The 57,671-nt window shown below is 34.8% G+C and carries 47 protein-coding genes and 1 pseudogene (1 of these 48 running past the window's edge); 19 read left to right on the plus strand and 29 right to left on the minus strand.

Translation table 11 applies throughout. The features are described from left to right. Window positions 1-312: 312 nt before the first annotated feature. The 5 genes and pseudogenes from AC6QZF_RS05455 to AC6QZF_RS05475 all read left to right on the plus strand — a co-directional run bounded on the left by AC6QZF_RS05455 (window position 313) and on the right by AC6QZF_RS05475 (window position 3,712). Window positions 313-717, plus strand: coding sequence for a hypothetical protein (locus AC6QZF_RS05455; RefSeq protein WP_499798866.1), 405 nt, complete (start codon window positions 313-315; stop codon window positions 715-717). Window positions 718-906: 189 nt separating this feature from the next. After that, complete coding sequence (locus AC6QZF_RS05460) at window positions 907-1,806, plus strand: alpha/beta hydrolase family protein (RefSeq protein ID WP_499798867.1); 900 nt, start codon at window positions 907-909, stop codon at window positions 1,804-1,806. An 80-nt stretch (window positions 1,807-1,886) separates the two neighbouring features. Continuing rightward, a pseudogene (locus AC6QZF_RS05465) lies at window positions 1,887-2,141 on the plus strand (ribonuclease Y); the annotation flags it as partial. Between the two features lie 149 nt (window positions 2,142-2,290). After that, window positions 2,291-3,392, plus strand: a protein-coding gene (gene prfB / locus AC6QZF_RS05470) for a peptide chain release factor 2 (protein WP_499798868.1) whose coding sequence is annotated in 2 segments (ribosomal slippage) — window positions 2,291-2,359 and window positions 2,361-3,392 — 1,101 coding nt in all. Because the reading frame shifts where the segments join, the coding sequence is not laid out codon by codon here. Window positions 3,393-3,394: 2 nt separating this feature from the next. Further along, window positions 3,395-3,712, plus strand: a complete 318-nt coding sequence (locus tag AC6QZF_RS05475; protein WP_499798869.1) for a DMT family transporter — start codon at window positions 3,395-3,397, stop codon at window positions 3,710-3,712. On the opposite strand, the gene AC6QZF_RS05480 is transcribed toward AC6QZF_RS05475, so the two are convergent. After that, window positions 3,709-4,182, minus strand: a complete 474-nt coding sequence (locus tag AC6QZF_RS05480) for a hypothetical protein (protein WP_499798870.1) — start codon at window positions 4,180-4,182, stop codon at window positions 3,709-3,711. The two genes, AC6QZF_RS05475 and AC6QZF_RS05480, sit on opposite strands and share 4 nt — an antisense overlap. Window positions 4,183-4,272: 90 nt before the next feature. Here AC6QZF_RS05480 and AC6QZF_RS05485 point away from each other — a divergent pair, with 90 nt between their 5' ends. Beyond that, the gene (locus AC6QZF_RS05485; protein WP_499798871.1) at window positions 4,273-7,017 is read left to right on the plus strand and encodes an alpha/beta hydrolase family protein; all 2,745 of its coding nucleotides are present in this window, start codon (window positions 4,273-4,275) and stop codon (window positions 7,015-7,017) included. Between the two features lie 114 nt (window positions 7,018-7,131). On the opposite strand, the gene AC6QZF_RS05490 is transcribed toward AC6QZF_RS05485, so the two are convergent. From AC6QZF_RS05490 to AC6QZF_RS05540, 11 genes are all read right to left on the minus strand, one after another. Further along, window positions 7,132-8,358, minus strand: coding sequence for a DUF2130 domain-containing protein (locus AC6QZF_RS05490; protein WP_499798872.1), 1,227 nt, complete (start codon window positions 8,356-8,358; stop codon window positions 7,132-7,134). 11 nt (window positions 8,359-8,369) lie between these two features. Beyond that, window positions 8,370-8,771, minus strand: coding sequence for a DUF302 domain-containing protein (locus AC6QZF_RS05495; protein ID WP_499798873.1), 402 nt, complete (start codon window positions 8,769-8,771; stop codon window positions 8,370-8,372). 7 nt (window positions 8,772-8,778) lie between these two features. Beyond that, a complete protein-coding gene (locus tag AC6QZF_RS05500) occupies window positions 8,779-9,918 on the minus strand; it encodes an MFS transporter (protein ID WP_499798874.1) in 1,140 nt (379 codons plus the stop codon). Between the two features lies 1 nt (window position 9,919). Continuing rightward, window positions 9,920-13,708, minus strand: coding sequence for a glycosyltransferase (locus AC6QZF_RS05505; protein ID WP_499798875.1), 3,789 nt, complete (start codon window positions 13,706-13,708; stop codon window positions 9,920-9,922). Further along, the gene (locus AC6QZF_RS05510; RefSeq protein ID WP_499798876.1) at window positions 13,708-14,364 is read right to left on the minus strand and encodes an LbetaH domain-containing protein; all 657 of its coding nucleotides are present in this window, start codon (window positions 14,362-14,364) and stop codon (window positions 13,708-13,710) included. Before AC6QZF_RS05510 ends, AC6QZF_RS05505 begins: the two co-directional genes overlap by 1 nt. 1 nt (window position 14,365) lies before the next feature. Further along, window positions 14,366-15,064 carry a WbqC family protein gene (locus AC6QZF_RS05515; protein WP_499798877.1) on the minus strand — a complete coding sequence of 233 codons (699 nt, stop codon included), beginning with the start codon at window positions 15,062-15,064 and terminating at the stop codon, window positions 14,366-14,368. After that, window positions 15,061-15,960 (minus strand): HpcH/HpaI aldolase/citrate lyase family protein, encoded by a 900-nt coding sequence (locus tag AC6QZF_RS05520; RefSeq protein WP_499798878.1) that lies wholly within the window; start codon window positions 15,958-15,960, stop codon window positions 15,061-15,063. Before AC6QZF_RS05520 ends, AC6QZF_RS05515 begins: the two co-directional genes overlap by 4 nt. After that, entirely contained in the window at window positions 15,953-16,414 is a 462-nt protein-coding gene (locus AC6QZF_RS05525; RefSeq protein WP_499798879.1) for a MaoC family dehydratase, read from the minus strand. Before AC6QZF_RS05525 ends, AC6QZF_RS05520 begins: the two co-directional genes overlap by 8 nt. A 30-nt stretch (window positions 16,415-16,444) precedes the next feature. Beyond that, the gene (locus tag AC6QZF_RS05530; protein WP_499798880.1) at window positions 16,445-17,194 is read right to left on the minus strand and encodes a class I SAM-dependent methyltransferase; all 750 of its coding nucleotides are present in this window, start codon (window positions 17,192-17,194) and stop codon (window positions 16,445-16,447) included. Window positions 17,195-17,326: 132 nt separating this feature from the next. Next, on the minus strand, window positions 17,327-17,797 hold the full coding sequence (gene smpB, locus AC6QZF_RS05535; protein WP_499798881.1) for an SsrA-binding protein SmpB: 471 nt from the start codon (window positions 17,795-17,797) through the stop codon (window positions 17,327-17,329). 65 nt (window positions 17,798-17,862) lie between these two features. Beyond that, a complete protein-coding gene (locus AC6QZF_RS05540) occupies window positions 17,863-18,147 on the minus strand; it encodes an ATP-dependent Clp protease adaptor ClpS (protein ID WP_499798882.1) in 285 nt (94 codons plus the stop codon). Window positions 18,148-18,308: 161 nt separating this feature from the next. Here AC6QZF_RS05540 and AC6QZF_RS05545 point away from each other — a divergent pair, with 161 nt between their 5' ends. From AC6QZF_RS05545 to AC6QZF_RS05570, 6 genes are read left to right on the plus strand one after another with little or no spacing between them, the layout of a single operon-like run. Further along, complete coding sequence (locus tag AC6QZF_RS05545) at window positions 18,309-19,904, plus strand: Rne/Rng family ribonuclease (RefSeq protein WP_499798883.1); 1,596 nt, start codon at window positions 18,309-18,311, stop codon at window positions 19,902-19,904. A 2-nt stretch (window positions 19,905-19,906) separates the two neighbouring features. Then, window positions 19,907-21,070 carry a 1-deoxy-D-xylulose-5-phosphate reductoisomerase gene (locus AC6QZF_RS05550; protein ID WP_499798884.1) on the plus strand — a complete coding sequence of 388 codons (1,164 nt, stop codon included), beginning with the start codon at window positions 19,907-19,909 and terminating at the stop codon, window positions 21,068-21,070. A 7-nt stretch (window positions 21,071-21,077) separates the two neighbouring features. Then, window positions 21,078-22,445 (plus strand): RIP metalloprotease RseP, encoded by a 1,368-nt coding sequence (gene rseP / locus AC6QZF_RS05555; RefSeq protein ID WP_499798885.1) that lies wholly within the window; start codon window positions 21,078-21,080, stop codon window positions 22,443-22,445. A 20-nt stretch (window positions 22,446-22,465) separates the two neighbouring features. Continuing rightward, window positions 22,466-23,512, plus strand: coding sequence for an ATP-grasp domain-containing protein (locus AC6QZF_RS05560; RefSeq protein ID WP_499798886.1), 1,047 nt, complete (start codon window positions 22,466-22,468; stop codon window positions 23,510-23,512). Window positions 23,513-23,524: 12 nt separating this feature from the next. Beyond that, window positions 23,525-24,574, plus strand: a complete 1,050-nt coding sequence (locus AC6QZF_RS05565; protein ID WP_499798887.1) for a CDP-glycerol glycerophosphotransferase family protein — start codon at window positions 23,525-23,527, stop codon at window positions 24,572-24,574. After that, a complete protein-coding gene (locus AC6QZF_RS05570; RefSeq protein WP_499798888.1) occupies window positions 24,571-25,548 on the plus strand; it encodes a GDP-mannose 4,6-dehydratase in 978 nt (325 codons plus the stop codon). Before AC6QZF_RS05565 ends, AC6QZF_RS05570 begins: the two co-directional genes overlap by 4 nt. A gap of 27 nt (window positions 25,549-25,575) precedes the next feature. On the opposite strand, the gene AC6QZF_RS05575 is transcribed toward AC6QZF_RS05570, so the two are convergent. After that, the gene (locus tag AC6QZF_RS05575) at window positions 25,576-27,408 is read right to left on the minus strand and encodes an alpha-amylase family protein (protein ID WP_499798889.1); all 1,833 of its coding nucleotides are present in this window, start codon (window positions 27,406-27,408) and stop codon (window positions 25,576-25,578) included. Between the two features lie 73 nt (window positions 27,409-27,481). On the opposite strand from AC6QZF_RS05575, the gene AC6QZF_RS05580 reads away from it, so the two are divergent. Continuing rightward, on the plus strand, window positions 27,482-28,012 hold the full coding sequence (locus tag AC6QZF_RS05580) for an SRPBCC family protein (RefSeq protein WP_499798890.1): 531 nt from the start codon (window positions 27,482-27,484) through the stop codon (window positions 28,010-28,012). 39 nt (window positions 28,013-28,051) lie between these two features. On the opposite strand, the gene trxB is transcribed toward AC6QZF_RS05580, so the two are convergent. Continuing rightward, complete coding sequence (trxB, locus tag AC6QZF_RS05585) at window positions 28,052-28,999, minus strand: thioredoxin-disulfide reductase (protein ID WP_499798891.1); 948 nt, start codon at window positions 28,997-28,999, stop codon at window positions 28,052-28,054. A 137-nt stretch (window positions 29,000-29,136) separates the two neighbouring features. On the opposite strand from trxB, the gene AC6QZF_RS05590 reads away from it, so the two are divergent. Next, on the plus strand, window positions 29,137-31,311 hold the full coding sequence (locus AC6QZF_RS05590; RefSeq protein ID WP_499798892.1) for an OmpA family protein: 2,175 nt from the start codon (window positions 29,137-29,139) through the stop codon (window positions 31,309-31,311). Window positions 31,312-31,410: 99 nt separating this feature from the next. Here the strand turns inward: AC6QZF_RS05590 and buk are convergent, their stop codons facing one another. Together buk and AC6QZF_RS05600 are read right to left on the minus strand one after the other, a co-directional pair. After that, on the minus strand, window positions 31,411-32,484 hold the full coding sequence (gene buk, locus AC6QZF_RS05595; RefSeq protein WP_499798893.1) for a butyrate kinase: 1,074 nt from the start codon (window positions 32,482-32,484) through the stop codon (window positions 31,411-31,413). Between the two features lie 10 nt (window positions 32,485-32,494). Then, window positions 32,495-33,397, minus strand: coding sequence for a bifunctional enoyl-CoA hydratase/phosphate acetyltransferase (locus AC6QZF_RS05600; protein WP_499798894.1), 903 nt, complete (start codon window positions 33,395-33,397; stop codon window positions 32,495-32,497). Window positions 33,398-33,661: 264 nt separating this feature from the next. On the opposite strand from AC6QZF_RS05600, the gene AC6QZF_RS05605 reads away from it, so the two are divergent. After that, window positions 33,662-34,183, plus strand: coding sequence for a nuclear transport factor 2 family protein (locus tag AC6QZF_RS05605; RefSeq protein ID WP_499798895.1), 522 nt, complete (start codon window positions 33,662-33,664; stop codon window positions 34,181-34,183). An 82-nt stretch (window positions 34,184-34,265) separates the two neighbouring features. Here AC6QZF_RS05605 and hcp read toward each other — a convergent pair whose 3' ends face one another. From hcp to AC6QZF_RS05655, 10 genes are all read right to left on the minus strand, one after another. Beyond that, window positions 34,266-35,894, minus strand: a complete 1,629-nt coding sequence (gene hcp / locus AC6QZF_RS05610; RefSeq protein ID WP_499798896.1) for a hydroxylamine reductase — start codon at window positions 35,892-35,894, stop codon at window positions 34,266-34,268. 11 nt (window positions 35,895-35,905) lie between these two features. Continuing rightward, a complete protein-coding gene (locus AC6QZF_RS05615; protein WP_499798897.1) occupies window positions 35,906-36,754 on the minus strand; it encodes an ATP-binding protein in 849 nt (282 codons plus the stop codon). A gap of 144 nt (window positions 36,755-36,898) precedes the next feature. Further along, complete coding sequence (gene sov / locus AC6QZF_RS05620; protein WP_499798898.1) at window positions 36,899-43,738, minus strand: T9SS outer membrane translocon Sov/SprA; 6,840 nt, start codon at window positions 43,736-43,738, stop codon at window positions 36,899-36,901. Window positions 43,739-43,916: 178 nt separating this feature from the next. Further along, window positions 43,917-44,849, minus strand: coding sequence for a PorV/PorQ family protein (locus AC6QZF_RS05625; RefSeq protein WP_499798899.1), 933 nt, complete (start codon window positions 44,847-44,849; stop codon window positions 43,917-43,919). Between the two features lie 24 nt (window positions 44,850-44,873). After that, on the minus strand, window positions 44,874-45,296 hold the full coding sequence (locus tag AC6QZF_RS05630) for an acyl-CoA thioesterase (RefSeq protein ID WP_499798900.1): 423 nt from the start codon (window positions 45,294-45,296) through the stop codon (window positions 44,874-44,876). Beyond that, window positions 45,289-46,284, minus strand: a complete 996-nt coding sequence (locus AC6QZF_RS05635; protein WP_499798901.1) for a ParB/RepB/Spo0J family partition protein — start codon at window positions 46,282-46,284, stop codon at window positions 45,289-45,291. Before AC6QZF_RS05635 ends, AC6QZF_RS05630 begins: the two co-directional genes overlap by 8 nt. Window positions 46,285-46,294: 10 nt before the next feature. Continuing rightward, window positions 46,295-47,068, minus strand: coding sequence for a ParA family protein (locus AC6QZF_RS05640; RefSeq protein ID WP_499798902.1), 774 nt, complete (start codon window positions 47,066-47,068; stop codon window positions 46,295-46,297). A 2-nt stretch (window positions 47,069-47,070) separates the two neighbouring features. Beyond that, window positions 47,071-47,631 (minus strand): NUDIX hydrolase, encoded by a 561-nt coding sequence (locus AC6QZF_RS05645; RefSeq protein WP_499798903.1) that lies wholly within the window; start codon window positions 47,629-47,631, stop codon window positions 47,071-47,073. Between the two features lie 114 nt (window positions 47,632-47,745). Then, window positions 47,746-48,978, minus strand: a complete 1,233-nt coding sequence (gene hisS / locus AC6QZF_RS05650) for a histidine--tRNA ligase (RefSeq protein ID WP_499798904.1) — start codon at window positions 48,976-48,978, stop codon at window positions 47,746-47,748. Window positions 48,979-48,987: 9 nt separating this feature from the next. Then, window positions 48,988-49,752 carry a TrmH family RNA methyltransferase gene (locus AC6QZF_RS05655; RefSeq protein WP_499798905.1) on the minus strand — a complete coding sequence of 255 codons (765 nt, stop codon included), beginning with the start codon at window positions 49,750-49,752 and terminating at the stop codon, window positions 48,988-48,990. Between the two features lie 83 nt (window positions 49,753-49,835). On the opposite strand from AC6QZF_RS05655, the gene AC6QZF_RS05660 reads away from it, so the two are divergent. The 4 genes from AC6QZF_RS05660 (at window position 49,836) to AC6QZF_RS05675 (ending at window position 54,532) form a co-directional block, all read left to right on the plus strand. Next, window positions 49,836-51,095 carry a thymidine phosphorylase gene (locus AC6QZF_RS05660; protein ID WP_499798906.1) on the plus strand — a complete coding sequence of 420 codons (1,260 nt, stop codon included), beginning with the start codon at window positions 49,836-49,838 and terminating at the stop codon, window positions 51,093-51,095. 54 nt (window positions 51,096-51,149) lie between these two features. Beyond that, window positions 51,150-52,478, plus strand: coding sequence for a UDP-N-acetylmuramoyl-L-alanine--D-glutamate ligase (gene murD / locus AC6QZF_RS05665; RefSeq protein WP_499798907.1), 1,329 nt, complete (start codon window positions 51,150-51,152; stop codon window positions 52,476-52,478). A gap of 229 nt (window positions 52,479-52,707) precedes the next feature. Then, entirely contained in the window at window positions 52,708-53,325 is a 618-nt protein-coding gene (locus AC6QZF_RS05670; RefSeq protein WP_499798908.1) for a DedA family protein, read from the plus strand. Then, window positions 53,312-54,532, plus strand: coding sequence for an S-adenosylmethionine:tRNA ribosyltransferase-isomerase (locus tag AC6QZF_RS05675; RefSeq protein ID WP_499798909.1), 1,221 nt, complete (start codon window positions 53,312-53,314; stop codon window positions 54,530-54,532). Before AC6QZF_RS05670 ends, AC6QZF_RS05675 begins: the two co-directional genes overlap by 14 nt. Window positions 54,533-54,729: 197 nt before the next feature. On the opposite strand, the gene AC6QZF_RS05680 is transcribed toward AC6QZF_RS05675, so the two are convergent. The 3 genes in view from AC6QZF_RS05680 to AC6QZF_RS05690 are tightly spaced (at most 25 nt apart) and all read right to left on the minus strand, a layout consistent with a single transcriptional unit that may run on beyond the window. Next, a complete protein-coding gene (locus tag AC6QZF_RS05680; RefSeq protein ID WP_499798910.1) occupies window positions 54,730-56,043 on the minus strand; it encodes an adenosylhomocysteinase in 1,314 nt (437 codons plus the stop codon). Window positions 56,044-56,058: 15 nt separating this feature from the next. Then, a complete protein-coding gene (gene metK / locus AC6QZF_RS05685; RefSeq protein ID WP_499798911.1) occupies window positions 56,059-57,207 on the minus strand; it encodes a methionine adenosyltransferase in 1,149 nt (382 codons plus the stop codon). A 25-nt stretch (window positions 57,208-57,232) separates the two neighbouring features. After that, window positions 57,233-57,671, minus strand: partial view of a sugar phosphate nucleotidyltransferase gene (locus tag AC6QZF_RS05690; protein ID WP_499798912.1) — the final stretch only. Its footprint extends 542 nt past the window's final position; the window shows 439 of its 981 coding nt (coding positions 543-981); the start codon falls outside the window, past its right edge — the gene reads right to left on this strand; the stop codon is at window positions 57,233-57,235.

Below are 57,671 nucleotides of genomic sequence, written 5' to 3' on the forward strand. Positions count from 1 at the left end.
TATCTTTCTATCTTTCTATCAAAATTCTAATTATTATTCTATTTTTAATGAGTATGTTACTATTTTTTATGTTTTTTATACGCTATTCTCAATTTCAAATAATATATACATCAAGACAGTAAATAGGTTATCTGGAAAAAGTAATTGTATAAAAAATATAGAGGAAATACTAGCTGGCATTGCGAATTTCAGTGCTGGAATTAACACACAATTTCAGGGTAATTCCAAGCACTGTAATTACTTATCCAACAAGGACATAGATAAAAACTCGAATAATTTAATTTAGTAATTATCAATAAAGGAGGAAATGCTATGTCGATAAACACGCTTCCAAAGCTTAATGATGCAAATGCGAATGAATATTTCAAAACTATCGAATCAGATGCCATAGCATATGAAAATTTAAGTAGCGATATGATCAATAATTTTTTAGGAGCTATCGAAAGCAGATTTGTGATTACTAATTCTCAAAGAATTTACATAGAATCTTTTACTAGTCAACAAAAAGAGGCAATAGTATGTTCAGTTAAAACTATGGCTGATTATCTTAGAGAAGATCATTACGAAGGTAAAAAAGTCGTTCCAATGATTCAAGGTTTATCTGAACAACCACCACAACCAGTTAATAATATAAGCGTTAAAGCTGGAGCAAAAGTTGAAAAGGATTTTCAAACAGGTGCCACTAAAGGCCCTTTATTTATTGAAATAAGTTGTTAGATAAGAAGGTAGCTGTCTCAAAAGGGCTTGAATTCCTGACTTTGATAATTATTCAAGCAGGAAAAACATCATCTCAATTGCAAAAACTCAACCAGAGGCTTTTATAGATGTTGGCAGAAAAATAGATTTTGTACGATTTTACTTTTGAGACAGCCTTTTATAAAATACAATTAAAAAAAGGACAGAATTGTGCAAAAAACATTATTCATTTTGTTGATATTACTTTTATATTCTTGTTCATCAGGCAGTAAGATAACTATTTACGAACAAAGACAACTAATTAATGATGAATTTATTTCTTTAGGTTTAATTATAAATTCTAAAGATACGCTTCTCAAGTATTCTTGTAATATTGTCCCCTATAATATTGATATTCCAGACAATAAAGGTAATGTTGTAAGATATGTTCTATGGACACCTCCTTTTAATTTTGATAGATCAAAATTAGTTGTTATGATTCCTGGGATTAATTTGAGAAATCAATTATTATATCCAATCGCATTTGAATTAATAAAAACAGGGCTTTCTGTATGTTTTATTAATCTTAGAGAAAGTGAAAATAGTCTAAATTCCAAACTAATTAGAGATACAACTAATCATGAAATTAATGACTTAATAAAATTTATAGACTTTTATAAAGAAGAATATACAGTCGACACTTTGAAACTTGCGCTCTATGGCATTTCTTTGGGTGGTGTAATATGTTTAAACTATACAAATATTTCAAATGAAGATGTTAGGTTATTAATTACTGAAGGCTTACCATATAATTTAGAAGCCTCGAAAAAACGTTTAAAAATGAATAATAGATCAGATAGTGAAAACACACTAATTAATTTTTCGGCTGATAGACTTAAATTAAAAAATAACAAATCTACATTCGTTTTTTCGATTTGGGGAAAGGACGACCCAATAGTATCTTATGACGAAATACAAGCAACAATTTCTAAGCTAAAAGAACATTTTTCATTATTTAATTATAAAATCATTGACTCTCAACTACATACATTTAGGACAGCAATTAATGAAAATATGTATTATGAAATAAACAAACAAATAATTCAACACATTTTGTCACAAATACAGTAACAGAAATTATTTTATTAGCGTCGGTAATCATAATAAAATTATTACAACATCATTATTAATCTAATCAATATTGATGCTAATCGGTTGAAAATTATGTGAAGCGTTTGCAAAAGCTTGAATCAATTGCGGAGAGTTTCGAAGGTGTTGGTAAAACTTTTGCTATTCAGGCGGGGCGTGAAGTACGCGTAATTGTAGAACCAGAAAAGGTAGATGACAACACTGCTGATATTTTAGCTATTGAAATTGCGAAATGAATTGAAAACGAAATGGAATACCCTGGTCAAATCAAAGTTACTGTTATCAGAGAAAAAAGAAGCGTTAGCATTGCTAAATAAATTAGTTTTAATATTACCAAGAAGCAGCCTACAATTTTGTAAGGCTGCTTTTTTGTAATGATTTTGAGATGATGAATAATTTTTATCTTAAAGTTAATATTCGTAATTTTGTGGTCTTTAATTTTTTTAATTTTTATTAAAACAAAGATATGTTTGAGCCACAAAAAGAAAAATTAGATGAGTTAAAACCGAGGTTAGAGAACCTACGGAGGTTTCTTTGACATTGACGTTAAAAAAGAAAAAATTGCAATACTAAAAGAAGAAACGCATAGAAATGATTTCTGGGATGACCCCAATGCAGCAAAAAAAACGATGCTAGAAATTTCTGACTTATCGGAATGGATGGATGAATATGAAAAAGCGGAGCAATTATTCCAAAATGCTGCTGCTTTTTTAGAATTGGCAGTTGAGGCAGAAGATGCGTCTCTGGAAAATGAACTGAATGCTGAAATTTCTCAATTTGAGAAATTCATAGAGGAACTTGAAATAAAAAATATGCTTTCTGGTGCTGATGACACAAAATCAGCAATACTTACAATTCATTCGGGAGCAGGTGGCACAGAAGCCCAGGACTGGGCAGAAATGTTAATGCGTATGTACACTCGCTGGGCTGAACGCCACAATTACAAAGTGTATTTGCTCGATGAACTCGAAGGTGATGGAGCTGGAATTAAGTCTGCAACTTTAGAGATTAACGGCAAGTATGCGTACGGATATTTGAAGGCTGAAAATGGAGTACATCGATTAGTTCGAATATCACCTTTCGACTCAAATGCACGAAGGCATACATCATTTGCCTCTGTATTTGTATATCCAGAAATTGATGATGATGTGGAAATAGAGATAAATCCCGCCGATATTGAGATGGAAACATTTCGTTCTGGCGGCAAAGGTGGACAAAATGTAAACAAAGTCGAAACAGCTGTTCGTTTACGGCATATTCCAACAGGAATTGTTGTTGCTTGCCAACAGGAACGTTCGCAATTCCAAAATCGCGAGCGAGCAATGAAAATGCTAAAATCAAGACTTTACCAAAAGAAAAGAGAAGAAGAAGAAGCTGCTCGCGCTGCTATTGAAGGAACTAAAAAGAAAATCGAATGGGGCAGCCAAATTCGCTCTTATGTTTTCCAACCGTATACAATGGTTAATGATCATAGAACTGAGCTCAAACGAACAGATATTCAAGCAGTGATGGATGGAGACCTTGATGATTTTATCAAAGCGTATTTATTAAGTGATGTGAATCAATAGTGATGCACTGGTTTTATTTGCTATTGGCTGGAATTTTTGAAATTGGGTGGCCTGTTGGTTTTAAACTATCGCAAGTAACCTCTTTCAGATATTTGTGGATAGTATTCAGCGTTGTTAGTATGGGATTGAGTGGATACTTTCTCTGGCTTGCTCAAAGGCAAATACCAATCGGAACTGCTTATGCAATCTGGACAGGGATAGGTGCTATTGGAACTTTTACAATAGGAGTAGTATTTTTTAAAGATACAGCAAGTTTGCTGAAAGTCATTTCGATTTTTCTAATTATTGCAGGTATTGTTGGCTTAAAGGTTGCAAATTAAAAAATCATAGACTTCATTTTGACAAAACTGAGTTGGCTTGGATAGGTCTGAGCAATTTTATATACACCGTTCTCTATCGCAACATCAATGGTGAATTTTCTACTGATTTTTTTGCATTCATAATTAATGGTTCCGCGATAAATCCATTTATTTTCTTTATCAATCATTTTAATAAAAATACCTGATGTAAGCGACATTTTGCACAGCTCACCAAAATAATTTTTATTATTTATTTGTGCAGTTTTGTACTCATCGAAACTGTGCTTTGATTTGTAGCTAACTGTGGTGTAAAGTTTATATGCTTTTTCATAATCGCTATTAGCAATCAATTCAGAATATGGTTTGATTAACTTGTTGAAAATATCCGGCGAGATGTCGTTATTTAATTTTTGAAAAGATTTAAAAGAAAAATATGATATAATTAGAATTGCTATGAGGGTTGCCGTGCCAATGATATAAATTTGTTTCATCGTAAATAAAAGATTTGTTTAGACTAACTTTAAAAATACGATTATTTTTTTTATTTTGAAATAAATTTAATCACTAAAAAGGATTATTGAATGAAAATAGCGAAAAATTTGGTATTTGTATTATTATTGGTGATAATTCCAGTTACTGCTTTCTCGCAAAAGAAGAAACCCTACACTTTTGAAGATGCAATGAAGTTCAAGTTAATAAGAGAAACTACATTATCGCAGAATGGCAAATGGCTTGCATATACATTAGTGCCGGACAGAGGAGACCGTACGCTCATTATTCAATCACTCGAAGATACAGCAAAATTTATTTATGAACGTGGTTCTAAATCAAAACTGTCGCCTACAACTAACTGGGCAGCCTTTGAAATTCTCCCTAAACAAATCGAAATTGAAAATGCTGGAAAAAAAGAAAAGCCAAAAAACAAGTTCGGGATAATGAATTTGTTTAATGGACGAGTAGTCGAAAGAGAAACTGTAAAATCTTATGAATTTTCGAACGATGGTCGATGGTTAGCTTTTTTATATGAAGGCAATGAGGAAAAAGATAAGAAACTAAAAGATAAAATTGTAGGTTCACAACTTAATTTACGTCATTTACAAAGTGGAACAGAAATAAGAATTGACTATGTCACTGAGTATTTATTCGACAGTTTGAGCAATTATATTTTTTATACAATTTCAACAAAATCTGGGAATGGTGATGGTTTATATTACAGGAATTTGAATCAGGATTTTGCACCTGAATACGAAATAATTTCCAAAAATAACATTCATATTTGCAATTTATCATGGAACGAAAATGTTCAGAAACTGGCTTTTTGCTGCTCATCTGAACTGGATAATAGTGGAAAGCCTAAAAATTATTCAGTTTATATGTGGGACAAAGAGCAAGCGAGAGAGATTGTTCCTACAAAATTAATTACTAATAATTATTATATTCCACAAGTAAACGAATTAAGTTGGAGCTATGATGGAAACAAATTGTATTTTGGAATTAAGCCAATCACTGAAAAATACGACACAAAGCAAGATTTTTCAAACTTCAATGATACAACATTTTACAATATTGATAGTATTGCACGTCGTGCTGATTTATATCTTTGGCATTGGGACGATCCATTAATAATGTCGCATCAGAAAATTAGCTGGAATAAGTTCAAAGATAGATATTTTTTGAGTGTGTTCGATTTGACAAAAAATGCATTTCATCAGCTCGGAGATAGTATAATCAATAGAGTATTTATTCCCAAAAACAACGATTATACAATAGCGTATAGCGAAACACCTTATTATAAAGAAAAAACTTGGTATGGCGATATTTTTGACCTTTACTTGATTAATCTTAACAATGGAGAAAAAAGAATTATTCAGAAACGAATTGAAGAGAATGCATATATATCACCTAATGGGAAATATATTGTTTATTATTACCAAAAAAACTGGTATTTATATGATATATTAAATAATATTTCAAAAAATATAACAAAGGATCTTGAAGGTAAGTTTTTCGATATAGAGTTTGATATGCCAAGCAGCGTCCCATCGAACGGGTTTGGCTGCTGGCTCGATAGCGGAAATTCATTTATTATTTATGATTGGTATGATTTATGGAAATTTGATTGTGCAAACGGCAGTGGATATAATTTGACAAATGGAATTGGAAATAAAGAAAAGATAAGTTTTAGAATTCGTAATATCTGGGCAGACAAAGAATTTTACTCTGAAACCGATACATTAATTTTACAAGGATATAATAATTATACTAAAATTCAAGGAATTTATACTTTTATACTCCAAAACAATGAACTCAGAAAGAACTTGGTTGAACAAGAGAAGAAATTCACAGTGATTGGTAAACCACGTTATGACAATAAATTTTTGTTTACACGAGAAAATTACGTGGAATATCCTGATTATTGGTTATCCTTGAATTTGAATTTTACAGACACAAGAAAAATAACAGATGCTAATCCTGAAATTGCAGAATATGAATGGGGAACAACGGAAATTATACGTTGGACTAACTCGCGTGGGGATAGTTTGGATGGTTTTATTATTAAGCCATATAACTTTAATCCCAAAAGGTGTTATCCAGTATATGTATATTTTTACGAAAGATTTTCAGATAGAACCTATAATTTTAATCCACCGATGCTAACGCATCGCCCGATATCACAGGTATATAACTCATCGGGTTATCTAATGTTTCTACCTGATATAAAGTACTACATCGGCAATCCCGGATTTGATGCATTAGATGCTATTATAACTGGTGCAAGACGGCTAATTGAACTTGGCATAGCAGATTCAACAAGGTTCTGTATTCAAGGGCATTCTTGGAGCGGCTATCAAACAGCATTTATCGTAACTCAGACAGATTTTTTCAAAGCAGCTTGCGCAGGAGCACCAGTTGGAAATATGACGAGCGCGTACGGACAAATTCGGCTTGAATCAGGGCTTACTAGACAATTTCAATATGAAGCGCAGCAAAGCCGTATTGGGGGCACCTTATGGGATAGTTTAGATAATTATATACGCAACTCCCCTATTTTCAGTGCAAATAAAGCTACAACTCCACTTTTAATAATGTTTGGAGATATAGACGAAGCTGTGCCTTGGCAACAAGGAATCGAACTTTATATGGCATATCGTAGGCTTGGGAAAAATGCAATATTTTTGCAGTATGAGAATGAACCACATCATCCTCGTCGTTATCAGAACAAACTTGACTATTCAATAAAAATGAAAGAATTCTTCGACCATTATGTTTTAGGAAAGCCGGCACCAGAATGGATAACGAAAGGAATACCGTATAAAGGAAATTGATAGTAGAGGATTTTCTAATGTGGGGCTGTCTCAAAAGAGCAGCTCCCTTATTTTTTCCTATTATAATTATAATTTAGCTCATAATGTTAGAAATATCACAAAATGCAGTAAAATTTACTCTAATAATTTAATATCAGGTATGGAACTTCCTGCAAGACCTTTTATCGAACCATATAAATTAACTGCATTAGCAAGAATTTTCTCGAACTGTTTTTCGCGTTCCTTCCAAATTTTCATAACCTTGTTTTTTTCGTCTATGTAGCTTTTTTGAAGGTCGTTGAACCCATTAATAATTGCTTCGAAAGTATCGGCAAATTCTCTACTTGTAAGGTAATTATAAACAAGTTCCATTTTGCTTTCTCTATTGACGTTTACAATAGAGGCATTATAAATTTGAATTAACATAAGTCTTAATACATTTGCAAAAGCGCGAATTTCCGAAAATGGACAGACCCAAACACCATCCTCGAAAAAGTATCTATCTTTGCCTTCGGGCATTGCTTGCGTTACCAGAACTAAAACATCTGCTTTTGCTTCTAAATTATCTTCTTTAAGTTTAGAAATCCAGCCTTTGTCATAATTTTTAGTTCGTTTACTCTCATAATAGATTTTACCACATTCTTTTCCAATATTATTTCGCACAACCTGAATTATATCACCGCCACGTTGTCCTTTTTTCACTTCTTGAATCTCATCCAACGGAAATAGTTCTCCAAGCATGTCTTCTAAAAATAGCTCCTGAACTTCACCTTGAAGTTGCATAGAGCCTTGTTCCGCACGACGACAAGCGTCTTCAAGTTTTGCTGTTAAATCTTCGATGGTTTTTTCTTGTTCTTTGAGTTTGAGCAAAAAGTTGTCTTCGTATTGTTTGCGTAATTTTTCCCGCTCTAAACGAATATTTTCAGTAAGTTTCCTCTCAAATTCAAGTTGTAATCGAGACTCGATTTCTTGCTTTTCACGTTTCAAACGTTCAATTTCGGTTAAAGCGTTGTTAAGTTCAGCAATTTTCAGAGATTTTTCAGTTAATTCTTGTTTTAGAGTTTCAATCTGATTTTTGTTTTCGCTATAAATTTGAAGTTTCAAGTTTTCTTCAAGTTGTATTTTTTCGTCTGAAAGACGTTTTTCGACTTGTTCTTGTACAATCTGATTTAGGCGAAATTTTTCAGTTTCAATTTCTCTACGCTCATTTTCCAGTAGTTCAATTGCTTGCTTGAATTGCTGATCTTTTTTCTGAGCTTCAAGTTCGTATTGATTTTTTAATGTTTGCTCGATTTGCGAATAAAGAGCCTTGCTTACATCAATTTTAGCACCACAAACCTGACAAATCACGAAATTGTCCATATTAGCCTCTATCAAATTGATTTTTCAATTATGCTAATTAGTTCGTTCATAACTTTTGCAGACATTTCACTGATGCCAAGTTCTGGGAAAAGTTCGTTCATTTTATTTGGATCGCCTTTCATCATCATAATATTAACAATTCTGTTATCATCCTCGAAAACAACGATATTTTTGGGCATAAAGCATCCAAGCCGTTTATCCATACTTAGTGCGTGATGTGATTTTGTTGGATTGCAAATCGATAAAATTGTGTAATTGCGTTCCCATTGTAGATAGTTACGTTCGAAAGTGTTCTTCATATTATGTTCAGCGACAAGATTAAAACCGGCGTTTGCTGCATTATCCTTTACTGCTTCTATTGCTTCAGAAAAAGATTTTTGCGTTTTCTGAATATAAAATGGTGAAGTATTCATTTCACACCTAAATTTTATTTGAAAATATATAAACAAAAGATATTACAAACATAAGAATCCCAAATATTGGGAAGATTTGTGAAATGTTTGCATATTGAAACATTGGTTGAACTACAATTGGCGAAAGAAATTGCCCAACATAAAGAGCAGTAGTAAGGAGTCCACTATTAATACCACGATTATTTTCAGTCGAATGTGCTAATATGTGTGATTTCAAATTTGGGACAACCAAACCATTTCCTAATCCTGAAAAAATTAACGAAGCAACAAGCAAAACTAAATTCGACGAGAATAAAATCAACAGATGCCCGAAGCCCCAAATGAAAAATCCAAGCATATAAACATAACGAAATGGGACTTTATTTTTAATTTTTGGATAAATTAGCGATGAAAACGATGAGAACATTATCCAAACAGCTATTAGCAAACCAATTTTCGAGGCTGGGAAATCTGGGAATTGAGAATTGATTAAAAAAGGCAGCTGAGTTGGTACCATCAGATAACAAATCATCACAAAAATTGCACTTAAATATATTAATGATGTTTTTAAGTTAAAAGAAAACTGGACCTGTCTTCTTGTCTCTATTTTGTAAGAAGTTTCATCCAGAAAAAATAAAAGAAGAACCCCAACAATAACAGATACGAAATAAGCAATAAAGGGAAAACTCCAATTAATATCTGCAAGCACCCCACCAAGCAGCAAATAAATAACACCAGCGAAGCTCATTATCGCTCCCTGTAAGCCAATAAACTTATTCCGCTTTTCACCCTCGAACAAATCGCCTAATACAACAATAAATCCAGTCATCAAGGCAGAAATTGCTATTCCAAGAAACGCTCGCCCGAGCAAAATTAAATATATATCTCGAAGATAATAACCTGTCGTCCCAGCAATTCCATATAGAATAGATGCAAAAACTAAAATCGACTTTCTCCCAAATTTTTCGAATAAATAACCGGAAATGGGCGAAAAGATAGCAATAAAAAGTGGTGGAAGAGATAAAATTAATTTTGTAAGAAACTCAATATTATCAATATTTGAAAAATTCTGTGTAATATATGGCAAGGCAGGTGTTACTATTGCACCAGCCATAACAGAAAGAGTGCTTCCAAATAAAATAACAGCATTGCGAATAATAGTTTTCATTTTAAAAGATTAGCTCAATTTCTTCAACATTTGGGCGGTTACCAGAGATAAGTTTTTCATAAATGCCTAAGATATGGTCAATATAGTCATCAAAATTATGGGTTAAGTTGCAATTTGAACGCCAAATATTTATTAATTCAGGATTTTCAACTACATCCCATAATATTTTGGTAAGTTCAGAAGGGGAACTATGCGAATACAGCTTGCCATTGATCCCGTCTTTTACAAAATCAGGGAAACCTCCAATACTCGATGCGATAACGGGAAGCTTCATTGCAAGTGCTTCGGCAATTACCAGCGGTGCGCAATCTTCCCAAACGCTTGGCAAAACAATTGCATCAAGATGTTCAGCAATTTTTGGTAATTCATCAGTATTATATTTCCCCATAAAATTAATTCTTTTGTTAACATCAAGGCACTCAAGCAAGCGAAGATAATCTGGCGATACAAATCCATAGACCAAGAATTCAGCTTTTTCTTTCGGTATAGATTGAGCGGCCTGAACAAGAATATGAGCACCTTTGTGTGGCATGACACCACCAATATAGCCAAATTGAAGTGGGTATTCTGGCAGACGATTGTTGATATTCAATGAAGTTAACTTTTGGGCTTGTTCTGGCACTTGATGAACAATTGTAATTTTGTCAGGGTTAATTCCAAATTCTACAAATAATTCTTTAACTCGTCGAGATACGGCAAGTGTATATGTGATATGTTCATTGACTAATTTTTTAGCCGCTTCGATGCGTTTTCTATACGAGTTTTGTAAGTTAGGATAATTGCGAGCAAGTTCTGAATTATGGAAAAAGTCAGTGTTGTGCCACAAGGATAAATCTGAGCGATAAAGATAGAGCATAGGATCGATAATATGGTAATTATGAGTTGTAAAAACAGAAGGAATCCCTTTAGAATATGGAATTTTTCCAATAGCGAAAGAAATCCCAAGAAAATTATTATAGTGAACAATGTTAGGTCTGAACTCATCTACAACTTGTGCAAATAGTTGGACTATTCGCTCGTCTTTTATTTCTCTTTCTGGGTTTAAAGCATCCAAAAATACAATAGGCCGATTATAAACCCCGTACAAATGAACACCTTGGTCAATTTTATATTCCAAGTAATATGGTTGGTGTATTGTTGGATGGTTTGCCGTTACATAAAATACAGCTACTTCATATCCACGACGAGCAAGAGCAATTGCCACAGAACGAGGGAAAGTAGTGCCGCCACCGCTTTCGTTCCAACCATACATTGTAAGCAAAATTCGTGGCTTTTCTTGTTTCACAGTGCTTTCGGAGACGATACTCTCAGTCTCTGGCTTAATATCTGAAATCTCAAATAAATCCTCGTATTGAAAATCTGAACCTTGTTCATCAAGTTTGCAGTATGAATTGAACAATTCTTCATCTATTTCCAGCGACAAAATCTCATTTTCATTCAAAGAGTGCAAATTCGGAACTAGTAGGACATTACCCAATTTCTGAATTTCTGCAATTTCTCCTTTTTCAGATAGGTTTTGCACAATTTCCAATAGAAGTTGATTTATTGAAGTTTCAGATTGATTTTTATTACCATCGATAGCATCTTCAGTATTGAATAATCTTCCCCATTTTCGAGAGAAAAGACTAATTTCCGATTCCGTCGGCATTTTAATTTCGATACTATCTTTTATTACAACTATGCTATCAGTTAAGCAAATTGGCGTATAATCAAATTCTTTTGCTCGCAATGAAAAATCGATTTCATGAAGAAAGCTCTCAAAACTTTCGTCGAACAGTCCAATTTTTTCGATTAATTCAGTTCGGAAAGCAACGCAATTTGCAGATAAAGCATTCGATAATATATATTCGCCAGAAATAGTAAGCGTTTCATAATCTTCATTTTGATTTTGATATAAAAAGTTTAGTTTATTGTCTTTTGCTTCTATTTTAATCCCAGTTGAATGGATCTTTCTACTGTTCGGAAACAATTTTGGCAATGATACTATTGAATTTGTGTTTTTCAGACTGTCTATTAAAACATCCAGCCAATTCTGAGAAACAGAGTAAACTTCATTAAGGACAACAAAATAATTACCAAAAGCATTTTTAATCGCATTATTAATTGCTCTTGGAACTGGAATGCTATTATAGTTTCTGATGAAGCGAAAATTAATTCTTGAAGAAGCAAATTTTTTGAGAATAGTTAATGTTTCATCATTGGATGCATTATCCGAAACAACAATTTCAAAATTATATTTAGAATTATATGCATAAATCGAATGAATCAAGTGTTCAAGTAAATGAGCCTCGTTTCTTGTATGAATTATAATCGAGATAAGTTCTCTATCGTCTATTTTAATTTGCGATTTTGGCTTAATTTTTTGTTTGATTTTTTCTGCATCACTAACAGTATCACTTGAAATACTTTTTTTCAAATTTGCTTTTAATGAAAACAATTCTGCATCATATTTGAAAATTAATAATGCTTTTTCGCAATATTCATAGGCAGCAATCTTATTGCCAGTTTCAAAATAAGATAAAGCGATGATTTTAAGTGCATTGAAATTAGTTTGGTCTATTTTGAGCAAACGTTCTGAAATCTCAATTGCATTTGAGTATTGAGCAGATTTAAAGTAGGCTTTTGCCAAAATTCGCAATAATTCACTATTTTCAGATTGTCCGATTAAATTAGTACAAATATCGATTGTTTTGGTGTAATTCTCTATTTTGAAGTAAGAACGAGCGAGTAAAATTTTAGCTTCGTAATTATCTGGCTCAATGCATATTACATTTTCAAGAAAATCTATTGTATCTTTATATAAATGCTTTTGAAAAGCAAGCTTCGATAGCAACAAAAATGCTTTACTGTCGTGCTCCTTGTCAATAATTTTAAGTAAATCTGAAATAATTTTGTTATTGACCGCATCAATATTTGGGAAATACGGTATTTTTCGAGTATTTTCAAGAGCAGAAAAAAGATACTGCTTAACTTCATTTATCTCTGTAAAATTTTTAAGTTTACTAAATAAATCATAATAGTAATTAGCTTTAACAAATGTAAAAATATTGTCAATTTGAGAATTAAAAAGCCCTGTCATCATATCAAGAGTTTTAATGTGTCCAAGATGTCGATCTTTCAACGTTTTTGATGTCCATGCACTCTTTGGATGTTCACGATATACAGCCATCACTTCATTGATAAAAAAAATATCCCCCTTGCTTGCATTCAGAAGATGAACAGCATAATCACGTGCTGGAATTGTTTTCAATATTTCGAGATTCGCATCATAAAGCCCGCGTCTAAACACAACGGACGGGGAATGTATAAAATTTCCGAAAGCAAGGTCGTATATTGTAGAAATTTGTTTCTGTTGTGGATTAGAAATTATTGGCTTCTGGTTGCTTTCTTCGTAGATAATCTTAACAGAGTGAAAACAAACAGCTAAATTTGAATTTTGCTCTAAAACGTTAATTTGTTTTTGCAATTTATACTCATCAATCCAAAAGTCGTCACCATCGCACCAAGCAATATATTTCCCACGATAAGCGGCGATAGTACGTTCGCCATTAGCAACTACGCCTAAATTTCTTTCATTTTCGATAAGATTGATAATCTCAGGATATTTTTCTTTATAATTGCGACATATTTGACGAGTTGCATCAGTAGAGCAGTCCTCGCCAATGATAATTTCAAAGGGAAAATTGGTTTTCTGAGAAATGATTCCTTCAATACATTGAGCAATGTATTTTTCGTGATTATAAGCTAAAACTCTTATACTAACAAGCGGATTATTAACTAAATTATTCATTATTCCACCTTTTTCAATAGTTTTGCAGGATTACCAGCCCAGACCTCACCTTCGCCAATATTTTCAAGTACGACCGCACCCATACCAACAGTTGCATAATTGCCAATTTCAACATATTCACGAATGCAAGCATTCAAACTAACTGTAACAGCTTTTCCAATTTTCAGATAAGCACCAGTACAGCAATTAGCAGCAAAAAATGAGTAATCGTCAATTGTGCTGTTGTGTCCTATTGTTGCACCGACCATAACTCTACAACATTTTCCAAATTTTGTGCCTGACGATACTGAAACGTTTGGCATAATTACACATCCAGGGGAAAGCTCAACCTTTGGAGCTACATATGCCATCGGATGCACAAAAGTTGCTAGCCGGTCATCAGGAATATTTAAACTCTCAAATATTGCAATACGTTCTTTTTGACCGCCAACTTTGAATATTGTATTAATAAAATAGAAACCTTCTTCTAATAACTTCGGGATATCTTGCAATCCTCCAAGCACCGGGAAGCCTTCAATTTCATTCATTTTGTCTCTATCGTTAATGAATCCGGCACAGATATATTCATCGTAGCCTCGTCTGTTTGCATCTGCAATAGCGTGTGCAATTACCGAGCCATTCCCAAGGCCACCCATAATTAATACTTTCTTAGGCATATTATATCAACTCGTATTGTTCTAAATAAATTGCAATTTTATTAGGTGAATTATACATTGCTAAATCAATAATTGAATGAAAAGAAATATAATAATTTTGGTCGAAATTTTCGATTAATTCAGTTTTTAAAAAGTATAATTTAAGAGATTTTTTTTCAAAATATTCTTTGCTGTAAAGATCAATTCCACCTATCGCATTTATGTATATAGAGCAATTTTCTTTCTTTGCAATATCAATAAGCCTATCTGCACTTTTTAGATCAGTTTGATAATTTGTTTGATCAGATGCAACTTTAAATTCACACTCCAAACCAACGTATTTACAAAATTCGAGAATTGAAGCGATAGCAAGTTCAGATATTGTTCTTGGCTTTTGTTGAAAAACAATGTCTATAATTTCAATTACATCTTCAAAATAAGGAGAATGTTTATAGTTATACTGTAATGTTTTAATAAATTTCTCGAGAAAATCACTTTCCCAATCAATCAATGTATCGCAGATACGTTTATTTTGACTAACAGAGATACAAGGAATGGTGAAATAATGCTCATTATCATTAACGATTATTCGGTTTCTGTTAATCCAACCTTTTTTAATAAAGTTCACATTATCTAAAAAGATAAATTTATCAACAGAATGAATTAGCTGAAAGTATCCGATGTAAGGAAAAACGTAAGGCTGCATTATTGCAATTTTCATATTTTGCTTTTTTTATTGATTAATTCTTGTTTTTTAAGAATTTTACGAGCAGCAAGAATCATCGGCGGACCAATAAATTTACCATCCTTAACTGCCACACCTTTGCCTTCGGAGTGTGCTTGTTCGGCAAGCCTGAGCATTTCTTCAGCCCAAGCAACTTCTTCCGCAGAAGGTGAAAAGTATTTATGAACAAGAGGTATTTCTTTAGGATTAAGCACAAGCATTCCTTCGAAACCTAGATTTTTTGCGATTTTTAGGTTTCGTTCGAGGTCGTCTAAATCATGAACTTTAATGTGAACAGTATCAATTGGAATTACACCATTTGCACGTGCAGCCATTGCAATTGTTGCTCGCGGAACAAATAAGCTTTTGCTCTCAGCATCGTGAATACCTTCTAGGTCGGTGATAAAATCCTCGCAACCATAAGCAAGAGCAACTACTCGATTAGAAGCTTGACATAAATCTTGAGCATTCAGTACCGCTGCAGTCGTTTCGACAAGTGCAATAATTTTATATGTTCCTATAGGTATTTTTTTTTCATATTCTATGGTTTCAAGCAATTTATCGAAAAAGTAAATGTCCTCACCCAGTTTCGATTTAGGATACATAAATCCAGTAATACCATCGATGGTAAGTTGGTACACATCTTGCAGAAGATGCCCGCTTTCGCGGTCATTTACTCTCGGGAAAACAAAATGATTGCGAAACTTACCTTCTTTGACAAATCTTTTTATTGTATCCCTTGCTACTTGTTTGTTTTCTTCGGGCTGTACAGAATCTTCTATATCCAGAAGCAGAACATCGGCATCCGACCGAGCTGCACTATTGAGCAATCTCTCATTATGCCCTGGGACAAACATCAGACTTCTCATAAGAAAAGGAAAACGGCTATTCATTGCTATTTCTCCTTTTGATCAGAACTTTTCTTCGAAATTTCAGAACTTCTACATTATTCTGATTATATGCAACTGTCTCTACATAGACAATTCCTCTATCTTTTTTGTTTTTCGAGGGTATCAAATCAAGTATTTTTGTTTTGACATAAATTGTGTCGTTGATAAATACGGGATGCAGATGTTCTATTTTTTCATATTCTAAATTAGCAATTGCTTTGCCGCTTATTTCAGGCACTGTCAGACCTACTGCAAGGCTAAAAACAAGTGTACCAACAACTAAAATCTTCCCGTGCTGACTTTTTTGAGCATAATCAAGATTTGTATGTAATGGGTTGGCATTCATTGTAAGCAATGAAAATAAATTATTATCGCTTTCGAAAATTGTTTTCGAAAGTGGATGCTCGATTATTTCGCCAACAACAAAATCCTCGAAATATTTGCCTAAGGTATCCATAAAATTCGAATTTTTTGTAAAGATAACTATCTATTTTCTTGCCAAAATTAGATTCTCCTTCTCATTTAAGCCATAGATGGAGGGCTGAAATTTTTCTAATACTTCGTAGTGGTTAAAAACCTGCAATTTGAAGCCAGACTGCCTAATATCATCAAATAATTGCAACCCGAAAATTCTTGCGTGGTCGTGTTGTCCATAAAACTTTTCTTTTAAATATGGAGTATCAATTAAAACATCCTCAAAATTGTTATATATCAATGATGAAAAAGGTGTTTGCAGTATTGCTGTTCCTTTTGGTTTAAGCACTCGATATATTTCTGAGAGAGCTTTTCTATAATCAGGAATATGTTCTAAAATATGATTTGCAATAACATAGTCGAAAGTAGAATCTTCGAATGTGGTTTGTGTAAGGTCAATTTTGTAAAATGGGTTAATATTTAGGTGAAGATATTTTTCTGGTTTTAAATCTCCACAAATAAAATTCATTGAAGATTTAGCAATTTTCTTTAAAAAATTTATTTCGGGGGCAACATATAGTATTAGCTTATTTTCGAATTTGTCGAGTTCACCAATTTCTTTAAGAAACAGGTACAGATGGCGTTCTCGGTCTGTGGAACCACAAACGGGACATTGAAAATATCGTGGATCTGTGCCGATTATGTCAAAATTTCGGACGAAATCAGTTCCTTCGTTTTTTTTCCATTCTCTAAATTCATTAAAATACATTTCGCAGAAAATGCAATAGCATTTTTCCTTAACATAATATTGGTAGTCTGTCATTTTTCTATTTTCAGTAATCGTTAAATATTAAAATTAACGTATTAGAGAGCAAAATAATTTTGAAATAATTGAAGAGACTATTGTTAATCTGCATGAATGAGCAAAAAAATTAGATTGAAAGGCAAAAATCTTTCAGACTTTATATTTTCTTTGAATTTCGCGTTCAGTTTCCCTTTTTTTTGTGGTTTCACGTTTATCGTATTTCTTTTTGGAACGGCACAAGCCAATTTCAACTTTAACAAGGTGACCCGAAAAATAAATTGAAAGAGGAATTAAAGTAACGCCTTTTTCAGCAACCGCAGATTTTAGTTTGAAGGCTTCACGTTTATGAATAAGTAACTTGCGTGGTCGCTTGGGTTCGTGATTTTCTCGGTTGCCGTGTTCGTAAGGAGCAATATGAAAATTCACTAAATATAAATCTTCCCCTTGAAATGATGCGTACGCTTCTTGCAAACTACATTTTCCTTGTCGTAGGGACTTCACCTCTGTTCCAGAGAGAACAATGCCACATTCAATTGACTGTAGCACAATAAAATCGTGGTGTGCCTTGCGATTATTGGCAATAATTTTGATTTCTCTATTTAAAACTTCGGCTGTCTTCATTTTTCAAAAATACAAATAATCAGTCAATTGACTAAAATATTTGTGAAAAATCAATTAAGAAAAAATTAAAGTTGGATTTCAGTACGAAGTTGAATTTCTTCTAATATAGAACTAACTTGAATGCATTTAGCCAATTCACCTGAGTAAACAATTGCTTTACCTTTATTATGCACTTCGTAGGTGATGGCTTCGGCTTTTTCGTAGTTGTATCCAGTAGCTTTAATAATTTGGTTGATAACTTCATCAAAAGTGTGCCAATCGTCATTGAAAAGGATGACTTTTGCGGCAAGCTTTACTTCGTCAATCAGTTCGATTTCGCTTTCTGGATTTATGTTTATTTGCTCGGACATAATTTCAATCAACTTTTTTACAAAAATACAAAATTTTTTGAATAATTTAAAACAACGGTATTAGTCGAGACTAATTATTAAACTAATTTAGCAAAAAATGTATATTTTTATGTAATTTTGTGTTTTATAAATTATGCGTAATTGGAAAAAAATTTAAGGAAATGAAAAAAGATATAGTTATAAATGCGGCTATTAACGAAGTAAGAGTAGCCATAAGCGAGGATGGACGTCTTAGCGAATATTATATAGAACTACCAGAAAAAGAAAAATCCATTGGGAACATTTATTTAGGTAAGGTTAGTAAAATTGTTACAGGAATAAATGCTGCTTTCATCGATATTGGTCTAAATCAAGATGCATTTTTGCACTTTTCTGATATTGATGATGCAAATGAGAAAAATTTGTTTTTCGAAGACGATGATAGCGAAAACAACAATAATATTGACGAAAAGAAGACTTCTAAATCAAAAAAAGCAACAAAAAAGAAATCATTAATTCAAAAAGTTAAATTTCACACAAAGAAATCAGGAGCAATTGATATTAATCTTGAACCTGGACAATTAATTTTAGTTCAGGTGATACGCGAAGCATATCACAGCAAGGGGATGAAAGTTACCACAAAGCTGGGAATACCCGGACGTTACACAGTTTTGCTGCCGTTTGATAACGTGCTTGGTATCTCAAAAAAAATTGCTTCTTATGTGGAAAGGCGGCGTTTGCGCCAGCTTGCAAAAAGTATTCTTCCAGAAGGTTATGGCGGCATCATTAGGACGGCAGCTCAGGGCAAAAGTGAAGATGAGCTTCGTCGTGATTGGAATTATTTACTCGATATTTGGGAAATGGTTCATCAAAAAGCTGAAAGCTTGAAAAAACCTGGTCTTGTCTATCAAGATTTGGGACTTGCGACAAGCGTTGTTCGAGACTTGTTTGACCAGGATGTAAAATTGCTGGCTGTTGATTCAAAAAAATTACACAAAGAAATTATTAATTACTTAAAAGTAAATTCCCCCCATTTAATCGAAAAGGTAGAATTATACAACGGGGATCGCCCAATTTTCGAAGCTTTTGGTATTGAAAAGGAGCTTGCAAAAACATTTCGAAGGACTGTGAATTTGCCATCAGGCGGCGATGTTGTGTTTGACCATACCGAAGCAATGCACGTAATTGATGTCAACTCGGGCAGAAGCAACGAAACGGACCAAGAAAAAAATGCATTCAAAACTAATATCGAAGCTGCAAATGAAATTGCTCGTCAAATTCGATTGCGTGATTTGAGTGGAATGATTATCATCGATTTCATTGATATGCAGCAAGAAAGCAACAAGAAAAAGTTATTTCAGGAAATGACAAGGCTTCTGGCAAAAGATAGAGCAAAGACTGTTTGCTTTCCACTCACTCAGTTAGGGTTAATGCAAATTACCCGGCAACGTATAAATCAGAATCTTGAAGAAAAAACAAGCGAAATTTGCCACGTTTGCAATGGAACGGGAAGAATCATATCAAAAGCAGTATTGATTAATACAATGGAAAGATGGCTCAAAAATTTCCGAAAAAACAGTCGTGAATTTAAATTAATTCTACAAGTTCATCCAAACATAGCAACTTATATTACAGAAGGTACTTTTTCGATAATTTCACGCTTGATGCTTAAGTATTTCGTCAAAATTATTGTAAAGCAAAGCGATACAATAGGAATTGATAAGTTTCGATTTATTTCTGTTAGAAAGGACAAAGACATAACAAATGAATTTATTTAATAATGAGAAGAAAGAAAAAAATATTAACAATACTTGGCTCTACTGGTTCAATAGGAAAGCAAACGCTTGATGTAGTAAGTTCATTAAATGGCATGTACGAAATTGGCTATTTAACAGTAAACAAGAACATAACAGAACTAGAGAAACAGACAAAAATATATAATCCTAAAGGGGTTGTAATCAAGGAAGAAAAGTATTATTGCGATTTTCTAAAAACAACACATTTTAAAGGTGAAATACTCTTTGGGGAGGAAGCTGTAATTCGGGCAGCAGCAGACAACGAAAACGATATTGTGGTTTCATCGTTAGTAGGCTTTTCTGGTGTACTGCCAACCTTGAAAGCAATCGAAAAAGGTATTGATGTAGCACTTGCAAATAAAGAAACTCTTGTTGCAGCAGGAGAAATCATAACACGCGAAGCTGAAAAATCTGGTTCTAAAATTATTGCTGTCGATAGTGAACACAGTGCTGTTTTGCAAAGCTTAGTTGGCGAAGACAATAAATCTATTGAGAAAATCATTCTTACAGCTTCAGGAGGACCATTTTTTAATAAAAGTATCAATGAGTTCGAGACAATAACTGCTCGCCAAGCTTTGCAACATCCTAATTGGAATATGGGTAACAAAATTACGATTGACTCGGCAACCATGATGAATAAAGGTTTCGAAGTTATCGAAGCATATTGGCTATTTGGACTTGACATTAACCAAATAGATGTTGTAATTCATCCTCAAAGCATTATTCATTCTATGGTACAGTTTGTTGATGGTTCAATTAAAGCGCAATTGGGTTTGCCTGATATGCGAATACCAATTTCTTATGCCCTTACCTATCCAAACAGGTTAAAATATGATTTCCCAAGACTTGACTTAGCAAAAATAGGGAGTTTGACATTTTTCAAACCAGATATAGAAAAGTTTCCTTGTTTAGATTTAGCTTACAAGGCACTTGAAATTGGCGGAACTGCACCAGCGGTCCTAAATGCTGCTAATGAAATAGCAGTCGAGGCATTTTTGAACAACAAGATTAAATTTACAGATATACATAAGGTTATTCAGTTTGCACTTGAGAAAATACAAATAACACAAAATCCGACAATAGATGAAATCGTTAGCATCGATAACCTAACAAGAAAATTAACAAGTAATTTCATAACTAATTTATAGTTGAATTATGGGTGCATTAAGTGATATTTTTTATTTTATAATTGTTATCGGGATATTGGTTCTAATTCACGAATTAGGACATTTTATAGCTGCAAGATTAACAGGTATGAGAGCCGAAGTTTTCTCAATTGGTATGGGATTGAGGCTCTTAGGATACAACAAAGTTACAGGTTTTTCATTTGGGAAACTACCTGATGATATAGATTTGCAAGGGCATACAGATTATAGAATTGCTGCTTTTCCTATTGGGGGATACGTCAAAATTTCAGGTATGGTTGATGAATCAATGGACACTGACTTTACATCCAAACCACCAGAGGGATATGAATTTCGGGCAAAGAATCCGTTTCAAAAAGCATTTGTTCTTTCGGCTGGTGTATTGTTCAATGCTCTGCTTGCAATTGGAATATTTGGAGGAATTATTTTTTTTAATGGAGAACAAACTTTGAATACGGCCACTGTTGGATATATTAAAAAAGAATCAGTTGGTGACTTTTTGGGGTTGGAGCAAGGCGACAAGATTATTTCAATTAACGGTGTTCTTGTTAATAATTGGAACGATGTTATTAAAATTCTGACTACTGAAAAATTTGGGAAAAATCGTGTAGTTGAAGTATTACGCGACAATGAACAAGTTACTTTGAAAGCAGATGGCAGCAAGTTTATCAGACTTCTTTCTGAACAAAAATCGTTAGGCATCGAACCTGAAAACACAAAAACAATTATTCTTGCTTCAATATTCGATAAGCCAGCTCAAAAAGCAGGACTGAAAAAAAATGATACTATTTATTCAATTAATAGTGAACCAATTGGGGCAGTTAGCCAGTTTGTTGATATTTTGAAAGCAAACCCAAACAAAAATCTTTACATTCAATGGAAACGTGGAAATGAAATTTTGGGCGATTCGATAAAGCCAGACGAAAAAGGTACAATCGGAGTTCAAATTGCACAAATCTATCAAGGAAAAACATCTATTAAAGACTATGGATTTGTTGAATCGCTTGTATTTGGATGGAATCAAACAATTTCTTCTGTCAATTTATTATTTAGTTCAATTGGGCAAATAATCAAAGGAAATATGTCCTTTCGTGAATCAATCGGGGGACCTATAATGATTGCAAAGCAAGCCGGTCAGCAGGCAGAACGTGGGTTAATTAGTTTCTTAAGTTTTGTAGCCTTGCTATCGGTTTCTCTTGCTGTATTAAATATTCTGCCATTTCCTGCTCTTGATGGAGGACATTTGATTTTTGTAATTGTTGAAGCAATTATGCGTCGTGAGGTTCCTGTAAAAGTAAAAATGGCTATTCAGCAAGGTGGATTGATTATACTTCTTTTATTTATGGCATTTGTTGTCTATAATGATTTAATGAGATAAACCGATAATCTTGAATTTTTATGGATATTTTATTATTGACAGATAAAAATAATTTTTTCGGGCAAACTCGAAAACCCTGGGTTAGTATTGATACACAAAAGTTCATTTCAAATTTGGCAAATTACGGGATTAAATGTAAGGTTTCAACTTTTCCATTAGTTGCTGTCAATAAAGAAATTCCCAGCAAAGAAATAATTTTCTATCACTTTAGTCAAAAAGAAAATCTACGTTATTTCATAAAAGATGTTGCAGAGGTACTAAATCAACTTAACAATAAACTTGTTCCATCAATTGATTTACTACGTTCACACGAGAATAAAGGTTACCAAGAATTATTAAAAAAAGTTCGAAAAGTCAGTTCACCGGTAGGTTATTACATATCTTCTATAGAAGATATTCATTATTTAGACATACAATTTCCCATTGTTGTAAAAACAATTGATGGTTCTAACGGCAAGGGTGTTTTTCTATGCAAAAATATTCATGATGTTTATAAATATTTGAAGCGGTTCAGAGGTACAAATATTCCCGAGAAATTAGATTTACTAAGACGCAGATATTTTAGAAGAAAGAAAAATTATCCTGAATATCCTGACTACAATAATTACAAAGATTATCTTGAATATAAAGAATATATTACCAAAGATATTAGATTTGCTGTTCAGGAATATATTCCCGAACAAGAGTTTGACTATCGTGTACTTGCTATTTACGATAAATATTACATTATTAAGCGACACACCCGGGCAGGTGATTTTCGTGCAAGTGGTGCAAAGAAATTTGATATAAACTTCGAAATTGATAACAAATTGCTTTCATCAGCCGAGCAGTTCAAAAATGCTTTTCCAGACACACCTTACCTTTCGATGGATATTATATATGATAATCGGGATAATAGCTATAAATTGCTGGAATTCCAAGCTTTGCATTTTGGAATAAATGTAATTGTTAAAAATGATGGCTATTTTATTAAGAAAAATGGTAAATGGGAAAAAGTATACAAACAAAATGCCTTCGAAGATGAACTTGCTTATGGATTGGCAAAGTATTTGGGTGTAAGTGCATAAAGGAAACTGGTAATGGTTTTTTCTGAAATTCTATTGAAAATACCTTATTCATTAGTATGGAAAATCTTTAATATTTTTAGGAAAGACCAATTAATTGCATTTTACTGCCACGAATTATTGGATTACGAAATTTTTCGTAATGTTCATAAATTGCTACCAAAAGTTCAAGTTATAGCAAAAAACAAAAAATTATCAAATGAATTAAAAGCTAAGTACAACATAAATTGCCTGAATTACCCAGCATTTCCCGATGTTGTAATTATGGCACGACACAGCTTACACCTATTCCCCACCCCAAATATAATCAAAATTGGTTTAAGACACGGAGCATATCACTTTAAACAATTTATTTCTGCGGAGAAATACAACAAATTTGATTTATTTCTCTTTACTTCGATTTCAGAAGTTGAGCAAGCTACTAAACTTGGGATTAAAAATGCTGAATATGGTGGTTTCCCTAAATGTGACACACTTTTCGACGGAACCACGAAGAACGCAGCATATAAATTGAAACAAATGCTTGCTTATCCCGGTAAACCAACAATTTTATTTTCTTCCACTTGGGATAAATCTGGTATTGCAGGAGTTCATTTCTGGTACGACAGACTTGAAGAATTATCGAAAAAGTACAATGTAGTGGTAACTTTGCACCCTTGGGTAAGCAAATCAATTGTTGATAGGATAAGAAATACAAAAAATGTCAGATTAATTTCAAACGATGAAATTTATCAATATATGCTCATCTCAGATGCTTTCGTGGCTGATGTTAGCTCGATAATTGCTGAATTTATGTTGGTCGGAAAACCAATTTTTACATTTAAAATACCAATTAAAGGTCGACTATCTGAAGAAATTTATGATTTACTTGAAAAATATACCATTAGAATTTCTAATTTTGACGAATTTAATAAAGAAATTAGCAAAGTATTGCAAGACAAGACTAAAAAATGGGACTATGAAGATTGCTTAAATTTATTTTTTTCAGGCAATTTAGGCCAGCATTCACAAATAATGGCAGATAAAATCAAAGATTTTTTATTGACAAAAGGAATAGAAATTTGACAACCAAAGAGAAAATATTAGTTACAGGAGTTGCAGGATTTATCGGATCGAAAGTAGCCGAATTTCTTCTTAAAAATGGATATTTCGTTGTTGGCATAGATAATATTAATGACTATTACAGCCCAAAATTAAAATTGCATAGATTAAATTTATTACAAAGTTTTAGTGATTTCCAATTTTATAATATTGACATAGAAAATTATGGTGAGCTTGAAAATTTATTTGAAAGCAATAAATTTACATCCGTGATAAACCTCGCTGCTCGTGCTGGTGTTCGTGCAAGTATCGAAAATCCATTTGTATATGTAAATACAAATATTGTGGGCACTCTGAACATTCTCGAATTAATGAAAAAGTATTCTGTTAATAAATTTGTGCTTGCTTCGAGTAGTTCAGTTTACGCTGGCGAGAAAGTGCCTTTTCAGGAAAATATGCGTGTAGATTATCCTATTTCTCAGTACGCTGCAACAAAAAAATCAGTCGAATTAATTGCATACACCTATCATCATTTGTATGGAATTGATGTATCGGTTCTGCGTTTTTTCACTGTTTTTGGACCGGCAGGACGTCCAGATATGAGCTACTTTCAGTTTATCGAGAAAATACGGAAAGGTCTTATAATCACGATTTATGGTAATGGCCATCAGACACGTGACTTTACATATATCGATGATATTGCCAATGGGGTTTTAGCCTCGATGAAACCTCTTGGATATGAAGTTATCAATTTAGGTGGAGGAAGAAACCCAGTTAGTATTAATCATATGATTGAACTTATTGAAAATGCTTTACATCGCAAAGCATTAATTGAATATAAACCGTTTAACAATGCAGATATGAACGAAACAGGTGCGGACATATCCAAAGCCAAAACACTATTGAACTGGCAATCCCAAATTGATTTCGATACTGGGATTGAAAATACAATCAAATGGCATCTTCAAAATGAGAGATTATTAGATAGCTTAGAATAATTATATCATTAGAAATGTAAGCCCAAATTATTGCAAAACGAATACCGAACTACTAAAAGCTTCGAGCGGTATATAATTTTCAACCTTGTTACTTGTATGATTTATTATATCGAAATGATATAATTCAGCTTTAATTTTTAAATCTTTAATAGGTAGTGCAACTTTCTTATGAGAATAGTTTGCAATACATAAAATTTTCTTTTCGACAACAAAAGCCAGCAAGTGGTCGCAAGTATCAAGAAGTTCGAGATTTTCAAATTTTCTTATTTGAAGATGAGATTTCAGTTTTTCCAGTGCTGAATTAACTTGTTGTATGTAAGAAACAATATTATCAGTGTTTTCCCAATCAAGCGTAAGAGCAGAAAAAAGCGGGAGTCTTTCTGTCGGGAACTGTTTGATTTCTTCTTCAGTAAAACCCAAACCGGTGTTGACAGGCAATTTCTCGCCTAACTCAAACCCATTATGAATAAATCTAATAGATGGTAGAAAAGATAGAACCAACCAAATCATTTTAGAAAAATCGTTGCCACCCTCTCTGCTTGCAGCACGCTTAGTATTATGATTTTCAGGAGTAAGGAAAAAATTAATTGGGAATTCTTTTTTTTCAAAATTTCTTATTATTTCCTTCATTTTCCAGCAAATATGACTATCAAACGGAACATATCCCAACACAGCATCGTATCCTTCTTCTTTGGATTTCGAGGTAAGGGTAAAATTTTCTTCCCAAAAAATAAAGTCTGATTTAGTTTTTCTTGCTTCTTCAATGATAGATTTCATTAATTTATCAGGCATTGCGTGTCCCATATCTACCATTGCACCATCTATCCCGAAATGATTTATATAATATGGGATAATTTGCCTTATATGTTCCCAAAGAGAGCAGTTCTCATATTGTTTCTGTTGAAGAATTCGGTCATACATTCTAACAGTATTATATGCAATATAGTTAAAATCAAGATGGTTATGCAATTTGAGATAAGTTACATCTGTCCAAAGAGGTTGATTATCATCAGGAGGCCAATCTGCAAAGGCACTGGGAATTGTAAGTTGCCTGCCATCATCAGCGTACCCAGTAATTTTACCATTTTTTGAATAAGTAACTCTGGATGGTATTTTTGCAAACTTGTTTAGATAATTCGAACTTGGAGAAGGGAGTTTATCAAAATCGCCAAGCTCAATTTTTTGCTTTATCACTTGTAATGTCTCTGTATCAAAATTTGGTGGACGAAACTCTTCACCTGTGTCATATATCCAATAAAACCATTCAGGATGATGTAAAGCAAGCTCACTATCAACCGATGCTGTTCTGAAAACAAATTCCATAATTACTTTCATATCAAGAAGTTTCGCGGCTTCAATAAAGGCTTTAAACTGCTGTTCAGCTGTCATTTCAAAGAGCGGTTCGGCTAAATTTTCGTCTAATTTGTATGGATTATTGATTGAATATGGGCTGCCTAAATTTCCTTTTTTGCGATATTTGCCAATTGAAGTAACTGGCAGCAAATAAATAATTCCAACACCTAACTTTTTTAAATAGGGCAAGATAGCTATACTTTTAATGAAAGTACCTGTCTGACGGAAAGTATCAGCCGGAGAATTGAGAATATCGCCGTTCCCCAGATGGTCAAATGCAGTTGCATATCGAACAAATAGATTATAAACAATTTCGCCGTTAAATGATTTCTCTTTCGATAATTCAAATATTCTTGCTAATCGTTCCGAGAAAAATTCATATGGATTAATATTTATTTTTCGATTAGTATTTTTCTCTAACCAAAGTTCAGGAATGAAATAATTATAATTATATTTTATCCTAAAATTATTTTTCAGATTATTCCATAAACTGTTGAATTCACTCATAAAAACTTTTTATTTTGATTAAAAAAAATTTATTCATATTTTACTTAAAGTTTCCATATTTAAAGGAGAATTTATGAAAATTTTCAGATTTATACTAATTGTAATAGGTGTTTTTATTTTCTTGTTGTTTGCAATCCCTTTTTTTCTACCAAATCGAGCATATTCTGAGCGGGAGATAGTAATTAATAAGCCAGTGGATAGTGTTTATAATTATCTGCTAGATTTCAATAATTTTAGAGATTGGAATCCCTGGACAGAAATGGAAAAAGAATTGGTCCTGACTATAACAAATAACTCTATGGAAGTTGGTTCCAAAATTGAATGGGAGAGCGACACTTTGGGGTCGGGCTATATGGAACGTATTGAAATAGAACAAAACAAATTAATAAAATCCAAAGTAGTTTTTATCAAGCCATGGAAAAGCGAAGCAAACGATATAATGAATTTTGAAAAAGTAAATGACAGAAGCACAAAAGTAAAATGGGGGATGCAAATGGAACTTGAATATCCATTTGGAAGATATTTTAACTTTTTCTATGATGAAATGGTTGGGAAAGACCACGAAAAAGGTCTTACCAAAATAAAAGAATGTTTAGAAAAATAGCAGGGATACATTTGTTGCATCCCTACTTAAAATTTATCATTAATCTAATGGATTTGCATTAAGCCAGCGTTCGCAGTCTATTGCAGCCATACAACCGCTACCAGCAGCAGTTACTGCCTGACGATAAACATGGTCTTGCACATCGCCACAAGCAAAAACACCAGGGATGTTGGTGTATGTTGATTTGCCTTCGGTAATTATGTACCCATTTTCATCTAAATTAATAATATCTTTGAAAATATCTGTGTTTGGTTTGTGTCCGATAGCAATAAAGACACCATCAGCAGAATGCTCGGTGATGTCGTTTGTTTTAACATTCCGGATCTTAATTCCAGTAAGCGATTTTATTCCATTTTTTTCTTCACCAAGAAATTCTTCAACAACAGAATCTAATATAAAACTAATTTTCGGATTAGACTTTGCCCTATCCACCATAATTTTTGAAGCACGAAATTCGTTGCGACGATGAATTACTGTTACTGACGAAGCGTGATTAGTAAGATAAATTGCTTCTTCCAAAGCAGTATCGCCGCCACCTACGACAAACACTTTTTTCCCTCGATAGAAAAAACCATCGCAAGTAGCACAAGCCGAAATCCCAGCACCCCAATATTTCTGTTCAGAAGGAAGTCCCAGTAATTTTGCCGATGCACCAGTTGCAATTATAACAGCTTTACTATTGAATTCCTTCCCATTTGCTGTGTGAATTGTGAATGGTCGTTTTGAAAAATCAACTTTTGTTGCGATCTCGAAGACAGTCCCGGCACCGAAACGCTGAGCTTGACGGCGGAAAATATCCATCATTTCAGGACCTTTGACCCCATTTTCAAAACCAGGGAAATTCTCAACTTCGGTTGTGATTGTAAGTTGTCCGCCTGGCTGTAAACCTTCTAACACTAGCACTTTTAGATTCGCTCTGCTTGCATATAGCGCTGCGGTAAGTCCTGCAGGACCACTTCCCAATACAACAACATCATACATATCCATAAACTACCTTTAATAAATCTTTTATTACAAAATACAGAATAAAGACGATATAAAGACGACTAAGTTTAAATTTTCGCTTTTACAATATAACTATTTGACAACGTCTTTTAGGTATGTTCAATATCTCCCATTTCAAAATGAAAAAAAGTTTGCTCTATTTAATTATCATTTTATTTTCTTTTATCAGTTTGTATCCACAAAGTGAAGGTAGTCGTTTTTCAGTAGGCTTTCTGTATGGTTTAAACAAATACTGGGGCGATTTTACTGACAATCAATTTTGGATGGCAGGCGACCTTACTATGCGTCTTAATTTAACGTCTTCATTTTCATTGCAAGGGACTTTCAATTTAGGTCAAGTTCGCTATAAAATAGACGATAAAGTCCTGCAAAAATATCCTGAATATTTTGGGAATAATGCACAAATTGGAGATATATATCCCAATACTTTGGTAAAAATTCAGGATATGAATTCTATCCGTTGGATAAGCGGAGATGTTACAGCGTCAATTAATCTATTTCCTACACAAAGTTTAGTGCCGTATTTATTTGGTGGAGTTGGATTGATGAACTGGGAACCTAAGGCTGGAAATACTGGCTATGGAGGATCTCTACCAAACAATCAAAATAAAGTTTATGAGAAAAATAAAATTGTATTTCCTGTCGGTCTTGGTTTCGAAATATATCTAACGGATGATTTAGTTTTAAATGCAAAAGGGACTTACCGTTTTGGAATGAGTAAATATTTTGACGATTTATCAAAGAAAGAATCTTCAAATGCAAGCTCATCAGCCGATCAATTAGCTAATTTTGGCCTTGGCTTTTCGTATTATATTTTTGGAGTTGCCGATTATGACAAAGATGGTCTTAGTAATTCAAGAGAACGAGCGTTAGGCAGCGACCCTCGCAATCCTGATACTGATGGAGATGGGATTAGTGATGGGGATGAAGTTTTACAATATTATACTGACCCTCGAAAACCAGATACCGATAGTGATGGGCTAACTGATTATGACGAAATTTTCACTTATAAAACATCACCGATTAAATTTGATACAGATGGCGACGGACTTGGCGATGGAGAAGAGATAGCAAGAAAAACCAACCCATTAATTTTTGATACTGATAGTGATGGGATTGGAGATGGGGATGAAGTAATGAAATTTAAAACCGATCCGTTTAACCCAGATACTGATGGTGATAAATTATCTGATGGGGACGAAGTAAAGATTTATTCAACTAATCCACTTAGCCGAGATACCGACAGCGAAGGTATTTCTGATGGAGACGAAGTCCTTGTTTATAAAACTAATCCACGCAATCCTGATACCGACGGCGATGGGCTAAATGATTATGAAGAAATATTTATCTATAATACTGACCCACTTAATCCAGATACTGATGGCGATGGGCTGAACGATAGCGATGAAGTGAAAACCTATAAAACAAAACCACTGGTAACTGATACCGATGATGACGGGATTTCTGATGGGGATGAAGTATTAAAATACAGAACAAACCCATTACTTGCGGACACCGACAATGATGGATTAACTGATTACGATGAAATTTTTGTCTATAAGACTGACCCGAATAATCGAGATACTGATAATGATAAACTTCCTGATGGAGATGAGATTTTTGTCTATAAAACTAATCCATTGAAGATTGATACAGATGAAGATGTAATTACCGATTATGATGAAATTGTTGTATATAAAACAGATCCGAATAATCGAGATACTGACAAAGATAAACTTTCTGATGGAGATGAAGTTGTAAGAGTGAAAACAGATCCGCTCAATCCCGATACTGATGGGGACGGAATAATTGATGGAGAAGACGATTGTCCTCTTGCCCCCGGTGTCCAGTCAGATGCGAAAGGCAAAAATGGATGTCCTGAACCACCAAAAATCGGTACAAAAACTGACTTCCCTGATATTTTATTTATTGTGAACACTGATTTGTTTAATTTTGAGTATCATGGAACTATTCGTAACCTAATGAGATTGCTTGAATACATTAACCAATGTGATAGCCTACAAGTATCAATTGAAGGACATGCCTCCGAGGAAGGAAATCCAAAGCGTAATCAGGAATTATCAGATTTGCGTGCTAAAAAAGTGCGTCAATGGCTTATCGAGCAAGGTGTTCCGGAATATAAAATTGCAAGGACAATAGGATTTGGTTCATCAAGACCGAAAATTCAAGAACCAAGAGGTGCTGCGCTAAGAAAAATTTCACGAGATGAACTTGAAAACATTCGTAAACAAAACAGGAGAATTACAATAGAAGTTGTCCGAACTTGCGATTGAGAAAAAAGTATAAGATTAGAGTAAATTATTTTATATTTAAGAAAAATCCCCGCATATCGTCGGGGATTTTTCTTAATCACTATATCTTAATTAATTTATTTAAACATATTCTTTAATTTCAATTTCGCCTTTCAAACCATAGTAAACGCCTTCGGATAATGCTTGCATCTCGTCTTCGCCAGGATATACATAAACAGGCGCAATAAACTTAACGTGTTCTGTTAAGTATTCAGCAAGAGGCTTGGAACGAGCCATTCCGCCAGTTATTAGTATTGCATCGACTTTTCCGCAAACTATTGGAGCAAGCGAACCAATTTCCCTTGCAACTTGATATGCCATAGCAAAGAAAACTTTCCGGGCTTCTTCATCATTTTTCTCTAATGCACGGATTTCGACTTCATAGGCATCGTTAGTGCCAAGATAAGCCACAAAGCCACCTTTGCCAGTAATCATTTTTTTTACTTCCTGAAGTTCATATTTACCAGAATAGCAGAGGCTCACTAAATCGCCAACAGGAAGTGAACCAGAACGCTCTGGTGAGAACGGACCATCACCGTCTAATGCGTTGTTCACTTCAATAACTTTACCATTTTTATGCAAACCAACAGAAATTCCACCACCAAGATGAACTACAATGAGAGTGAGTTCATTATATTTTTGGGAATGTTCGCGAGCAAAGCGTCTTGCTACAGCCTTTTGATTTAAAGCGTGGAATATACTTCTTCTTGGCAGCAGTGGATGTCCAGAAAATCTTGCTAATTCATCAAGTTCATCAACAACAACCGGATCAACAATAAAAGCATTATTTTCGCAACCGGCAGCTTTTGCAATTTCGTATGCAATCAGTCCACCAAGATTCGATGCATGTTCACCCTGTAATCCCTTTTTCAGGTCGTTTATCATTGTTTGATTAACGCGATAAACTCCACCGGGAATTGGTTTAAGCAATCCACCACGCCCAACCACAGCGTCAAAAGAATGAACATCTACACCATTCTGCTCGAGAAATTCTAAAATAACTTTTTTTCTAAAATCGTATTGATCAATTATTTTATGAAAAGGCGACAATTCTTCTGTACTGTGTTTAAGATTTTGAACGAAGATAGGGTTTAAATCCTCATAGACAGCAATTTTTGTAGATGTTGAACCGGGATTGATTGATAATATTTTCATAATTACACTCCTAATCAGAAATAGATGTTGATAATGCTATTGACATAAGTTTACTTTTATCGCTATCTGCACGTGAAGTGAGTACAATTGGACAAGCGGCACCAAGAATAGTGGCGGCAACAGTTGCACCAGCGAAATATGTGAAGCACTTGTAAAGAACATTCCCAATTTCAATATTTGGTGCAAAAAGTAAATCGGCATCACCAGCAACAGGACTTTCAATACCTTTGTGTTGAGTTGCTTCGAATGAAACGGCATTATCGAAAGCCAAGGGTCCATCGATAGTGCAACCTTTAATTTGCTTACGTCTATTCATCTGAGTAATAATTGCCGCGTGAAGCGTGTTTTCCATTTTTGGGTTAACAGTCTCGACAGCTCCAAGCAAAGCAACTTTTGGACAGTTAACACCAATTTTATGAAATGCAGAAATAGCATTTTTCAAAATAGAAATTTTTTCTTCAAGAGTAGGACATATATTTTGAGCAGCATCGGTAAGAGCGATTACTTTGTGGTAAGCAGGTACTTCGAAGAAACCGATATGGCTAAGCAATTCATCCTTTCGTAAGCCTTGCTCGCGATTTAGCACTGCGCGTAGAAAATCAGCAGTAGAAACAAGCCCTTTCATTAAAATTTGTGCAGCATTTTCACGCACCAAACCAACAGCTTTGCAAGCAGCTTTGGCAGGATCTTTCTCCTCAATAATTTCAAAATGAGAAATATCCAATTTTAATTCATCAGCAAAATGCTTTATTTTCTCTGTGTTACCAACTAAAAGACCATCTACTATTCCTTCTTTTTCAGCAGTTGTAATAGCTTGAAGAACGGGTTCGTCTTCGGCAGCAGCAACTACAACTTTGCGTTTAGGACGGCTTTTAGCGATTTGCAAAAACAAGTCTAAAGATTTGATTTCCATTAGTTTTTCCTAAATATATTTTGCAAAAAACTCATTTTATATAAATAATAAATATACATCATAAGTCCATAATATAAAAGGAAATTCTTAATTATTATTTTCTACTTATAATGATAAATTATTCATAAATACTTAATAAAATCAAATCGAGCTTAAAAATAACATTTACATTGATAATTTATTTTGAAAAATAGTTAATATTTTGTAACTTTTCACAAGATTTAGGTTTTAAATGATAAGAAATATAATCTATTCGGAGTATTTATGAAAAAGTTCGTACTAATTTTATTATCGTTTGTATTTATCTTTTCATCTTGTAAGGAAGAAAAAGTAGCACTATCACCAGAAAGAATTAAAATTGAAAAAGACAAAGTATTAGAAACAATCAGATCTTTCCACACAGCATACGAAAAGAAGGATTTTGGTGCAATGATACCAACTTTGGCAGGAGAAGTTGTGTTTTTTGGGACTGATTCAGGTGAAGTAATTACCACTTTTTCTGACTACAAACAAAAAATGCTCGAACAATGGCAAGAATATGACATAATGAAGTACGGTGAACCTTACGATGTATTTATCGAAATGGATCCATTTGGAAATTTTGCTTCGATTATCTATGGCGTTCAATTATATGTTAAAAAGCAGAATTACGAAAATACTTACCAAGTAAGAGCTGCAAGAACTTTACGTCGCGAAAAGGATAAATGGGTAATTGTAAGCGGAATTGTAAGTATTCCACGTTCTCCAGCAGAATCCCAAATTGGTCAGAAAAATATTCAACAATAACTTGGATAAGTCCAAATAATTAACAAAAGAGGCTGCCTCGAAAAGAGACAGCCTCTTTTTTATATAATTCGAAAAATTTCGATTATGCGCTAAGTATTTCTCTCATATCTTGTTCAACTGTCGTTATTGGTGTAATATTATATGTTTTAACAAGAAAGTCTATAATTTCAGGTTCTAAAAATGCAGGGAGTGATGGGCCAAGTTTAATATTTTTGATGCCTAAATACAAAAGAGTGAGAAGAATAGCAACTGCTTTTTGTTCGTACCAAGATAAAATTAAAGACAAAGGAAGGCTATTGACATCAGTTTTGAAAGCTTCGGCTAATGCTACTGCTATTTTGATTGCAGAATATGCATCGTTGCACTGACCTACATCAAGCAAGCGAGGCAATCCTGCAACTTCACCAAATTCATATTTATTAAAGCGGAATTTTCCACAAGCAAGAGTCAAAATCATGGTATCCTTTGGAGCAGTTGTTGCAAATTCAGTATAATAATTTCTTCCGCTTTTAGCGCCGTCGCACCCACCAATCAGGAAGAAATGTCTAATTTCACCGTTTTTCACAGCTTCTATGACTTTATCTGCAACTCCCAAAACAGCATTATGAGCGAAGCCAGTCATCGTATATTTTTCTTCACCATCTTCAACAAACCCTTCGCAAGCAAGAGCTTCTTCAATTAACTCAGAAAAATCATATTTTTTTATGTAGCGAACACCTTCCCAAGCAACAAGTCCTGAGGTGAAAATACGTTTTTTATAACTTTCACGTGGTTTTTGAATACAATTCGTTGTCATTAGAATTGCACCAGGGAATTCATCAAATTCTTGCTGCTGATCTTGCCAAGCACCACCATAATTTCCAACAAGGTGTTTGAATTTTTTTAGTTCGGGATAACCGTGGGCTGGTAGCATTTCTCCGTGAGTATATATATTTATATCTTTACCTTCGGTTTGTTTAAGCAATTCATACAAATCTTTTAAATCATGCCCAGACACTAATATAGCCTTTCCTTTGACGGGGGTAATCCTCACTTTTGTCGGGATAGGATTGCCATAACTACCAGTATTAGCATGATCGAGCAATTCCATAACTCTAAAATTCAGTTCTCCGACTTTGAGCGCCATTGGAACTAATTCATCAATAGTATGCTCGTAATTCATAAGATCGACAATTTCGATAATTTCGTCAAGCAATTTTTCGTCAGTATAGCCAAGTATATAGGCGTGGTCAGCGTAAGCTGCTAATCCTTTTATTCCATAAATGATAAGTTCCTCCATACCTGCTACAGCCCGACCTACTTCTTCCTTGCGTTTCTCGATTGAAATAGTATTACCGAATTCAAGCATTAAATCATCATCATCTATGTATTGAAATTTTTCGGATTTACGAATATGAGGTTTATCTTCGCAAGCGTTAAATTGTTTTCTTAGTTCATCTATCATTCCAGAAATTTTTCGAGTTATTTCTTTTACACGTGAAGCATCAAAATTGACATTAGTAACTGTGGTGAATAATCCTTCGATGATAGCAATTTTGTGTTCAAGACAAACTAAATTGTTTCCTTTCATCTTGTTTAAGTAATAAGCAAGCCCTTTAATTGCAAACATCAAAACATCTTGGAAGATAGCGGTTTTGTTGTCTTTACCACAAACTCCAACATTAGTGTGGCACCCACCTTTTCCTGTTTGTTCACATTGGTAGCAATACATTTAATTTCTCCTTAATTTTTAAATAAAATTTGTTTGTTTATTAGTTCACCTTCTATTGAAAGTATGTGTTCTTCAATTGTAAGATTTTGTTTGCCGCTCATTCGTGCTGCTTCAACTACTATATAGCTAAGTCCGCCACAACAAGGAACTTCTATTCTCACTACTATTGCTTTAGGGATGTTGTTGTGTTCAAAAATTGCAGTTAATTTTGGAATATAGGGATCGGTTCTATCGAGCTTAGGACAAGCAACAACTACACTACGGTTCTTGATATATTCTTCGTGAACATTTGCATTTACAATTGGACCGCAGGTAGACATTATGACCATTTCTCGATCGTTGAAAAATGAGGCGATGGGATTTACCAGATGAAGTTGAACAGGCCACTGCTCTAATCGCGAAGGCATTTGTTCTTTGTTTTTCTCGACAGTATCAATTTTAGGTCGCTTTATTTCTCTTGCCATCGAACCTGGACAACCGCAAGCCATAGTATTTTTTTTGTCTTCGAATTCGACTTTAATTCCTTTTTCTTTTAGATATTCCATTGCCTGATTGAAATATGTCGTTTCATTATGGTCTTTTAAATGTTCTAAGTGAGCTTGCAAAACTCTAATAGAATTATCATTAAGCAATTTCTCAACTACTTTAATTTCATCATAAGGTTCAGCCTCACGTTCAACAACAGTTATTGCACCTTCTGGACACTCACCGATACAAGCTCCGAGACCATCACAGAAAATTTCATTAATAAGCCGAGCTTTACCATCGATAATCTGGATAGCACCTTCATTGCAAGCAGTTACGCAAATACCACAACCGTTGCACTTTTCTTCATTAATTTCTATCACTTTTCGTAACATATTTTTCTCCTTCTTGATAATCAGATAAAAAAATCCGATATTAAAAACGATCAAAAAAATCTGATATTGTAAAAAAAATTCAAAAAAAAATTCCTGATTTGGGAAAAATCAGGAATTTTCACGAAATAATAATTAGAATGTTTATCATCTTCCGCCAGCAATAGAGATGCGAATATCCAATCCAACCTGTGTCGTATGGAAGCCGGGTTGAGCAGCACCTTCGTTGAAAGTACCTTCGTATCGGAAGAACAAAGAGGCAGTAACACGATTACTCATCGAATAACGAGCTCGTGGCTCAACAATAATCTGCTTGTTACCTGTGAGAGTTCTACCATTTTTATTTTTGCCTGTAAAGCTGGAACGATCCAAAACATCGAAAGTAGTATTTGAATTATCTTTAAAGGTAAAGAGAAAACTATATTCCAAATCATTTTGCAAACGAATACCAAAGAGAGGGAATTCAAAGCCACGCTTCATATAGCTTGCTTGGGCAGTAATTTCGTTAGTTGTCTGCTTGGAAATAGTGGAGCGACCAGCCGCATTTAGTTGATAAGATGTTTGTGAAATCCATTTTATATTTGCTGTAAACTGGCCATCGAATTTATCTTCGTCGAAATTCGCTGTAACACCAATAACTGGATTAAAGCCGTACTGGACAATTTGATTTTGCACAGATCGACCATTATCAGTTATAGAAGCACTTTCTTGATAAGTTGAAGTGTAGACGTGGTCGACAGTTACTTTTTTTACATACTCTTTCCAAAAATCATATTTTTCGAGTCCTTCCCAACGAATTCCATAGTTTAAACTTGGTAAGAATTTTCCAACTTTTCCACCTGTAAATGAGAACATTTCAAGTCCTTCATAGAACGACCTGTTCAAAGCTTCGAGAAGTTTCTGATTTTTGCTAACCGTATCAAGATTTGAATTAATTATTCCGGTTTTTCTCTGATTATAAAGTTCAACAACGTGTTCGATTGTATTATTGAAAGGATTGAAACCGAAAATAGTCGGGAAAGTAACAAAAGTGCGATTAAATGTTTCAGTTACGATAACATTACGAGGATTCGGATGACCGAACTCATCAGTTTCAATAGTTTGATTTCTATTAAAACCTTTAGAGGTTTTCCAATTAATATCAAGGGTAGCGCCTTCCCACAATGGACGAGAAGTTCTTATTTCCAATGTTGAATTTTGAGCAAAATTTTCTTGAAGAACAGCATTTGGCGGACGGCGTCCTTTGCTTGTTTTAAAGCCAAAATAAGGGAATTTGTCGCTGCTGGTCATTTGGAAATTGCCATGTGGAGAGCTGACCAATCCTAATTGATAAGGAGTAGATGGACCAAACATTTCAATACTTTGTCGCCCTAAAAAGCTTCTTGTCCAAACATTTGAGAGTCCTGTGCCACCGAATACGCCAGGATTCTGTGCAGAATTTGTCTGATTGAAAGTGAAATCTAATTTCTCCCAATCTAAAAAGATTGTTTTAAAGAACTTAGCAATTCCCCCAAGATTATTAGAACTACTTGTATCTGTTTGCCCGAAGCGACGGCCGATAGGTTGAGATTTAATTCCGAACCATTCATCGGACATAGCTTTGAGCCTAATTGATTGATTAACACGAATATTATTAGAAAAGCCAGCAGATTTTGCAATATCGTGTATGGCTGGGTCCTGTTGAAGAGGATTATTCCAATTATAAGTTGTATTAAAAGTACCAGAAATATCAAAATAGGCTGAGATATTAGCGATTTTAGGTAAAATTGGTTTAAAATTGACAGAAAAATTTTGAGAATGCAAATTATTTCTTCCTAAATTGATAACTTTTTCTTTCGAGAAAATTTGCCTTGCAATTTCGCTACCAGTTCTTTGACGCCCGAATTCATCTAATTCAAATGGAACAAGTGTAGAATTTGTAGAAAAATTATAATCAATGATTGGATTGATAAAGCCACCTTCAATTAATTTCCAATTAAAACCAGCAGAACGATTTGCAGAAAAATCACGTACGACAGGGCTTGGGAAATCTAAAAATCTGGATTGTTCAGTGGCACGACGACGAGACATATCAAGACCAGCAGTAAAATTAGAAGGTAAAAAGCTAATTTTCCAGTTTTTATAAGCACCGAAAAACGGAGCATCGCCTATCCAAGTGAATGGAGTAAAAGTAAGCAATGCGGGTATAGGCAAAGCATATTGCAAATTCAGCCGCCAAATCCAGTTGAAACGCTGCCTGTAAAGCGAGGAACGCTCGAATTCCTGAGCGTAGGAGTAGCCGATAGTAACACGGTTGAATGTTTCGCTAATTAACCAGTGTTGAATTGGGATGCCCAGCCGAACTCCTGTGAGAGCCCAGCTATCCTGAACTTTGAGTGATTGAGAAGTAGTTTTAACTTCTTGTGCTGCACGATTGGCTTCTTCTTCGGATAATCCGGCGGCACGAGCTCGTTCATAAGCAGCGCGAGCAGCTTCATTTAAGTTCACATCTGAATTTGCTTGATATACAGGCTTATCATTAAATTCTGCGTGCGTATAAGTTATAGGAAGTTTCATTTGGGAAAAACTTTTTGGAGCAAATTTTTCAAGATTGCCATTCATAGAGATGTTCCAATTAGTAGAATTCAATCTATTCCCGAAACGCTCCTCTATTCGATGGAAATTTGGTTGATAGGTATTGAAAGTAGCATCTATTGTTCCTAAGTCTGCAAGCTGCATATTAAAACCAGCAACACCTGCCCAATCATTCGAAGACTCGGGATCTAACAAGCGAAGTTCATTAACCCACATAGTGGTGGAGAGCTCCTGAAAAGCATCTGATGGATTAGCTATTCCAATACCGAAAAACTGCACGCGGGTAAGAATTGGATTGCCTTTAATGGCAAAAGTTGCAAGTGGATCGTTTGGCACTGGAAAGACTTGCCGATTCCACTGCAAGGAAGTATCACGAATTTGCTTTATTGCAGTAAGTTCTGATAGTTTTATCTCTATGTCTTGCCATCCCCGAAGCAAAGGTCGCCTGTATTCATAATAATTTGCGGAATCTATACCAAATCGAACAAACGCATAAGCCTTTGCTTTTGCACCAGCAACCATATTTGAAGGCATAGAACCATCGCCATGAATGAAAAACTTAAGTTTTTTATAATAAAAAACATCCATTGGACGGAAAAACCTTACAGCCATACGTTCTTCACCCCAGCGTAAATTGCGAACAGACAAGGATAGAGATTGTTCATTTAATCGAATATCTTGTGTTGGGTCAGGATTATTAAGTAGTCGTGGTGCTTTAACTCCGGGTGGCATCGTATAGAAATCTGGCTCGCCAGAATTTTCCCATAAGTTTACAAAAGAAACAGAGAGAGCGCTATCGTTTGGTGGGACATCAGATAAATTGTGTGAACGAAGCCACTGAGAACCAACCAAACGCCAATCAGCGATTTCACCACGAAATACTCCACCTTGGAAACGCAATCTCACATATTGGATATTGGAAAATTGAGGATTTCCTACAAATGATTTAGGTTTTCTGATAGGAATTCTATATAAATACCAGCCTTTTTCTGGATTTCCACCAACGATTTGAGGATTATTATTAGGGTCAGGCAAAATATCAACTTCATAGGTAAAATATGAATTATCCAGATTAATCTGCAATCCGTTGTTGGGGTTCATCGCTTCTTTATCGGGGAATTGTCCTAATTCTGAAATACTGGCATTGCCTTCGAAATTATTATAAAATTCGAAATCAGTTTCTCCCCTATCCTGATCGTTTTTATTAAAATTGAAACGATAATTATCTCTTGCAGGATCATTTTCCATATTTAATGGATAGGGATAATCGTCTTTTTCCTTTTTGTCGTCAATTGCGTCAATACCCACATCTTCGCCTGGATCGATGATATTATTCGGGAAAGGATTTGCTTGAGTAATGCCATCTTCACTATCGGGTGTACCATTTGGAATAATATCTTCACTAATTTGCCCTAAGTCGATATACATTTTTGTATTTCCAGGATCCCACTGTCCAACTCTCATCATAATTTCGATGTATTCGATATTTTCATTATCGAAATTTGTGTTAAATGATGAAAGCAGGCGTGTCATTCCAGCCCATATTTTTGGTTTGTTTTGAAGATTAGAAGCAAAATCATTATTTGGATCGTAAAGAGGATTGATTGCGTCCAAAAACTCAGGATTTTTATTATAGATACCGCGTTTATCGTGTTCGAAAACGATGTATAAAGGATTAATATTCATCTTACCTTGTTGATAAGATTTATTTTTCGGATAAACTTCACGAATTGGAACGCGCGGTATAAAATATTGGTACCAAAACATTTTACCACGATAGTTGGTTCTTCTTTCGGCAGTTGAGTCGATTGTAAAATCCTCTGGTGGGGCAGAATGTTGCCATTGAGAAGGGATAAGTCCTAGTGGAATATAGCGTTGCGCTCCTTCAAAATCATCAATATAAACTACTGGTAAATTATTGTCTGATGAGATTTCTGAACGCCGCTTGTTTGGTTCGGGCATAATCATAGCCCATTCACCTTTCAGCGACATAGAAGAAGGAGCTTTTGTGTCGTAGAAAGGAAGTAAATCCAATGCTTTTGTAAGCCATGGTGCATTCCAGTTTGCACGACCATCGAAACCGAACATAAAGTTTGAAACAGGTTCGTCGCCCAATCGAACTCTATCGATAACGGCAGATTGGTCGTAATACATCATGGTCATACCCAGACCAGCATTAGCGTTTCTTGATTTCCATAGACTTAGGTCTGCTCTAAGTCCGGCAAGTGTTTTTGTTGCAACGTTAAAAATATCGTGTTGCTCATATTCGACGCGTAAATTTGCATTAGGAAGAGAAGCACGAGGATTCCGAATAGTAACAACGCCAGAATAATAGTCAACCACATAATCTTCATATTCGCGTAGAGGAACGCCATCGAGAGTAACTCTAACGCTATTTGGAGGAAGCGAAAAAGCATTTAAAGCTATTCTATTTGTTTGCCTGCCGGACACTTCACCGCTAATGACAAATCTATCTCTTGCAGTATTTCTTCTGGCAGCGTCATATGTAGTATCGTAAACCTGATCGAAAGTATATATTTCAGATATTTCTGGTGTCCCAAGCTTTTCAAAATATCGCCTCAATCCATCGGAGAATGGCTTGACGTGTGGCAGAGTGATTTCACCGCGAATTGGGTCGAAAAATGGCGGTCTCAAATCAAATTGCCCATCTGGCGGGGCTGCACCAGTGGAATTATTGACTTGGTCGACACCAAAAATTGTAACTAATTTATCAGTTGCACCTTCAATTAAGTCAGTAGAATCGTTTGTTTGTCTGAAATACCATATCCCAATTTTAGTTTCTGCAATATTAACATTCGAGGCATTGATAGAATATTTGTTTTTCATCTGCCTATCCCAAAGGATTTTGTATCCAGGGACAAGATTAGGACGATAAATGAGTTTGAGGATCAAAGTATCACGTTCGCCAACCATATCGGAAAATTTACCAAAATAGATGTCGTCGTTAGGGTCAGAAGTTTCTCCTTCTATACGGTAGACAACACCATAAGTACGGTCTTGCCGTAAGTTATAAATCGTCAAAGTACCAAGGTTGTAATCGATATGATATTTTGTAGAATCAAGTAAAATAAATCTACCACGTTCGACTAAACCAGCCTGAATGGGTCTATTTTTGTCGGCAGAAGTCCAGTCTTCGCCTTGTCTAAGTTTTTTTCCGGGTAAATCTGCAATCGCGACAGCGTTAGCAACAAGCGGATTTGATATTTCAGTTATTGCTTCCCAAACTTCAATTTGCTTTATACGAAGATTAGCAGCGCTTTTAGGAATAATAGGTGTAGAATTTTTGAAATATTCATTATATACGGACCAATAAGCAGTATCGAGAAAGAAGTGATTTTTAGCATAATCATAAGGACGAATTGAAAAATACTGTTTGCTTGCTCCGCCACGAACATCAACATACTTTCTTTGCCCACGCCTTTGAGAGAACACTGATTTCAAGAATAATGGTCCGAATTGAAAATCGGCTCTAACTCCAAACAAAGCGCTACCTCCACCAATTAAAGTTGAAGGGATTTGAAAATCAATATTTCCAAACTCTAACTTTTTAATTATGTCGTCGTCCTCGCCCTCGTATGCAACTTTAAATTCATTTTCGTATTCGAACTGTCGGCGGGTGTTCCAGTTTGTTCCTAAGCGTAATTTATCACCAATTTGACCGGAAACGTTAACCCGAATATCCTGTTGAAAAATCGGAGATGACTGTGATTGCCCAAAAGATGAAACAGTCCCCAAATTTTGAGAATCCCAACGCCAACCGATTCGCAAATTCACTTCTCCATTAACGTTTATGCTTACCGTAGGTTTTCCAAAAATACTTGAAATCGGGCTTGGTGGAATAGGTATTGTAAGCCCCGTAGATTGTCCAATCATAGCGGCGAGGTCGCCACCTGACAAAGCTCTTTTTAAATCGTAACTTGTAGTAAGGGAATCCCAGATTTGATGTTGGAGATAGTTTTTTCTCTGCAAAAGGAATTGATCAAACCCAACAGGATAAGTATTATTAATTATAGTGGAATCAAAAAGTTCTGTATATCTGAATTCATTTAGAGAACTGTCTAAAAAAGCAGTTGATGTTATATAATTTGGTAATTTTTGACGATAATAAATATTTCTGTCAATTTCCGGAGCTTTTAGAATTCGTAATTTATCTTGTTGGAGAGTATCTCTACCAAAAATCATTGCGTCATAAATTTCAATGTCGTCAAAGTTATAGCCAAGCGCATAAAATAAATTAGGCGAAAGCAAATACAATACAGGAAGAAAAGAGTTGTTTATATGTGTTGATTTGTTGGAATTCTGTGCGAAAGATTGCACAAATGCAAGCAGACACACGCCAAAGATTATGTTTGCAACAGTTTTTCGCTTAAAATTGCCCAACTTACTTTTCAAAATTGTTCGTAATAATTATTAATAAACAAGAAGTAAAAAATAATATTACACTTTACATAAATAAAACTACAAGTTACAAAAAAGTATAAACTTAATAAAAGCAAATTAAGTAGTTTGGGCAATATTCAATAACAATTCTTGCATCTGTCTGACATAACAAAGAACAGTAAGAGCAATTCTACAAACGAGTAGAAACGCTTAATCTATGCAAATTAGCATCATTTCCATATTGAGAAAAGCCATAATCAAAACTGAAGTCTTCAAGAACTATGCCTAATCCCCCACTAAAACCTGTCATACCTTTATCAAATGTACTGGCAATTTTCGAACGAATATGATTATTGTAACCAACTCTTAATTGTATATATCTACCTAAATATATTTCCCCACCAAGAGAAAAGTTTTTGAATTTACTGATAAAGTTTTTAGATTTATCAGCAAGGTGGTGAAAATTAATATTTGCAAGCAATGGTAAACCACGCAATCTATGATTTGCACCAATACGAACGTCCAATGGCATTTTTTCTTTACGTCCTTCCAATGTGGAGATCTGACTTCCTGCATGTAATATACTAAAAGCCAAATTTGAACGCCCATCGGGGAGTAAATACATTAATCCCGCATCAACGGCCATTGCCGAAGTCGAAGCTTTTTCCAAGGAAAGGTAAGCAAATTTTAATGTAACGCCATAGTATAGATTGGTATCAAGAGTGTTAGTATAAGAGACACCAAACATTAAATCATTTGCTGAAAATGAACCTGGAAGTTTATTACCATCACCGTCATAATAATCAAACGAACCATAAGAAGTAAAGGACACACTTCCTGCCAACCTGCCAATTTTATCAAAATCATGGATATAAACTAAATTACCACTATTTACATCAAGAATATGTTTTGTAAAACTAAAAGAAAAATTATTGCTTTCTATCGTCGAAAGTGTTGCAGGATTAAAAAAAACAGCACTTGGGTCGTCAGCAACTGATGCAAAACTACCACCCAGTCCAGCTGCTCGAGCACTTGCAATATTTCTCAGGAAATTAAAAGGCGTATTATCCGCATAAGCAGCAACATTTAACAATAGAAAAGCAAAAAAAACTACTTTTTTCATAAATTATCCAAATAACTTATGCAATTACGCAGAAAGCTTGATTTTATTGATTGCGTCAATAAATATTTTCGGCGGATGAACTGGCTTCATAGTCTCTTTGTTCATAAAACAATGGGCAGTAAATCCTTCGCAAATTAGCTCACCATTACGTGTAATTCTATACTGGAATTTAAGAATTGGTTCTAATTGCCATTCCAAAGATGCTTCGATATCAAGCAAATCATCGTAATATGCTGATTTAACATACTTCAAATGAGTTTCTACCAACGGCAGATAATAACCATATTTTTCTAATTCAGCATAACTCAAATTAAAATGCCTCATCAATTCAACACGTCCCACTTCAAAATAAGTAAGATAATTGCCGTTGTACACAAATCCCATTTTGTCTGTTTCTGCATAGCGAACTCTAATTTGAGTTGTATTTTTCAAATAAATTTTATTCATTTTCTTTCTTTGCAGTGTTTTCAAAAATTTCAATTAACCTTTCAAAATCATCAATGGAGTAAAATTCAAACTCAATAGTGCCACTTTCTTGTGATTTTGGAATAATTTTGACATTAGTAGCAAATAAATGCCGCAATCTATTTTCAATTTCTTCTAATTGCAAAGCGCTTTCTTTTGGAAGAATGTCCTTTTTATCCTTTTGCGGTGCAATACGTTTACCATCAATTGTAAATTTGACCTTACCTTTTTGAATATCCCGCACAAGCATTTCAGTTGCACGAACGGACAATTCCTTTTCAACGATTTCATTCGATGCAGCAATCATTTTGAGCTGATCATCGAGTGCAAGCAGTGTGCGAGCGTGTCCCATAGAAAGTTTTTTCTCACGAACCAATTCCTGTATGCTTTCGGGTAATTTTAACAACCGCAGGAAGTTAGTAACCGTTGAACGGTCTTTGCCAACACGTTCTGCAACTTGCTCTTGTGTGTAGTTGCATTCTTCAATAAGCCGATTGTAACCGTGAGCAATTTCAATTGGATTTAAATTTTCGCGTTGTACATTTTCGATGAGAGCGATTTCGAGCATTTGCTTATCGCTTACGTCATCGAGCACGTAGGCAGGAATTTGCTTAAGTCCAGCAGCTATTGAAGCACGAAGTCGGCGTTCACCAGAAATAAGTTCATATCCGTTGATTGAATGGCGAACAGAAATTGCCTGAATTACTCCGTGTTTTAAGATGGAGTTCTTTAATTCTTCCAATGCTTCAGGAGCAAAATCACGTCGCGGTTGATATGGATTACGTTTAATCTTGTCAATATCAATAAGCGATACGGTACCTTTAATTTCTTCTTTGCTCTCACTTTCAGATGTAATTTTGAAACCTTTATCCTTGTTGAATTCGACAGAAGGGATCAAAGCCCCCAAGCCTTTTCCTAATCCGTGCCTAACTTGAACTTTTTTAGTATTTTTATCTTGTTCTTGTAGCATTTTTCAAACTTTATTTATTAATTGAATTACGTTTTAGAATTTCGGAAGCAAGTTCGAGATAATTTGCCGCTCCTGAACAAGTTGCATCATAAAGCAACACAGGTTTACCGTGCGAAGGTGCTTCTGATAGTCTAACATTTCTTGAGATCAAAGTATCAAATACTTTGCCGTCAAAATGGCGGCGTACTTCTTCAACAACTTGGTTGGACAACCTCAAACGAGAATCATACATTGTAAGCAAAACACCTTCAATATCAAGTTCAGGATTAATATGTAACCTTACAATAGAAATAGTGTTAAGAAGTTGTCCCAAGCCTTCGAGCGCATAAAACTCACATTGAACAGGAATAAGCACAGAATCAGCTGCTGAAAGAGCGTTAAGAGTAAGCAAACCAAGCGAAGGGGGACAATCTATTATGATAAATGCATACCTATCGCGAACTTTATTCAAAACATTCCGAAGGACAAGCTCTCGGTGTTCAAGATTGACCATTTCGATTTCAGCACCGACCAAATTAATATGAGAAGGCAGAAGATCTAAATTTGGCATTTCTGTTTTTAAAATAGCTTCTTCTGGTGACAAATCATTTACAAGCACTTCGTAAATTGTATTTTCGAGCTGCTTGATGTCAAATCCAATCCCACCCGAAGCATTTGCCTGAGGATCAATATCAACAAGCAAAACGGGTATATCACTTGCGGCAAGAGAAGCAGCTAAATTAATAGAAGTGGTTGTTTTCCCAACACCACCTTTTTGATTTGCAATTGTTATTATTTTTCCCATTTTTAATAATTCCAGATTTCGCCAAATTTAATATTGAAGAAAATAATTGCCGAAAGCACAAGGCTGTGGCGAATTACTCCATTTTCTAACAATGTTCGAACTTTTTTCAAAGGAATCAATTTTACTGAAATAAGTTCATTTTCATCAAATTTTTGTTCAAATTTTTGTTCGCAGTCAAACCATACATAATGATAACATTTATTGCCAAGAAAAGCAGGATTAGGCTCTACATAGCCAAGCAATTCCGCTTGATGCAATCCGACAAAACCAGTTTCTTCTCGACATTCACGTTCAGCGGCCAATGCTGGTTCTTCGTTTATTTCGATTAGTCCGGCTGGGATTTCGAGCGAAACAGCATCAGTTCCGTGTCTATATTGTTCGACCAAAACAAGTTCTTTATTTGATGTAATAGGCAGTATATTAACCCAATTTGGTGATTTAAGAGCAACAAATTTCGACTTTGTTTTTTTTATTGGATGAATTCTTGTATAATAATATAAATCGAAAATTTTATAATTTCCTACGTATTCTTCTTCAAGAGTTTCCCAGCGACAAATATCCATATTTTTTGAATAATCAAGTAATAAATAGCAAAAATAAGTAAATTTTTTAAGCTAATCAAATTTACCCAAAAATGAGTTCTAATTAAGTATTATCAAAATAAATAACTCTAAAATTTATAATTCATCGATTTCTATGATTTGTTGAGAGCCATCACTCATATTTTTAAGAACAACTGAATTTTGTTTTAATTCTTCTTCTGCAATAATAATAACAAAAGGGATATTTAGTTTCCCTGCTTCTCTCATTTGTGCCTTCATTGAACGCCTTTGAACATCACATATAGTTTTTTTACCCCTCATACGTAATTTTTCAGCAATTTTGAAAGCAATGTTTGAATAATCCGAATTAGCAAAAACTATATAATAATCAGCCAAAATGCTTGGTACAGGTATTTTGTTAATACTTTCCAAAATCAAGAGAAGTCGCTCGACCCCCATAGCAAATCCCACTGCGGGAGTATCTTTCCCACCAAGTTGAGAGAAAAGGCTATTGTATCTACCACCACCGCCAAACGAATCCTGTGCCCCAAGGCTATTGTGTTGAAGTTCGAAGACTGTATGACTGTAATAATCAAGACCTCGAACAAGCCGTGAATTGATTTTGTATGGAATATTTAGGTAATCTAAAATACCGAGAACTTGCTGAAAATGTTGATGACTTTCTTCATCAAGGCAATCGAGTATATTAGGTGCATTCGAGATAATTTCTCTATCCTGTTCGTCTTTTGAATCAAGAACGCGAAGTGGATTAGCCTCTAATCTATTTTTGCTTTCAGCCGAGAGTTGACTTTTATTTGCAGAAAGGTAATCAACTAAAATTCTTCTATATTCGGAACGGGAATTTTCATTGCCTAAAGTGTTAATTATCAGCTGATAATCATCAATACCGAGTGATTTGCAAAAAGTCGCAGCGAGATGAATAATTTCAGCATCGCTTTCTGGATATGGCGACGAAATACATTCAGCACCGAATTGATGAAATTGGCGTAATCTTCCCTTTTGGGGACGCTCATAGCGGAAAAAAGGGCCGAAATACCATAGACGAGAAATTACCTGCTGCTGAACAACTGAGTTTTGTATAACAGCACGAACAAGTGCAGCAGTCATCTCAGGACGTAAAGTTATGGAATCGCCGCCGCGGTCGGTGAAAGTATACATTTCTTTATTGACAATGTCGGTTTGTTCGCCAACTCCACGAGAGAAAACCTCTGTTTTTTCAAAAATGGGGGTGCGAATTTCTTTGTAGCCGAACAGTTCGGATACCTTCCTTGCGGTTTCTTCAACATAATACCAATGGGAAATTGTATCGGGTAGGATGTCCTTTGTGCCTCGAATTGCTTGAATCATACATAACCCTTATTTTGTGAAATGATAGAGAGAAATACCAACCGAAACAGAAACATTAAGAGATTCTGCTTGCCCGTAACCCGGTATTTTAAAAGTAGAACATAAGATCTCTTTTACTTCTGACGAAATTCCTTGGGTTTCGTTTCCAAACACTAAACCAAATTGCTTTGGGTGTTTTATTGTGTCAATTAAGTTATTTGATGCAATATCAGCACCAAAAATTTTAACTTTTGGGAAATGCTTTTGCAAAAACTCGACTAAATTTTCAGTATAAATAACATTTATCCGAAAAATTGAACCCATTGTTGAGCGAACTGTTTTAGGGTTAAGTCCGTCAACGCCGGCGTTTCCGATAATCACTTGATTAATACCGAACCAATCTGCTGCACGAATAATTGTACCTAAATTACCAGGGTCGGAAACTCCATCGAGAGCAATAAATGATTCTTTGGGTAGAATTTTCTGTTCACGAGTATTTACAACTGCTAAAATTCCTTGTGGAGTTTTTGTATCGCAAAGTTGATCAAATTGATGCTTTGGAGCTGTATAAACAGCAACGCCTCTTTCATTGAATTTATTTGCTAGATTGATAATACTGCTTGAAGCCGATTCACGAACAACAATAAATTCGGCTTGAAATAAACTTTTAAGAAGTTCTTCGACGAGCTTTTCTCCTTCTGCAACAAACAATCCGCGTTCGTCGCGTGTTTGCTTATGATGCAGCGTTTTAATAAACTTCCTCAAACTTTGTCCGATTGGTATTGCGTAGTGCATTATAATTACGTAAATTGTAGTTTAACTAATTTTTTGCAATTTAATTTTTTTTGAACAATTATTCAAGTCATAATAGGTTATTTATGAACATTTATAAAATTTTACAAAAAAAAAGAGATAAATTTGAACTAACACAAGAAGAAATTTCATTTTTTGTTCAAGCAACTATCGAAGATAGCATTTCTCGGGAGCAGATTGCTGCACTTTTGATGGCAATTTGTATCAATGGGATGTCTGAAATCGAAACATTTGCACTTACGCAAGCAATGTTACATTCGGGTATCCAACTCGATTTCCATTATATTGGCAAACCTGTGGTAGACAAACATTCAACAGGTGGAGTAGGCGACAAAATTTCACTAATTTTACTTCCGATTTTACTTTCGTTTGATTTGGCAGTTCCAATGATTTCTGGACGAGGGCTTGGTCATACGGGTGGAACAATTGATAAGCTCGAATCCATAATCGGTTACAAGGTGAATTTATCGTACAGCGAAATGAAACAACAGATGGAAACAATTGGCGGTATGATTATTGCCCAGTCCGAAGAAATTGCCCCAGCAGACAGGATAATTTATTCCATTAGAGATATAACCGCAACTGTGGAATCAGATGCATTGATTACTGCTTCTATATTAAGCAAAAAATTAGCCGAAGGAATAGACGCATTAGTGCTTGATTTAAAAATCGGGAATGGAGCTTTTTATCAAACTTTTGACCAAGCAAAAAAATTAGTCAGATTAATGGATGAAGTATGTAAAAGTTTTGATGTCCGCTTTCAGGCAATTCCGACCAATATGAATAATCCGCTCGGAAATTATGTCGGGAACTGGTTGGAAGTTGTCGAAGTACAAAATTGTCTGCGAGGCGATTTCCCGGAAGACTTGAAAGTGATTACTTTTGAACTTGCAAGTGAGCTTTTAGTAATGTCTAACATATATGAAAATAAGAATCAATCTCTTAGTGGGATTGAAAATGTGCTGTCGTCTGGCAGAGCATACGATAATTTCCTTCGTTGGATTGCTTCACAAGGTGGGAATATTTCAATTTCTGAAAAAGAATATGCAAATACTCCGATTTATATCGTTAGCGCTGATAGATCTGGAAAAATTACAGGTTTTCATACAAAAGAAATTGGCTATGCTGCTATTGAACTCGGGGCTGGAAGAAAAGTAGCAAACGACCAGATTGATTTCGCAGCAGGAATAAAGTTTCTGAAAAAAAATGGTGATAGTTGCGAAAGAGAAGAACCGATTGCAGTACTTTTTGCTCGAGATAAATCAAAGTTTGAAAATGCTGAAAAAATATTCAAAAATGCTATTATTTGGGATAATCAATTATAGCACTTTGATAAAGTAAGAATTGTTGGTAATTTTGTCTTATTTTTTGGTGAAAATATGAATATTACAGTAGTTGGAGCTGGCAAAAGCGGTCTTGAAGCGGCAAAATTAGCCATTAAAAAAGGCGAGAAAGTATTTTTAACTGAAAGTAAAACTCCATCAAATTTTGATTTATTGAAGAAAGAATTAGAAGAATATGAGATAAATTTTGAATTTGGTGGGCATACCGACAAAGCCTTGCAAAATTGCGATTTGATTATTACTTCACCGGGTGTTCCACCACATGCTGATATAATTCGTAAAGCAGAAAACTTGAGGATCCCCATAATTAGTGAAATTGAATATGCTTATAAGTATTTGAAAAATCCAATTATTGCAATAACCGGGACCAATGGAAAGACAACTACTACATCACTAATAGCCTATATTTTAAATAATTCAGGCAAAAAAGCAGTTGCAGCTGGGAATATTGGCAAACCACTTGCTTCCCTTGTTGATAATATCGAAGACAATACAATAATAGTAGCAGAACTCAGCAGTTTCCAACTTGACCGATGTTATAAATTCAAACCAGATGTAGCGATAATTTTGAACATTACGCCAGACCATTTGTATTATCACGGCTCAATGGAAGAATATATCCGAGCAAAGTATAAAATTTCCTTGCAACAATCTCCCGAAAATTTACTAATTTTAAATGCAGACGATGATGCAACTATGGGGATTTTGCCATCCACAAAGGCAAAAGTTGCTTTCATCTCGCTAAAACCAGTGGTGCGGGGAGCATATTGCACCGATGGTTTGATAAAATTAGTTGAGCAGTATAACGAGGAGGACCTGATTTTGGCAAGTAAGCTTGGATTAGCGGGTGTTCATAATACTTACAATTCTATGGCAGCAGCTTTAGCGGCGCGCGCTTTTGAAATACCTAATGAAAATATTCGCGATAGCTTGATGACATTCCGAGGTGTAGAACATCGTCTGGAATATGTCCGCACAATAGACGGAGTTGATTTTATAAACGATTCTAAAGCAACAAATATTAATGCAGCGTGGTTTGCTCTCGCAAGCTACACAAGACCGATTGTGTGGATTGCAGGTGGCAGAGGAGACAACAATGATTATTCCCAATTGGACGAAATTGTTCAGAAAAATGTTAGCAGCATTATTTGCCTGGGCGAAGAAAAGGATGCGATATTTAATCACTTTTGTGCAATGAAACGTTGTGTAAAAGCTGAAACATTGTATGATGCTGTTTTGGAAGCGAAAAAAGTTGCCCATGATGGCGAAGTAGTGCTCTTTGCTCCTGCGTGCAAATCATTTGATATGTTTCTTAATTTCGAGCATAGGGGTGAAGAATTTAAGCGAATTGTAAATTCATTGTAAAATATTGTTCTTATATTTTTAACTGTGGCTATTTTCTAAATGGTGGATTGTTTCACCATTTTCATTTGAATAGCAAAAATAAATTATCATAAATTTTCGTATTTTTTTATTTATGTTTTTATTATTAGTCAAGTTAAAATTACCACCAACTTGTTGTTATTGCAATACTTTATTATTTATTAGATAAAAATATATATATTTGTATTTTGCTTATTAAAGTTGATTTAGAATGTTAGAAACATTAATCGAAATAATACAAAAAATACCGCCTTTTTGGATATTGATAATTGCTTTTGCAGTTACTTATATTGAAAATATATTTCCACCATCGCCATCGGATGCAGTGCTTGTTTTTATGGGGGCGTTGGTAGGCACTGGTTCAGTAGGATTTATCCCTTTACTTTTGTTTGCAACATTAGGTTCGACCTTGGGATTTATTACAATGTTTGTTTTAGGTGTGCGCTTCGAGATGAAATTTATTGAAACAGATAAATTAAAATTCATTTCTAAGAAAGCTTTAATGAAAGTAGATGATTTATTCAAGAGATGGGGTTATTGGTTAATTGTAGCAAATCGATTTCTGTCTGGGACGCGAGCAGTCATTGCTTTTTTTGCAGGAATGAGCTTGTTATCATTCAGAAAATCAACTATTTTATCATTTTTGAGCGCGTTATTGTGGAATTTTATTTTAATTTATTTAGGGTTTGTATTTGGAGACAACTGGAAAAAAGTCGATGAATATATGACTTTATATGGATATATATTAATTCCAATTGTCGTATTACTAATTGCTGTATATTTTATTTATTCATATTTACAAAGCAAAAGACAAGATGGAAATAGCTAATATTGATTTAAACGGCTTCGACTACGAACTACCAAAAGATAGAATAGCATTATTTCCGCTCGAAGAGCGTGATCAAAGTAAATTGTTGGTTGCTGATTGCAAATCACAGAGAATAGAACATAGCGTTTTTTTTAACATAAATGATTATCTTCCAAGTAATTCGCTAATTATTGTAAATGCTACGAAAGTAATACAAGCCCGTATTTTTATGTCGAAGCAAACTGGCGGCAAAGCAGAATTGTTATGCGTTAATCCAATATCACCATCTTCTGACCCGCAAATTACAATGTCCGCTCGAAAAAATTGCATATGGGAATGTATTATTGGTGGAAGAAATATTCGCGAAAACACTAAATTATTTTCTAATGACAATCAGTTATCGGCAAAAATGTTAAAGCGATATGAAAATTATGCAATCGTTGAATTTGAATATTCGGCAAGTGATACTTTTTCTGAAATTCTTTTGAAAATTGGGCAAATTCCACTTCCACCATACATTAATCGAGATATAATTGAATTAGACAAGGACCGCTATCAAACTGTGTATAGCAAGGCAGAGGGTTCGGTTGCTGCTCCAACCGCTGGATTGCATTTCACTGATAAAGTGATTGCCAAACTGAAAGCAAAGCAGATTTTATTTGATGAAGTAATATTGCATGTTGGTCCGGGCACTTTCGTTCCAATCGAAAAAAGTGTTGCCGAACATAAGATGCACAAAGAACAGTTGTTTGTCTCGAAAGCAACTATTGAGAACCTTATTTTAGCAATCAGAAAAAATTCAAAAATAATTGCCACAGGCACTACTTCGCTTCGCACGCTCGAAACACTTTATTGGGTTGGAGTAAAAATTCATTACCAGAACTTTGACATTAACACAAATTTATTATTAAATCAGTTCGAACCTTATCAATTACTTGATAAATATCCTGAAATCACATTTGAACAATCTATGATAGAAATTCAGCAAAAATTTTCGGAAGAAAACAGGTTGTTTATTTCAGGGAATACTGAGCTTTTTATTTTGCCTGGCTATCAAATTAGGACAGCAGATGGACTAATAACAAATTTTCATCTTCCTAAAAGCACATTGTTATTGCTCATTAGTGCATTTGTTGGAGGGGAATTCTGGAAACAAATTTATAATGAAGCGTTAATCAATAATTATCGTTTTTTGAGTTACGGTGATAGTTCTTTATTGATGAGATAATTTGGTAAACGTATTGCTTAATGCTTATCTCAAAACAAAATACAGATTGTTGGTAAGTAACACAAAATTGAGACAAGATAAATTTTTACATAGAATAATACAAGATAGAATTTTTAAAAATGAATAATAAAATGTTTTTATGTAAAGAAGGCTGCCTTTTTGGCAGCCTTACGTGTACAAAAAATAATGAATGCAGATTAAGTTCCAGCATTATAGTTATTGATATAAGCAATTTGCTCTTCGGTAAGTTGGTCGATAGAAATACCCAACATTTCAAGTTTAGTTTTAGCGATAAATTCATCTTGTTCTTGTGGAAGGTCTAAAACTTCGGCAGGAAGTTTTTCACCACGTTTATGTGCTTCAAGAAGACGCAGGTGAGCCATAAACTGGTTGGCAAAAGACATATCCATAACTTCGGAAGGATGGCCTTCGGCAGCAGCAAGATTAATCAATCGACCTTGTGCAAGTAAGAAAATACGGCGACCATCTTTTAGAGTGTATTCTTCGCAATTTGGACGAATGGTGCGTTTGGAGACGGAAAGTTCTTCGAGTTCTGGGATATTTATTTCAGCGTCGTAATGCCCTGTATTGCATACGATAGCACCATCTTTCATATTTTCGAAGTGCCATTTACGGATAACATCTTTTACACCTGTTGCGGTAACGAAAATGTCGCCTATTTTTGAAGCTTCGTTCATAGACATAACTTCGTGTCCTTCCAGAATAGCTTTTAAAGCAGCAGTTGCTTTAACTTCGGTACAAATTGTATTTGCACCTAAGCCTTTAGCACGTTTTGCGACACCGCTACCACAATGACCGTGACCGGCAACAACAAAGTTTTTTCCGGCAATCAGAACAGAGGTAGCACGAATAATACCATCGATTGTAGATTGACCGGTACCATAAACATTATCGAAATCCCATTTAGTTTCAGTATCATTGACAGCAAAAACGGGATAGAAAAGCTTACCGGCATTTTGGCGAGCACGGAGACGTTGGACACCCGTAGTTGTTTCTTCAGTTCCACCAATTATTTGGTTTTTAGCCATTGATTCATAGCTTTCGTGAACAGTGTTGATTAAGTCGCAACCATCGTCGAGAGTAAGATGCGGATTGTGGTCGATAGTTCGCTCAATACACCAGTAGAAATCAGGATGATTGCCGTACCAGGCATAAATTGAAACACCTTCGTCAGCAAGAGCAGCAGCAACAGCATCATTAGTAGATAGAGGATTGCAGCCAGACCAGGTTACATTAGCACCGGCAGCAGCAAAGGTACGGATAAGCACAGCGGTTTCTTTTGTAACGTGGAGACAGCCGGCGATAGTATATCCTTTGAAAGGTTTTGTTTCAGAAAATTTCTTACGCAAAGCCATAAGCACAGGCATACGAGATTCAGCCCAATCAATTAAGAGGCGCCCTTCTTCGGCAAGAGAAATATCACGAACGCAATATTTGCCCTCAACTTCAGAGAATGAACCTTGTGATTTTTTAGGAGGATAGTTTCCCATACTAATTCCTTTATATTAAGCAAAATTTTTCTTTAATACATCAACTAAATCAAGATTTTCCCAGGGGAATTCGTTACGTCCGAAATGACCATAGGCAGCAGTTTGTCGATATATTGGACGTCTCAAATTAAACTTCTCAATAATTCCGCGTGGAGTTAAATCAATATTTTTCATAATAAAATCAGCTATTTCGAATTCAGGAATTTCGCCAGAATTATGAAAATTAACATTAATAGAAATCGGTTGAGCAATACCAATAGCATAAGAAACCTGAATAGTACACTCACGGGCAATCCCAGCAGCGACAATATTTTTAGCCAGATGACGAGCAGCATAAGCAGCAGAACGGTCAACTTTTGTTGGATCCTTTCCAGAAAAAGCACCTCCACCGTGAGGAGCGCGTCCACCATAGGTATCAACGATAATTTTTCTTCCAGTAAGACCGGTATCACCGTGGGGACCACCTATTTCGAAGCGTCCAGTTGGGTTAACGTAAATTTTTGTATGTTCATCAATATATTTCTGAGGAATAACATTTATAATTAGATTTTCAATAATATCTTTGCGGATTTGTTCTTGTGAGACATCGGGGTCGTGTTGAGTAGAGACGACGACAGTATCAACACGCACGATATTGTTATTCTGGTCGTATTCAATAGTAACTTGGGATTTAGAATCAGGGCGAAGGTATGTCATAATCTTCTTTTCTTTACGAATACGAGCAAGTTCCTTCATTAGTTTGTGAGCATAAGCCAGAGTAGCAGGCATATATTCAGGAGTTTCGTCGGTAGCATAACCGAACATCATACCTTGGTCGCCGGCACCGCCAGTATCTACCCCCATAGCAATATCAGGCGATTGATGATTGATAACATTAATCACGCTACAAGAATCAGCATCAAAGCGATAGCCAGCGTGCTCGTAACCAATATCACGAATAACGCCACGGACAAGTTTTTGCAAATCTACATAAGTTTCAGTAGTAATTTCACCGCCAACAACAATAAGACCAGTTGTGGCAAAGCATTCGCAAGCGACACGGCTATTGGGGTCGTCTTTGAGCATAGCATCAAGCACAGCATCGGAGACCTGGTCGCAAATTTTATCAGGATGTCCTTCGGAAACAGATTCCGAAGTGAATAGATAATGATTTCTTCTGTCCATAAAATCCTTTTAAATAACAAAAAAACTAACTATGGTCAATAGTACTCGAATTACCAATATTCAAGCGATGGAAATGCCCGTTTAGTTCAGCATTATTACCAACGATTGAATTTTCAAGCAAAGATGAGGTTACCTTAGCACCATAACTAATAATCGAATCTTTAATAATGCTATCTTTCACAACAGCACCATCAGCAACAGATGTGTATGGTCCAATAATTGAACGCTCAATAACTGCTTTTTCAGAAACAAAAGAGGGCTGAATAATTACCGAATCTTTTAGTTTGAGTTCGGTAGGCTTTCGAACAAGCAAGAATCTATTAGTAGAAAGCAAAGTTTCGGGTTTGCCACAATCATACCAGCCATCAACAGGGAAAGTTACAAATTTAGCATTATCATCAATCATCAGTTGAAGAGCATCGGTAAGTTGGTACTCCCCGCGAGTTCGAATATTATCTGAAATC

It is taken from the genome of Eximiradius sp., assembly GCA_937127445.1.
Taxonomy (GTDB): domain Bacteria; phylum Bacteroidota; class Ignavibacteria; order Kapaibacteriales; family UBA2268; genus JAKIZO01.

Bases quoted from the DNA above. Each gene is read 5' to 3' on its own strand.
- AC6QZF_RS05565 (WP_499798887.1), top strand. From the start codon at position 23,525: ATGGTTTTTTCTGAAATTCTATTGAAAATACCTTATTCATTAGTATGG.
- AC6QZF_RS05605 (WP_499798895.1), top strand. From the start codon at position 33,662: ATGAAAAAGTTCGTACTAATTTTATTATCGTTTGTATTTATCTTTTCA.
- AC6QZF_RS05660 (WP_499798906.1), top strand. From the start codon at position 49,836: ATGAACATTTATAAAATTTTACAAAAAAAAAGAGATAAATTTGAACTA.
- rseP (WP_499798885.1), top strand. From the start codon at position 21,078: ATGGGTGCATTAAGTGATATTTTTTATTTTATAATTGTTATCGGGATA.
- AC6QZF_RS05515 (WP_499798877.1), bottom strand. From the start codon at position 15,064: ATGAAAATTGCAATAATGCAGCCTTACGTTTTTCCTTACATCGGATAC.
- AC6QZF_RS05545 (WP_499798883.1), top strand. From the start codon at position 18,309: ATGAAAAAAGATATAGTTATAAATGCGGCTATTAACGAAGTAAGAGTA.
- AC6QZF_RS05550 (WP_499798884.1), top strand. From the start codon at position 19,907: ATGAGAAGAAAGAAAAAAATATTAACAATACTTGGCTCTACTGGTTCA.
- AC6QZF_RS05495 (WP_499798873.1), bottom strand. From the start codon at position 8,771: ATGAATACTTCACCATTTTATATTCAGAAAACGCAAAAATCTTTTTCT.
- AC6QZF_RS05525 (WP_499798879.1), bottom strand. From the start codon at position 16,414: ATGGATACCTTAGGCAAATATTTCGAGGATTTTGTTGTTGGCGAAATA.
- murD (WP_499798907.1), top strand. From the start codon at position 51,150: ATGAATATTACAGTAGTTGGAGCTGGCAAAAGCGGTCTTGAAGCGGCA.
- AC6QZF_RS05485 (WP_499798871.1), top strand. From the start codon at position 4,273: ATGAAAATAGCGAAAAATTTGGTATTTGTATTATTATTGGTGATAATT.
- AC6QZF_RS05615 (WP_499798897.1), bottom strand. From the start codon at position 36,754: ATGTTACGAAAAGTGATAGAAATTAATGAAGAAAAGTGCAACGGTTGT.
- AC6QZF_RS05505 (WP_499798875.1), bottom strand. From the start codon at position 13,708: ATGAATAATTTAGTTAATAATCCGCTTGTTAGTATAAGAGTTTTAGCT.
- smpB (WP_499798881.1), bottom strand. From the start codon at position 17,797: ATGAAGACAGCCGAAGTTTTAAATAGAGAAATCAAAATTATTGCCAAT.
- AC6QZF_RS05600 (WP_499798894.1), bottom strand. From the start codon at position 33,397: ATGGAAATCAAATCTTTAGACTTGTTTTTGCAAATCGCTAAAAGCCGT.
- AC6QZF_RS05530 (WP_499798880.1), bottom strand. From the start codon at position 17,194: ATGACAGACTACCAATATTATGTTAAGGAAAAATGCTATTGCATTTTC.
- AC6QZF_RS05475 (WP_499798869.1), top strand. From the start codon at position 3,395: ATGCACTGGTTTTATTTGCTATTGGCTGGAATTTTTGAAATTGGGTGG.
- AC6QZF_RS05680 (WP_499798910.1), bottom strand. From the start codon at position 56,043: ATGGGAAACTATCCTCCTAAAAAATCACAAGGTTCATTCTCTGAAGTT.
- AC6QZF_RS05635 (WP_499798901.1), bottom strand. From the start codon at position 46,284: ATGCTACAAGAACAAGATAAAAATACTAAAAAAGTTCAAGTTAGGCAC.
- AC6QZF_RS05645 (WP_499798903.1), bottom strand. From the start codon at position 47,631: ATGGATATTTGTCGCTGGGAAACTCTTGAAGAAGAATACGTAGGAAAT.
- hisS (WP_499798904.1), bottom strand. From the start codon at position 48,978: ATGATTCAAGCAATTCGAGGCACAAAGGACATCCTACCCGATACAATT.
- hcp (WP_499798896.1), bottom strand. From the start codon at position 35,894: ATGTATTGCTACCAATGTGAACAAACAGGAAAAGGTGGGTGCCACACT.
- AC6QZF_RS05455 (WP_499798866.1), top strand. From the start codon at position 313: ATGTCGATAAACACGCTTCCAAAGCTTAATGATGCAAATGCGAATGAA.
- AC6QZF_RS05640 (WP_499798902.1), bottom strand. From the start codon at position 47,068: ATGGGAAAAATAATAACAATTGCAAATCAAAAAGGTGGTGTTGGGAAA.
- AC6QZF_RS05675 (WP_499798909.1), top strand. From the start codon at position 53,312: ATGGAAATAGCTAATATTGATTTAAACGGCTTCGACTACGAACTACCA.
- AC6QZF_RS05520 (WP_499798878.1), bottom strand. From the start codon at position 15,960: ATGAATAGCCGTTTTCCTTTTCTTATGAGAAGTCTGATGTTTGTCCCA.
- AC6QZF_RS05580 (WP_499798890.1), top strand. From the start codon at position 27,482: ATGAAAATTTTCAGATTTATACTAATTGTAATAGGTGTTTTTATTTTC.
- AC6QZF_RS05540 (WP_499798882.1), bottom strand. From the start codon at position 18,147: ATGTCCGAGCAAATAAACATAAATCCAGAAAGCGAAATCGAACTGATT.
- AC6QZF_RS05655 (WP_499798905.1), bottom strand. From the start codon at position 49,752: ATGCACTACGCAATACCAATCGGACAAAGTTTGAGGAAGTTTATTAAA.
- AC6QZF_RS05670 (WP_499798908.1), top strand. From the start codon at position 52,708: ATGTTAGAAACATTAATCGAAATAATACAAAAAATACCGCCTTTTTGG.
- metK (WP_499798911.1), bottom strand. From the start codon at position 57,207: ATGGACAGAAGAAATCATTATCTATTCACTTCGGAATCTGTTTCCGAA.
- trxB (WP_499798891.1), bottom strand. From the start codon at position 28,999: ATGGATATGTATGATGTTGTTGTATTGGGAAGTGGTCCTGCAGGACTT.
- AC6QZF_RS05575 (WP_499798889.1), bottom strand. From the start codon at position 27,408: ATGAGTGAATTCAACAGTTTATGGAATAATCTGAAAAATAATTTTAGG.
- AC6QZF_RS05590 (WP_499798892.1), top strand. From the start codon at position 29,137: ATGAAAAAAAGTTTGCTCTATTTAATTATCATTTTATTTTCTTTTATC.
- AC6QZF_RS05510 (WP_499798876.1), bottom strand. From the start codon at position 14,364: ATGCCTAAGAAAGTATTAATTATGGGTGGCCTTGGGAATGGCTCGGTA.
- AC6QZF_RS05490 (WP_499798872.1), bottom strand. From the start codon at position 8,358: ATGGACAATTTCGTGATTTGTCAGGTTTGTGGTGCTAAAATTGATGTA.
- AC6QZF_RS05500 (WP_499798874.1), bottom strand. From the start codon at position 9,918: ATGAAAACTATTATTCGCAATGCTGTTATTTTATTTGGAAGCACTCTT.
- AC6QZF_RS05480 (WP_499798870.1), bottom strand. From the start codon at position 4,182: ATGAAACAAATTTATATCATTGGCACGGCAACCCTCATAGCAATTCTA.
- AC6QZF_RS05630 (WP_499798900.1), bottom strand. From the start codon at position 45,296: ATGAATAAAATTTATTTGAAAAATACAACTCAAATTAGAGTTCGCTAT.
- AC6QZF_RS05560 (WP_499798886.1), top strand. From the start codon at position 22,466: ATGGATATTTTATTATTGACAGATAAAAATAATTTTTTCGGGCAAACT.
- buk (WP_499798893.1), bottom strand. From the start codon at position 32,484: ATGAAAATATTATCAATCAATCCCGGTTCAACATCTACAAAAATTGCT.
- AC6QZF_RS05625 (WP_499798899.1), bottom strand. From the start codon at position 44,849: ATGAAAAAAGTAGTTTTTTTTGCTTTTCTATTGTTAAATGTTGCTGCT.